The organism is Cohnella kolymensis (genome assembly GCF_000829465.1).
Lineage (GTDB): Bacteria > Bacillota > Bacilli > Paenibacillales > Paenibacillaceae > Cohnella > Cohnella kolymensis.
This window is the reverse complement of sequence record NZ_JXAL01000029.1, coordinates 57,672-100,995: the sequence shown is the minus strand read 5'-3', so window position 1 is coordinate 100,995 and position 43,324 is coordinate 57,672. Positions and strand designations below refer to the sequence as shown.

The 43,324-nt window shown below is 52.2% G+C and carries 34 protein-coding genes, 1 rRNA gene, 1 other RNA gene, 6 pseudogenes and 1 riboswitch (1 of these 43 running past the window's edge); of the genes and pseudogenes, 12 read left to right on the top strand and 30 right to left on the bottom strand.

Annotation, left to right across the window (positions count from 1 at the left end; translation table 11 throughout):
* The 17 genes and pseudogenes from SD71_RS19230 to rpoE all read right to left on the bottom strand — a co-directional run.
* Positions 1-299 (bottom strand): 16S ribosomal RNA (locus SD71_RS19230); the annotation flags it as partial.
* Between the two features lie 371 nt (positions 300-670).
* The gene (locus tag SD71_RS19225; protein ID WP_041066819.1) at positions 671-937 is read right to left on the bottom strand and encodes a pro-sigmaK processing inhibitor BofA family protein; all 267 of its coding nucleotides are present in this window, start codon (positions 935-937) and stop codon (positions 671-673) included.
* On the bottom strand, positions 934-1,194 hold the full coding sequence (locus SD71_RS19220; RefSeq protein ID WP_041066816.1) for a DUF2508 family protein: 261 nt from the start codon (positions 1,192-1,194) through the stop codon (positions 934-936). Before SD71_RS19220 ends, SD71_RS19225 begins: the two co-directional genes overlap by 4 nt.
* 205 nt (positions 1,195-1,399) lie before the next feature.
* A complete protein-coding gene (recR, locus tag SD71_RS19215) occupies positions 1,400-1,999 on the bottom strand; it encodes a recombination mediator RecR (protein ID WP_041066813.1) in 600 nt (199 codons plus the stop codon).
* A gap of 70 nt (positions 2,000-2,069) precedes the next feature.
* Positions 2,070-2,381, bottom strand: coding sequence for a YbaB/EbfC family nucleoid-associated protein (locus SD71_RS19210; protein WP_041066811.1), 312 nt, complete (start codon positions 2,379-2,381; stop codon positions 2,070-2,072).
* A 19-nt stretch (positions 2,382-2,400) separates the two neighbouring features.
* Positions 2,401-4,191: a DNA polymerase III subunit gamma/tau gene (gene dnaX / locus SD71_RS19205; protein WP_041066809.1), complete on the bottom strand. Its 1,791-nt coding sequence runs from the start codon at positions 4,189-4,191 to the stop codon at positions 2,401-2,403.
* Positions 4,192-4,344: 153 nt separating this feature from the next.
* Positions 4,345-4,609: signal recognition particle sRNA large type (gene ffs, locus SD71_RS23295), an RNA gene on the bottom strand.
* A 69-nt stretch (positions 4,610-4,678) separates the two neighbouring features.
* Positions 4,679-5,080, bottom strand: a complete 402-nt coding sequence (locus SD71_RS19200; RefSeq protein WP_041066806.1) for a hypothetical protein — start codon at positions 5,078-5,080, stop codon at positions 4,679-4,681.
* A 56-nt stretch (positions 5,081-5,136) separates the two neighbouring features.
* On the bottom strand, positions 5,137-5,334 hold the full coding sequence (gene rpmE, locus SD71_RS19195) for a 50S ribosomal protein L31 (protein ID WP_041066804.1): 198 nt from the start codon (positions 5,332-5,334) through the stop codon (positions 5,137-5,139).
* Positions 5,335-5,445: 111 nt separating this feature from the next.
* On the bottom strand, positions 5,446-5,925 hold the full coding sequence (locus SD71_RS19190) for a hypothetical protein (protein WP_041066802.1): 480 nt from the start codon (positions 5,923-5,925) through the stop codon (positions 5,446-5,448).
* 134 nt (positions 5,926-6,059) lie between these two features.
* Entirely contained in the window at positions 6,060-7,304 is a 1,245-nt protein-coding gene (locus SD71_RS19185) for a radical SAM protein (RefSeq protein WP_041066878.1), read from the bottom strand.
* A gap of 41 nt (positions 7,305-7,345) precedes the next feature.
* Positions 7,346-8,638, bottom strand: a pseudogene (rho, locus tag SD71_RS19180) (transcription termination factor Rho); the annotation flags it as partial.
* Between the two features lie 40 nt (positions 8,639-8,678).
* Complete coding sequence (locus SD71_RS19175) at positions 8,679-9,929, bottom strand: UDP-N-acetylglucosamine 1-carboxyvinyltransferase (protein ID WP_041066800.1); 1,251 nt, start codon at positions 9,927-9,929, stop codon at positions 8,679-8,681.
* 120 nt (positions 9,930-10,049) lie between these two features.
* The gene (gene fba, locus SD71_RS19170) at positions 10,050-10,904 is read right to left on the bottom strand and encodes a class II fructose-1,6-bisphosphate aldolase (protein WP_041066798.1); all 855 of its coding nucleotides are present in this window, start codon (positions 10,902-10,904) and stop codon (positions 10,050-10,052) included.
* Between the two features lie 140 nt (positions 10,905-11,044).
* Positions 11,045-11,440 carry a response regulator gene (locus SD71_RS19165; RefSeq protein WP_041066795.1) on the bottom strand — a complete coding sequence of 132 codons (396 nt, stop codon included), beginning with the start codon at positions 11,438-11,440 and terminating at the stop codon, positions 11,045-11,047.
* A 129-nt stretch (positions 11,441-11,569) separates the two neighbouring features.
* Positions 11,570-13,173 (bottom strand): annotated as a pseudogene (locus SD71_RS19160) (CTP synthase).
* A 243-nt stretch (positions 13,174-13,416) separates the two neighbouring features.
* Positions 13,417-14,004: a DNA-directed RNA polymerase subunit delta gene (gene rpoE, locus SD71_RS19155; protein WP_041066793.1), complete on the bottom strand. Its 588-nt coding sequence runs from the start codon at positions 14,002-14,004 to the stop codon at positions 13,417-13,419.
* 477 nt (positions 14,005-14,481) lie between these two features.
* Between rpoE and SD71_RS19150 the strand changes: the two genes are divergently transcribed.
* A complete protein-coding gene (locus SD71_RS19150; RefSeq protein WP_041066790.1) occupies positions 14,482-15,630 on the top strand; it encodes a S8 family peptidase in 1,149 nt (382 codons plus the stop codon).
* Here SD71_RS19150 and argS read toward each other — a convergent pair whose 3' ends face one another.
* The 4 genes from argS to speE all read right to left on the bottom strand — a co-directional run bounded on the left by argS (position 15,631) and on the right by speE (position 19,704).
* On the bottom strand, positions 15,631-17,307 hold the full coding sequence (argS, locus tag SD71_RS19145) for an arginine--tRNA ligase (RefSeq protein ID WP_041066787.1): 1,677 nt from the start codon (positions 17,305-17,307) through the stop codon (positions 15,631-15,633).
* Positions 17,304-17,729, bottom strand: coding sequence for a DUF1934 domain-containing protein (locus SD71_RS19140; protein ID WP_041066784.1), 426 nt, complete (start codon positions 17,727-17,729; stop codon positions 17,304-17,306). The genes argS and SD71_RS19140 overlap by 4 nt, the downstream gene beginning before the upstream one ends.
* A gap of 193 nt (positions 17,730-17,922) precedes the next feature.
* Entirely contained in the window at positions 17,923-18,795 is an 873-nt protein-coding gene (gene speB, locus SD71_RS19135) for an agmatinase (protein WP_041066781.1), read from the bottom strand.
* 81 nt (positions 18,796-18,876) lie between these two features.
* Positions 18,877-19,704: a polyamine aminopropyltransferase gene (speE, locus tag SD71_RS19130; RefSeq protein ID WP_041066872.1), complete on the bottom strand. Its 828-nt coding sequence runs from the start codon at positions 19,702-19,704 to the stop codon at positions 18,877-18,879.
* Positions 19,705-19,884: 180 nt separating this feature from the next.
* Between speE and SD71_RS19125 the strand changes: the two genes are divergently transcribed.
* Both SD71_RS19125 and SD71_RS25200 read left to right on the top strand, forming a co-directional pair.
* The gene (locus tag SD71_RS19125; protein WP_235427247.1) at positions 19,885-21,633 is read left to right on the top strand and encodes a transglycosylase domain-containing protein; all 1,749 of its coding nucleotides are present in this window, start codon (positions 19,885-19,887) and stop codon (positions 21,631-21,633) included.
* Between the two features lie 86 nt (positions 21,634-21,719).
* Complete coding sequence (locus tag SD71_RS25200; protein WP_235427246.1) at positions 21,720-21,935, top strand: hypothetical protein; 216 nt, start codon at positions 21,720-21,722, stop codon at positions 21,933-21,935.
* A gap of 57 nt (positions 21,936-21,992) precedes the next feature.
* Here SD71_RS25200 and SD71_RS19120 read toward each other — a convergent pair.
* Positions 21,993-22,495, bottom strand: a pseudogene (locus SD71_RS19120) (YwhD family protein).
* Positions 22,496-22,680: 185 nt separating this feature from the next.
* On the opposite strand from SD71_RS19120, the pseudogene SD71_RS19115 reads away from it, so the two are divergent.
* Positions 22,681-24,815 (top strand): annotated as a pseudogene (locus SD71_RS19115) (HelD family protein).
* A 40-nt stretch (positions 24,816-24,855) separates the two neighbouring features.
* Here the strand turns inward: SD71_RS19115 and SD71_RS23290 are convergent.
* Positions 24,856-31,224 carry a pullulanase gene (locus SD71_RS23290; protein WP_082034362.1) on the bottom strand — a complete coding sequence of 2,123 codons (6,369 nt, stop codon included), beginning with the start codon at positions 31,222-31,224 and terminating at the stop codon, positions 24,856-24,858.
* Between the two features lie 484 nt (positions 31,225-31,708).
* Positions 31,709-31,981, bottom strand: coding sequence for a hypothetical protein (locus SD71_RS24265; protein WP_165418326.1), 273 nt, complete (start codon positions 31,979-31,981; stop codon positions 31,709-31,711).
* A gap of 11 nt (positions 31,982-31,992) precedes the next feature.
* Here SD71_RS24265 and SD71_RS25195 point away from each other — a divergent pair, with 11 nt between their 5' ends.
* The 4 genes from SD71_RS25195 to SD71_RS19090 all read left to right on the top strand — a co-directional run bounded on the left by SD71_RS25195 (position 31,993) and on the right by SD71_RS19090 (position 35,569).
* Positions 31,993-32,811 carry a gluzincin family metallopeptidase gene (locus tag SD71_RS25195; protein WP_235427245.1) on the top strand — a complete coding sequence of 273 codons (819 nt, stop codon included), beginning with the start codon at positions 31,993-31,995 and terminating at the stop codon, positions 32,809-32,811.
* 11 nt (positions 32,812-32,822) lie between these two features.
* Complete coding sequence (locus SD71_RS25190) at positions 32,823-33,788, top strand: M1 family aminopeptidase (RefSeq protein WP_235427244.1); 966 nt, start codon at positions 32,823-32,825, stop codon at positions 33,786-33,788.
* 11 nt (positions 33,789-33,799) lie between these two features.
* Complete coding sequence (locus tag SD71_RS19095; protein ID WP_052476424.1) at positions 33,800-34,438, top strand: hypothetical protein; 639 nt, start codon at positions 33,800-33,802, stop codon at positions 34,436-34,438.
* Between the two features lie 382 nt (positions 34,439-34,820).
* Positions 34,821-34,960, top strand: a riboswitch (cyclic di-AMP (ydaO/yuaA leader).
* 3 nt (positions 34,961-34,963) lie between these two features.
* The gene (locus tag SD71_RS19090) at positions 34,964-35,569 is read left to right on the top strand and encodes a C40 family peptidase (protein WP_082034361.1); all 606 of its coding nucleotides are present in this window, start codon (positions 34,964-34,966) and stop codon (positions 35,567-35,569) included.
* Positions 35,570-35,706: 137 nt separating this feature from the next.
* Here SD71_RS19090 and SD71_RS19085 read toward each other — a convergent pair whose 3' ends face one another.
* From SD71_RS19085 to SD71_RS23285, 4 genes and pseudogenes are all read right to left on the bottom strand, one after another.
* Positions 35,707-36,033 (bottom strand): TFIIB-type zinc ribbon-containing protein, encoded by a 327-nt coding sequence (locus SD71_RS19085; RefSeq protein WP_041066776.1) that lies wholly within the window; start codon positions 36,031-36,033, stop codon positions 35,707-35,709.
* Positions 36,034-36,094: 61 nt separating this feature from the next.
* Positions 36,095-36,956, bottom strand: a pseudogene (rpoD, locus tag SD71_RS19080) (RNA polymerase sigma factor RpoD); the annotation flags it as partial.
* Positions 36,957-37,272: 316 nt separating this feature from the next.
* Complete coding sequence (locus SD71_RS19075) at positions 37,273-39,186, bottom strand: ABC-F family ATP-binding cassette domain-containing protein (RefSeq protein ID WP_041066774.1); 1,914 nt, start codon at positions 39,184-39,186, stop codon at positions 37,273-37,275.
* A 104-nt stretch (positions 39,187-39,290) separates the two neighbouring features.
* Complete coding sequence (locus tag SD71_RS23285) at positions 39,291-39,446, bottom strand: DUF4190 domain-containing protein (protein ID WP_407637560.1); 156 nt, start codon at positions 39,444-39,446, stop codon at positions 39,291-39,293.
* 220 nt (positions 39,447-39,666) lie between these two features.
* Here SD71_RS23285 and SD71_RS19065 point away from each other — a divergent pair, with 220 nt between their 5' ends.
* Together SD71_RS19065 and SD71_RS19060 are read left to right on the top strand one after the other, a co-directional pair.
* Positions 39,667-40,089 carry a DUF6157 family protein gene (locus tag SD71_RS19065; protein ID WP_041066771.1) on the top strand — a complete coding sequence of 141 codons (423 nt, stop codon included), beginning with the start codon at positions 39,667-39,669 and terminating at the stop codon, positions 40,087-40,089.
* Between the two features lie 26 nt (positions 40,090-40,115).
* Positions 40,116-40,892, top strand: coding sequence for an exodeoxyribonuclease III (locus SD71_RS19060; RefSeq protein ID WP_041066864.1), 777 nt, complete (start codon positions 40,116-40,118; stop codon positions 40,890-40,892).
* A gap of 28 nt (positions 40,893-40,920) precedes the next feature.
* On the opposite strand, the gene SD71_RS19055 is transcribed toward SD71_RS19060, so the two are convergent.
* Entirely contained in the window at positions 40,921-41,592 is a 672-nt protein-coding gene (locus SD71_RS19055; protein WP_082034360.1) for a M15 family metallopeptidase, read from the bottom strand.
* A 114-nt stretch (positions 41,593-41,706) separates the two neighbouring features.
* Here SD71_RS19055 and SD71_RS19050 point away from each other — a divergent pair, with 114 nt between their 5' ends.
* Positions 41,707-42,315: an RNA polymerase sigma factor gene (locus tag SD71_RS19050; RefSeq protein WP_052476423.1), complete on the top strand. Its 609-nt coding sequence runs from the start codon at positions 41,707-41,709 to the stop codon at positions 42,313-42,315.
* Entirely contained in the window at positions 42,287-43,027 is a 741-nt protein-coding gene (locus SD71_RS19045; protein WP_041066769.1) for a hypothetical protein, read from the top strand. Before SD71_RS19050 ends, SD71_RS19045 begins: the two co-directional genes overlap by 29 nt.
* Before the next feature lie 40 nt (positions 43,028-43,067).
* Here the strand turns inward: SD71_RS19045 and SD71_RS23280 are convergent.
* Positions 43,068-43,324, bottom strand: a pseudogene (locus SD71_RS23280) (DUF2277 domain-containing protein) (it continues 23 nt past the right edge of the window).

The following is a 43,324-nucleotide window of genomic DNA, read 5'->3' as shown; positions in this document are numbered from 1 at the left end:
CTACGCATCGTCGCCTTGGTGGGCCGTTACCTCACCAACTAGCTAATGCGCCGCAGGCCCATCCGCAAGTGACAGATTGCTCCGTCTTTCCCAGCCCTCTCATGCGAGAGCACTGTTTATCCGGTCTTAGCATTCGTTTCCGAATGTTATCCCGATCTTGTGGGCAGGTTGCCTACGTGTTACTCACCCGTCCGCCGCTAAGTATCAGAGAAGCAAGCTTCTCATCAACTCCGCTCGACTTGCATGTATTAGGCACGCCGCCAGCGTTCGTCCTGAGCCAGGATCAAACTCTCCATAATAGAGAGCCATGAAGGCTCAAAATGCTGACTTGAATTGTAAATCGTTGTCTATCGTCCCAAAGGACGACAGGAACCGTATTACGCTCGATGTTCAGTTTTCAAAGAACAAGTTTGCTGCTTATTTTATCCCGCCGCCGTAAGAGGCGACTCGAATAATATATCACAGCTGACTACCTGGATGCAACAACCTGTTTCTGGTAATCGATGATTTCATCGACAACAACGAATCTCAGTCGAAACAAGCGCGAAAACTAATGTATCATATGTACGCACCGCTCGTCAACGGGGATTTTTACAAGCAAGCAAACACGAATCTCGACCCTCTCCGCGACACACATCGGAAAAAAGAAAATGCCTGCTTGCGCAGGCTCTCATGTAAGAAGCGTTGTCTGCAAACCGAGCACCAGGGCAATTCCGGGCACTCCGAGCAGCGTAACCGCCCCGATCGTAACCGGGTTCAAGGGCACGTACCATCCGGTGATCCAGCCGGAGAAGTTCAAGGCGTACAGAGCCATGGCCGAAACCACTAAATGTATGCCGAAACGAGTGAGCCAACCTTTAGCAGCCTTTTCACGCACCAGCACCAGGATCAATAACAATGCGGAGACGGCCAGGACGCTCAGCCAGAACGTTTTCATCCCAAGTTCCTGCTCTCTTCATGCGCGATCGAATGGTTCCAATGCCACTTGGCCTTACGCAGCATCATTGCCAGCTTCCGCTCGGCAGCTTCCAGGCAATAGATGGCATAATCCACATGATCCGCCCCAACCGCATCATGGAAACGCGAATACGCCATAGTCCACTCCATCTCGGCCCTGCGGACATCCTCAATAAGCATTTGGCGCTCATTCGATTCAGCAACGATCAGCTCTCTCATTTTTTTACTCCGTTGCATCACTATGAATCCCCTCCCGCAAAATGGCAAGGTGTCATCCGTAAGGACAACCCCTGTTAACATTTCTATACCCCGATTTTTTCCTTTAGAACGTGTCCGGCAACAAAAAAATGATAAAAATTAGAAAAATAAAAAAGACGCCAAAAGGCGCCATGATGAGATTTGTTGAATGCTGTGTGATGCTGTATGATACTGTCGGTTCACATTAATACAGTTCTCTTCTGCCTTCCAGCGCCTTCGATAACGTCACTTCGTCCGCATATTCCAAATCCCCGCCGACAGGCAATCCATGCGCGATGCGCGTCACCTTGATGCCAAAAGGTTTCACCAGACGCGAAAGATACATCGCCGTGGCTTCGCCTTCAATATTCGGATTCGTAGCCAATATCAATTCTTGTACGCGCTCGTCGCTCAGCCTGCGAACAAGCTCCGCAATTCGAATATCATCCGGTCCTACACCGTCCATCGGAGAGATGGCGCCGTTCAGCACATGGTACTGCCCGCTAAACTCCCGCATCCGCTCCATCGCCACCAGATCCTTCGGTTCTTGTACGATGCAGATCACGGATGCGTCTCTGGACTTGTCAGAACAAATCCGGCAAGGATCGGTGTCGGTTATATTGCAGCAGACCGAGCAATAGGTCAAGTTTCTCTTGACGTTAACAAGCGCTTTGGCGAAGTCGATGACATCCTCTTCTTTCATGCGCAATACGAAAAAAGCCAGGCGTGCGGCCGTTTTCGGTCCGATGCCTGGAAGGCGGGAAAAGGATTCGATCAGCTTGGCAATCGGTTCTGGATAAAACAAGGGATCTAGTCTCCTCTAAAAATGAAATCCCGGCCGACCCCGTAATATGATGGACCGGCCGGATATAAAGTTAGAACATTCCGGGAATTTTCATTCCTCCGGTGTATTTGCCCATATCCTGGTTCGCAAGCTCATCCGCTTTTGACAATGCATCATTGACCGCAGTCAAAACAAGGTCCTGCAGCATCTCCACGTCTTCCGGATCGACTGCTTCCGGTTTGATTTTGATATCGAGCAGTTTCTTATGGCCATTCACGGTTGCCGTGACAACTCCGCCCCCAGCCGTGCCCTCGATCGTTTTGCCGCCGAGCTCTTCTTGGGCTTTCATCATTTGCTCCTGCATTTTCTTCACTTGCTTCATCATTTGGTTCATGTTGTTCATTGTCGTTATTCCTCCTCGGTTAATCGTCCTTAATGGTAACCAAATCTTCGCCGAACAAACGAACCGCCTCGTCGATCCAAGGCTCTCTTCGATTCGCTTCCGCTTCATTGTCCGGCTCAAGACGGAGCTCTTCGCCGGCGGCTTCACTCTTATGCTTGCCCGATCCGTCCGCCAGAGCTTCCTGCCAGTCCTTCTGCATCACTGTGACCAATGTTGTCGGACGGCCGAAAATCGAACTTAAAACCCCTTCGATCATTCCTTTGTTCGCCGGTTTCTCTGTGGTCTCGCGGTGAATCGTGTTGCGAAACGCCACCAGGATCGTATCATCGGCGTACGAAACCGGCTCCCCATCGACCAGCCAAGCGTGGACGGTAACGCGTTCTTCTTTGACCCGCTGCAATACTTGCGGCCATTTGCCGAGCAACGGCACCGAAGAGGATTGTGCAGCGACAAAGGCGTTAAGTTTCAAACGTGGTTTCGGAGCCGCCCGTTGTCCGGAGTTGGCCCCCCCATTGCCGGCGGAAAATCCGGATCGTCCGGCGGAACCCCGACCCGTACCCTGTGAGGTGCCGGACGGCACTGCGCCGTTCGCTAAAGCCTCCAATTTCTGTTCCAATTCGGCAAGCTGCCCTTTCAGCTTCTGCAGCTCATTGCGTTCAGCGGCGCTTATGCCCGCCGATTGTGCAGCCGGCATACCGCCCGATGCCCGGTCATCCTTTGCCTGTCCTGCATCGGAACACAGCTTCAGAAGCGCAATCTCGAACATCGTCTGCGGATGCGCCGCATATTTCATTTCCGTCTGATATCGATTCAACAGATCAATGATAGCAAATAACCTTTCGCGGGAAAATCCTTCCGCCATGCCGCGAAGTTCCGCGGGATCGGCGATTCGTCCGGATGAACCGGTCGCTTCCGGCGCCAATTGCGCGAGAAGCAAATCCCGGAAGTAATGCATCAGCTGTTCCAAGCATTTGTCGGCACTTTTGCCGGCTTTCATCATTTCGTCTATTTCCTGAAGCACTGCGGCGGCATCGCTTTCCCGAACGGCCGTTGCAAGTCTTGCGAACTGCTCGGAAGGCAGACCGCCCGTCGCATCGATGGCCTGCGATAAGGTAACATGCCCGCCGCTGAAAGAAGAGATCTGCTCCAATAAACTGATCGCATCCCGCATACCGCCGTCGGACAAACGCGCGATGTATCTCAGCGCTTCCTCTTCCGCGTCAATCCCTTCCTCGGTGCAGACTTTGCGAAGGTGTGCCGCTTGCTCTTCCAAAGCAACACGCCGGAACTCGAATCTCTGGCAGCGCGAAATGATGGTTGCAGGTAAACGATGAGGTTCAGTCGTCGCGAGTATGAACATCACATGCCCCGGCGGCTCCTCCAACGTCTTAAGCAGAGCGTTGAACGCCTCTGTCGTCAACATATGCACTTCATCTATGATATACACTTTACGCCGCACTTCAGTCGGCGCGTATTTTACTTTATCCCGGATATCGCGAATTTCTTCCACTCCACGGTTGGAGGCGGCATCGATCTCGACGACATCCATAACAGAGCCTGCCGTAATTCGCTGACATTGCGAACATTCGTTGCATGGCTCAGGAGAAGGTCCGTGTTCACAGTTGACCGCCTTGGCCAAAATCTTCGCTGCGCTTGTTTTACCGGTTCCCCGAGGCCCGCTGAACAAATAAGCATGCGATAGGCGATCCTCGCGGATGGCATTTTGCAGGGTTTGTACAATATGTTGCTGTCCCACCATGTCCTTGAACGTCTGGGAACGCCAGGCCCGGTACAAAGCTAGATGTGCCATTGATTCTCGCTCCCGTCGGATTGCCGTTTCATTCATTATACATCATCGGCGGACGGCTCTCCACCGCCGATTGCGATCGTCCGGATTACAAAAAAAAGCACTCATCGCGTCTGTTGTGACGCATAAGTGCTTCATAATGTTTAAGTATTAGGACCGTGCACCTGCCCTCGATCGATGAGATCCAGCCGTATAGGAAGCCTTCGCTCAAGCCGAGCTACCCTCTAGCACAAAAACTAAACCACTTACGGCTGCTTCCTTCCGGACCTGACCGGATTCATGGCCGTCCTTCGCGGAGGACCCTGCCGTCAACACGACATGAAACCTACCGGAACTGCATCCCAAGACCTTAAACAGGAATTCGACCTCGCTGGAGCGGATTGCGAGTTACAGGGCACCGCTACCTCCCCGTCTAGCACGGCAAATCTAAGTATATCGTTTTGGCCGCCGAAGTGCAACCGAAGGGAATAGTTTCCTAGAAGCGCGAAGGTCAATCTTCCACCGAACGAACATGAACATGATATCTGGGAAAATTAAACCGGAGAGCTGATTCCGCCTGGCTCTGAACTGCGGCGGGATCCCGTGCATCGCTTCCTTGCCTCAGTTTCAGCGTAACGTAGACATCCGCCCCGTGAAATACGATGCGTGACCCCTCGACACCCGGCACCTTGCTTATGGTTTTTCTCATAAAATCAGCATCTGCGCCGTAATTGTCCGTCATGTTAGGACCCGGAATGCCGGGGTTGCTGTTCGACATTCCCAGGTAACCGTCATCTCTGTAGCTTTCGGACTTGGAGCCGTTGGATCTGTGTCCGTCTTTGCCGCAGCCGGCAGCAACGCCGCACAAGCAGGCCGCGCAGATCACGAGCGCCAGAAGCCGCCTCAATGGCATGAAAAAAACCTCCCTTTATCCCGTAGGATTTGAAGGGAGGTTTATCTCTATACGGATTACATTCCGTATTTTTTCTTGAACTTATCAACACGGCCGCCGGCATCGATAAACTTCTGTTTACCGGTGAAGAACGGGTGGCAGTTGGAACAAATCTCTACGCGAAGGTTCGAACGAATCGAACCCGTTTCGAAAGTGTTACCGCATGCGCACGTAGCCGTCGTCACATGATATTGCGGATGAATGGTTGGTTTCAAAGGGTTCACCTCTTTCTGCCCTGAATCAACAGGCGGATTCAGAGTAATGGACACATAAACGGATTATATCACGCGGCAGGGCGTTATAGCAACAATGGTGTCTGAACCCGATTATTTTTTTCGTTTACGATATAACAGCGACAAGTTAGGCAGCCTCTCGCCGCACTGAGTACAGTACGTGTTCCGTATGGGATTTAACGCGCCGCATTCTTCGCAAACCGTCTCAGTGGCAGCCGTTGCCTTAGAATCGGTTTTGCCCTGAGATGTCTGCACTGCCGATTGCTCGGTCTCAACATATTGATTGGCTTGAATTTGCTGCGCTCCGCTCAGCCTCCGTGTGCGCTTAGCGGACCTGAAAAGCAGCATCCCGCCCACAGTGATAAGCACCGCGCCGCTGGTAATAAGAAACAAAGTCGGTACCAGGCTGTAATCAATCGAATTGAACATGGTAAATCCATATATAATGGCAATCAGGCCTGGAACCAGCAGCCCTGCGCCGACGATCACTTTAACCATCGCGTATTTTGTAATGAATGCGTATGCGACAATTAGGATCAGCAGGACAGCCGGTACTCCCCAGCTGCTCATCATTTGGCACAACCCCCAAGCGGTGTAAACGTAGAAATCAGCGGCTTTTTCTATATGCCCTTAAAAAAGAAAATTCACTCTTGGGCCAATGTTATTGTCACCAACAACATCTTCGCCCAACAATGAATTATACTTCATTAAATCTTTGGAGGCACATGGGTGTATGAACCGATGACTACGTCAGGCAGCTCTTGACGGTAAATATCAAGCAGCGCCTTCATTCCGTAAATTTCCCCTTGCGCCTCGGGAATGAGCGCGAGATAAGCGTCCGGATCTATATTCAGATTACGCATCTGGATCAGCTTCAACCCGGTTCTGCGCACAAAGCCGATCATCGCCTCGATTTCTTCCTCACGGTCGGTTACACCCGGGAAAACAAGGTAGTTGATCGAGGTGTATACCCCCTTGTCCGAGGCGTATTTCAGCGACTTTTCAACGCTCCGCAAATTATATCCGCGCGGCTTGTAATACGCGTTATAGTGCTCATCCAACGCGCTGATGGTACTCACCCGCATCAAGTCCAATCCGGCATCCGTAATCGCGCGCAGGTGATCCGTCAGCCCGGCATTGGTGTTGATGTTTATATAGCCAAGCGAAGTCTGGGCGCGGACCCGCTTTATCGCCTCTACAATAATCGATGCTTGAGTCGAGGGTTCTCCCTCACACCCTTGACCGAAGCTGATAATCGATTCCGGCGCGGTCAAATGCTCCAGCATGATATCCGTCACTTCGTCGGCAGTCGGACGAAATTTGAGCCGGGTTTGCGGGGCCGGAAAGCCGCTGTCGTCCGGCTGTTCGGAAATGCATCCGAAACAGCCGGCATTGCAAGAGAACGAGACCGGGACAGCTCCCTCTAACCTCTGAAGAAATGTGTTGGATGCCGTCAGGCACTCGTACTCTAAAGCACAATGGGACAGATGCTTATACAGTCTATTCTCGGGATACGTCTTGAGAATACGATCCACCTGAATTTCAAGCTCCCCCCGGTCGCACAGTTCGGGATTCCATGGTTCCGGGTCGTCACTCTGTGCAGCCGCCACATAAAAGCCGTTGTCCTTCCAGACAACAGCCGTGTATCCGAATAGCGGAAACTTTTGGGTTTTATCCGTTTTGGAATAACCGGGCACGTAGAAACGGGTGAAGCCCTGAGGCAGCAGCGCTCCAACGGCTTGATAGTTCCCCGGCAGCAGCTGCATCTCCCCGCTCTCCGGATCCATGCCGACAGCGCGGGTATGCGGCAGACTCACCAGCGTCGCGCCATCAGGAAGCGGAATCAGCTCTTCATCAAGCAGCTCCACCAGATCGTTGCCGCTCCGGGCGATGCCATGCAGCTCCGGATGATCAAATACATTGCCTTGCTCGTCTGCATATACAAGATGCATGCGTCATGCCCTCCTCTCCGCCTAGCTGGAGGAGCTGCTCCGCGGCGCCGTCGTCCTCCGCCGGGGTTTGGCGAACTCGTTCCTCCACCGCTGGTGTCCAGGGAATCCAAAAATTCCTGGTTCGTTTTTGTGTTGGATAGTTTTTTCAGGAATTGCTCCACAAATTCCATGGAATCGTTCATGCTTTTGCGAATCGCCCACAGCTTGTCGAGCTGTTCCTGGGACAACAGCAGCTCTTCACGCCGGGTGCCCGAACGCCGGATATCGAGCGCCGGGAAAATGCGCCGATCAGACAGCTTACGGTCCAGATGCAGCTCCATGTTGCCGGTACCTTTAAATTCTTCATAAATGATATCGTCCATGCGCGAGCCCGTCTCAATCAAGGCCGTGGCGAGAATAGTCAGGCTCCCGCCCTCCTCGATATTACGCGCCGACCCGAAAAACCGCTTCGGACGATGGAACGCCGCCGGATCGATACCACCGGACAAAGTGCGTCCGGAAGGAGGAATGACCAGATTGTACGCTCTGGCCAGCCGTGTAAGGCTATCCAGCAAGATTACAACATCCCGCTTGTGTTCGACTAACCGCAAAGCTCGCTCCAGAACCAGTTCCGCCACTTTGATATGATTCTCCGGCACCTCATCAAAGGTAGAAGCGATAACTTCCCCTTTCACGGAGCGCTGCATATCGGTTACTTCCTCAGGACGTTCGTCGATAAGCAGTACGAACAGATCAATATCCGGGCGGTTGGTCGAAATGCTGTTGGCGATTTCTTTCAACAGGAGAGTCTTACCGGCCTTCGGCTGGGCTACGATCAAACCGCGCTGGCCCAATCCAACAGGGGCTACCAAATCCATAATACGGGTAGATAAACGGGTAGGAGACGATTCGAGCACCAGCTTGGTTTGCGGATAAAGCGGGGTCAATGCGGGAAAGTGAAGGCGTTCTGCCGCAGTTTCCGGCGGCACGCCGTTGACGGCGTTCACTTGCAGCAGCCCGAAGTAGCGCTCGCTTTCTTTGGGTGCCCGGCATTTGCCGGAAACCAGATCTCCGGTCCGCAAGTCGAACTTGCGGATTTGCGAAGCCGAGATGTAGATATCTTCCGCACTCGGCAAGTAGTTGATCGGTCTCAGAAAGCCGAATCCTTCGGGCAGAACCTCCAGGACTCCTTCCATGAACATCAGGCCGCTGCGCTCCGCTTGCGCTCTAAGGATGGCAACGATCAACTCTCTTTTCTTCATTTGGGCGTAGCCGTTAATCTGATGTTGTTTCGCGAGCTTGTACAATTCGGTTAACTTCATTTCTTCTAAATCGGCCATCATTAAATCGGTCATAAAATCCCCACTTTACTTTAAAATCAGGGCCGGTCGGCCCTTATCCTTGACGCCAGATCTCAGCTCCCAGATTGCTTAATTGAGTCACTAAACGTTCGTAGCCCCGGTCGATGTACTCCACACCCGTAATTTCGGACGTCCCGTTCTCGACCGTTAAGGCAGCCACAACCAGCGCAGCTCCGGCGCGTAAATCCGCAGCTCTCACTTTGGCAGCGTTAAGAGGACTCCCTTCGATGATGGCTGAACGTCCTTCCACCCGGATTTGGGCGCCCATGCGCGATAGCTCGGGTACATGCTTGAACCGGTTGCTGTATACGTAGTCGGACAAAATGCTCACACCGCGGGCCTGCGTTAACAGGCTTGTCATCGGGGACTGCAAATCGGTGGCAAATCCGGGATACACCAGTGCCTTGACGTCGACAGGTTCATATACGGGTTGTCCCACAACGCGAATGGACTCGTCCATTTCGTAGACGTGAACTCCCATTTCTTGAAGCTTTGCCGTCATCGCATCCATATGCTTCGGTATTATATTATCTATAAGAACATCGCCGCGGGTTGCTGCTGCGGCTATCATATAAGTTCCGGCTTGAATCCGGTCGGGAATAATAGAATGACGGCAGCCATGCATCTCTTTAACGCCTTCTATCCGGATGGTCTCCGTTCCCGCGCCTTTGATCTTGGCTCCCATGGAGTTCAGAAGAGTCGCCACATCGATAATTTCCGGCTCTTTGGCGGCATTCTCGATGACTGTCAGACCTTTGGCTCTCGAAGCAGCCAGCATGATATTGATGGTCGCACCGACACTGACGACATCCAAATAGATTTTAGCGCCTCGTAATTCCTTGGCCCGAATGCGAATAGCGCCGCCTTCATTCGTCACTTCCGCGCCCAGCGCTTCGAACCCTTTTATATGCTGATCGATAGGACGGGGCTCGAAATTACAGCCTCCCGGCAGACCGATCGCCGCCTCGCCGAATCTCCCTAATAACGCGCCCATTAAATAATAGGAAGCACGTAATGATTTCACACGGCCGTTGGGCATCGGCACCGACTTCATGCCGGAAGGGTCGATCGACATTACATCGTCTGCCCATGAAACCTTAGCCCCAAGATCCTGTAAAATTTCCGCATAAACCGCGACATCGCTTAACTGAGGAAGGTTGTCCAAGCGGACTTCCGTCTCTGCCAGTATTGCCGCAGGAATAAGCGCTACAGCGCTGTTCTTCGCGCCGCTGATGACGACCGTGCCTCGCAGCGGCCGACCCCCTCGTACCATCAATTTCTCCATGAATGCTGGGTCCTCCTCGTGTTGTTGTCGATTGAATAATCGACACATGAAGGAACGGGAAAACGCCTCATGACGTTTTCCCGTACGTAAACTCATGCTAATGTGACTATTACAACGCGATTAAGCTTTGTTGCTGCTGCCGAAAAGACGAATTTTCTCTTTAACGACTTCTTTCATCGCATTGCGGGCAGGCGTCAAATATTTGCGCGGATCGTATACTTTGGAGTCTTTGTTCAAAACTTCACGGATTGCGTTCGTGCAAGCCACTTGGTTCTCGGTGTTAACGTTGATCTTGCCCGCACCCGCTTGGATCGCCTGACGGATCATTTCATCCGGAACGCCGGAGCCGCCGTGCAGTACGATCGGTACCGGAATTTTGGCGACGACCTCTTTGATGATATCGAAGTGGATTTTCACTTCGCCTTTATACATACCGTGTGCGGTACCGACGGCGATCGCAAGGCAGTCGACGCCTGTCTCTTCATAGAAACGGATCGCTTCCTCCGGTTTGGCCAATGCGGCATGTGCTTCATCAACGCTGATATCGTCCTCTACGCCGCCGATCGTGCCAAGCTCACCCTCTACGGATACGCCCATTGCATGAGCGGCTCTCACAACCTCTTTGGTCAATCGGATGTTCTCTTCGAACGAATAGTGCGAACCGTCGAACATAACCGACGAGAACCCTGCACGGATACATTTCATCGCCACGTCAAAGCTGCTTCCGTGGTCCAGATGTAGTGCGATTGGCAGTCCGGAGCTGTCCGCAGCAGCCTTGGCGATTGCTACGGTATACTCCATACCCATATACTTCAACGCGCCTTCGCTTACGCCGAAGATGAAAGGGGATTTCTCCTCCTTGGCAGCTTCTGTAATCGCTTGGGCAAATTCCAGGTTGTTCATATTAAATTGGCCTACGGCAAATTTACCGGCTTTGGCTTGGGGCAAAAACTCCGACATCGATACGAGTGGCATAGTTCAATTCCTCCTGCAGTGTCAATTCAATTTCTCACGCGACCTTCATACTGCGTTATTATAACACAAAACGGCTTTTCAAAGTAAATCGGGCGGGTTCGCGGAACCCTCCCTGCTTTCGCGGCAAAAAAAAGAAAGCCTTACGACCCGGCGGCGAACCGGGACGACGAGCCTTCTCCCATCTGCATATTGACGACGAGCCTCATTTCATCAATATCAAACGGTTTCGTGAAATGCATCAAAGCTCCCAGATCGGTCGCTTCTTTAATCATGTCCAATTCTCCGTAGGCAGTCATCATAATGACCTTGATGCTGCGGTCAATTTCTTTGATCTGCTTCAGGATCTCCAATCCGTCCATGCCCGGTATCTTCATATCGAGAAGGACCAAATCCGGAGGATGCGTTCTGACGATATCCAAGGCCGCTCGACCGTTCGCGGCTTGAAAGGTGTCATAGCCTTCAGTTGCGAACACTTCCAACAACAGCACGCGGATGCCGACCTGGTCATCCACGATCAGCAGTTTCTTCTTCCCCACGATTTCATCCCCCCGAATCACGTTGTAGCTTTATTCGAGGCGAATGACACATATTCCTGCTGTTTCCTTGTAAAAAAATGAAAAACGCCCCGGAAATTCCCGGAGCGTGTTTGTACGGTATAACGGTCATTATCCTTCGGATCGGCGAAGGGCGGCTTTAACGAACTCCCGGAATAATGGCTGAGGCCGATTCGGACGGGAAGTAAACTCAGGATGGAACTGGACGGCGAGGAACCACGGATGATTCGGCAGCTCGATCATCTCGATCAAGCGGCCGTCTGGAGACGTGCCGGAGAACCGGAAACCTGCGGATTCCAGACGCTCGCGATATTCATTGTTGAACTCGTAACGGTGTCGATGGCGTTCGTACACCAACTCATCTCCGTAGCATTGGGCGGCAAGGCTGCCCGGAACCACTTTGCAGGGGTACAAACCGAGCCGCATCGTACCGCCAAGATCTTCGATGTCCTTCTGCTCAGGCAGCAAATCGATGACAGGATACGGTGTGGCCGGATTGATCTCGGAGCTGTTCGCACCGGCGAGACCTGCCATGTTGCGGGCATATTCGACTACAGCCACCTGCATGCCGAGGCAAATGCCGAAGAAAGGAATGCCGTTCTCACGGGCATATCGGATGGCCGTTACTTTTCCTTCGATGCCTCTGTCGCCGAAGCCGCCGGGAACCAGAATGCCGTCAACGCCATCCAGCCGTTCGACCACGTTGCCGGGGGTAACCTCTTCGGCATTCACCCAGCGGATTTTCACTTCCGCATCGGCGTCGAAACCGGCATGGGCAAGCGATTCGACAATGCTCAGATAGGCGTCGTGAAGCGCGACGTACTTGCCGACGATGGCGATCTCGGTCGTCTGTTTAGGGATTTAACGCGTGCTACCAGCGCTTCCCACTCGGTCATGTCCGGAGCGCCGGCCGGCAGGTTCAGATGCTTCACGACATAGTCGTCCAAGCCTCCCTCGCGCAAATACAACGGCACCTCATATAAAGTCGATGCGTCCTTGCACTCAACGACCGCACTTGGATCGATGTCGCATAAGGACGCGATTTTGCGTTTCAGATCCTCAGCGAGGGGATGCTCCGTACGGCACACGATCACATTCGGCTGAATACCGATGCTGCGCAGCTCCTTCACGCTGTGCTGCGTCGGCTTTGTCTTCACTTCACCGGCGGCCTTGATGTAAGGGATCAGCGTAACGTGAATGTACATGACATTGTCGCGGCCTATATCGGCCTTGATCTGCCGAATCGCTTCAAGGAAAGGGAGACTCTCAATGTCGCCGACTGTTCCGCCTATTTCCGTTATCACGACATCCGAGCCGGCTTCTTTGCCTGCGCGGAATACGCGGTCTTTAATCTCATTCGTAATGTGCGGTATAACTTGTACCGTGCCGCCGAGATATTCGCCGCGACGCTCCTTGCTGATTACGGTGGAGTAGATTTTCCCCGTCGTTACATTGCTGTTCTTCGACAAGTTGATGTCAATAAACCGCTCGTAATGCCCCAGGTCCAGATCGGTCTCCGCACCGTCGTCGGTGACGAATACTTCCCCATGCTGATAAGGGCTCATCGTACCGGGATCCACGTTGATATACGGATCGAACTTCTGAATCGTCACCTTCAAGCCCCGGTTCTTCAGCAACCGGCCCAGCGAAGCGGCGGTGATCCCTTTACCGAGGGACGAAACGACGCCGCCTGTAACAAAAATGTATTTGGTCACTCTGTACGAAACCTCCCACCATATGCCGCAATGGCACCCTATTTATGGTTACCCAGATTCACACATTTTTCATTGAGAAAGATGTGAAAAAAACAAAAAAGTGTCACCCAATAAATGGGGGCACTTTTAGGAATTTATTCGCTATGGAAAAACAAAGTTCTAAAGCCCAAGCAATAGTTTACATTCTGGCAGGAGCGGTGTCAAGCATGAAAAGAAGCCGGCGCCAAGCCTAGTGACAGCTTGTTACTTCTCGTCTTCCTCTTCTGCGGCGTCGAGATCTTCATCGTCCTCGAACTCTTCGTCGCCTTCGACCTTGTCTCCGTCCAATTCTTCTTCCAATGCCGTCTCGTCATCCTCTTCGATGAGAGCTTCTTCTTCGGTTTCGGCAGCCTCTTCGCCTTCTTCGAATACCTCTTCGCGCTCTTCGTCGAACAGACCGAAGGGCTCGTCTCCCGCAGTGAACGGCTCTTCCTCGTCTTCGCCGTACAGATCTTCATCGTCGAGATCGTCGTCATCATTGATGATACGCGGACGCTTGGCTCCGCCATTCATCGGATCGTCCGAACGCTCAACCGGATACCACCGTTTCAGTCCCCACACATTGCCGCCCACACATGCAAACCGGCCGTCGATATTGATCTCCGTATAAAGCTGAGCGATTACATTGAGAACTTGATCTGCGGAGAGACCGCGGATTTTCGCAATTTCCGTCATGAGATCACGGTAGTAAAACGGGGTGTTGACCGCCTTCAGCAGTTCGAACGCAAGGTCGACCATCGGCATCTCCTGAATTTTCTCGGAGTCGAGTTTCAGCACATACTCGGCGCTCAAGTAGCTTCCATCCTCTCTGTATGTGAACCGTAAATACCTTCACGTTAAATTTGTCAACCTTTAGTAAACAGCATTTCTCGTTAAATTGCAAGCGGCCTGACCGCACTTTGTCATGAATATATTGAGCGTCGAAAAAGCGAAGGCGTGTCCCAGGCGGACAACGCCTTCGCTTTTCGACTGTATCCCTTCCCGGCCGCTCCGCGGGCGGAGGAACCGGCATGACCAAGAGTCTCGCCGGGAAACTCTCCCTTCATCCTATGTCATGCATCTTGAAATGACACGGGACGCCGCCTATTTCCATTCAAAAAAGGCCGGTTCCCAAGCCTCCGGCAAGACGTCCACATACAGTAGAGGACACCACCGCATAACGACAGCGAAAAACCGCTGTGAGGGCCTGCCCGCACCACCATTTCACCCGCGCGAAGTGACGACTTGGTCGCACTTTAGGGAAACACTTTCGTCGGGAGGGAACCCGCATTGGATGCAAGCGAGATGATAGAATGGCTGCAAACATCCTTGAATTCCGCCCGGGATCGGGGGCGAAGAGCGATCCTTCGTTTCTTGAACACCGGCGACTATAAACGATTTCTCAAGGCTTTGAACAAAAGCCGCCAAGGCAGCAAAGCTCTTCACTCCGTCCACCGTTTAGGAATTATTCAAGCGATTTCCTGCCCTTATCCGAAACAAGGGTTACCCGCCTCATTGGCAGATCGGCTTCTATGGGAAGAAGACACCACTGTCTCCGTTCATGCCCTTCCTAACAACTCCTCCTCGTTATCGGTAGAGATGGGAATCCCGTGGGGCGTTCGCCATATCGGCGCGCCCGAGGCCTGGAGCCGGACAACCGGCCATCGCATAAAAGTCGGTGTCATCGATACCGGGGTCGATTTCTCGCATCCGGACCTGCGCCATTCATTGGAAAGAGGCATCAATTTGCTTCAGCGTACGACTTTGCCTCAAGATGATAACGGCCACGGCACCCACATCGCCGCAACGATTGCTGCAGCCAACGAATTGCAAGGTATGATCGGCGTAGCTCCCCGGGCGATCATACATCCGGTCAAAGCGTTCGATCATAACGGCACAGCCTTTGTGTCGGACATTATTCTGGGCATCGATTGGTGCGTCCGTAACGGCATCGATGTCGTGAATATGAGCTTCGGCATGAAAACGAGAAGCAAATCGCTGCTGAATGCCGTAGCCAACGCATACGACTCGGGCGTGCTGATCGTGGCATCTTCGGGTAACGACGGCCAAAGGGGAGATATCGATTACCCCGCGCGATACAGCTACACAATCGCTGTCGGCGCAACCAATGAGGAGGGCCGCATCGCCTCGTTCACGAATCGCAGCTCGTCGATCGACGTTTATGCGCCTGGGGAGAACATTGTGTCCGCGTGGTTAAACGGCAAGCACAAGGAAATGAGCGGAACGTCGATGGCCACTTCTCATGTGACCGGGGCTGTCGCTCTACTGCTCGCTTTGAAACCGGGGTTGTCGCCGGAAGAAATCAAATCCATCATCAAGAGATCGGCAAAGCCTCTGAGAAATAACAAATCTCACCGGAGCGGAGCTGCCGGTGAGCTGAATGTGAGCCGTATGTTAAAAGCGGTGGATAAACAGTAACTACATCCGTTCCGGTGCGGACACGCCAACAAGGGCAAGGCAGTTAGCAATGACGATTCTAAGCGCCCCCAGCAGCTGCAGCCGGGCTTGAGTCTGCTCCGCATCCTCGGTGATTACGCGCTCCGCTTTATAGTAGCTGTGGAATTGCGAGGCCAGCTCATACACATAACGAATGATGATATGCGGTGCATAAAGGCGTGCCGCTTCTGCAATCACTTCGGGCAGCTCGCCCATCTTACGCAGCAGATCGAACTCCTGCTCGGAGTCCAGACGGGTGAACGCGGACTCCTGCCAAGGGAGAACTTGAATGCCCTGCTCCTCGGCCTGCCTGAAAATGCTGCAAATACGCGCGTGCGCATACTGCACATAAAATACCGGATTTTCATTAGAAGTAGAAACAGCCAGATCCATGTCGAAATCCAGGTGCGAGTCCATGCTCCGCATCGTAAAGAAATAGCGGATTGCGTCGACGCCCACTTCATCCATGAGATCTTCCATCGTCACCGCTTTGCCGGTACGTTTGGACATCTTCACCTTTTCGCCGTTCTGGAACAAGCTCACCATCTGGGCAATGAGAACCGTAAGCTTATCGGGATCGTTGCCCAGCGCGGCCATGGCCGCTTTCATTCTGGGAATATAGCCGTGGTGATCGGCGCCCCAGATGTTGATCATCCGGTCGTAGCCCCTGGCATACTTGTCCATGTGATAAGCGGCATCCGGCGTCAGGTACGTATAGCTGCCGTCATTTTTCACGAGCACTCTGTCTTTGTCGTCACCGAACGCGGTGGATGAAAGCCAGACGGCTCCATCCTGCTCATAAACCTGCCCTTTGGCCCTGAGAGCTTCCAGCACAGCGGTAACCTTATCATTCTCATAAAGCGATGTTTCACTGAACCATTCGTCGAACCGCACGCCGAAGCGCGCCAAATCCCGTTTGATCTTGTCTAATTCCTTCTCCAGCCCATAAGTGCGGAAAAACTCAAAGCGCTCTTTATCCGATAATGACAGCAGCCGATCGCCTTCGCTTGCGACCAATTCCTTCGCGAATCCGACAATGTCCTCGCCGTGATAGCCGTCTTCCGGCATATCGGCGGTCTGCCCGAGCGCTTGGCGGTAACGCGCTTCGATCGATTTCGCCAGATTGGCGACTTGATTGCCGGCATCGTTAATATAATATTCCCGAGTCACATCATAGCCGGCGAACGCGAGGACGTTGCACAATGCGTCCCCCACGGCAGCCCCCCTGGCATGGCCCAGATGCAGGCTTCCGGTAGGGTTGGCGCTGACGAATTCGACTTGAACCTTTTGGCCGCGTCCGGCATCGATATGTCCGTACCGGGTGCCCTGCTCATATACTTCGCCGATAATCGGGTACAAACAGCTCTTGTCCAGACGGAAGTTAATGAAGCCCGGACCCGCAATTTCGGCCGATTCGATGGAAGCCTTGCCACTGCCCAGCTTCTCCACGATTCCCTCGGCAATTTGCCGAGGGTTTTTCTTTGCGATCTTGGTCAGCTGCATCGCCAGATTGGTTGCGAGATCGCCGTGGGTTTTATCCTTAGGCACCTCCAGCACAATCGGCGGCAGTTCATCCCGGGAAGAGACAAAGCCCGCTTCCAGCACCGCATCTGCCAGCGCTTCTTTCACGCCGGCGTGCAATCGTTCCATTACATTCATACCGCTTGTTCCTCCCGAATATCCAGCCGGATTTCAAAGGTTCCGACTGTTTGCTCTTGCATCAGCAAGTCGTATTTCCATTCAATGACGCCGCCGGACTCCGACAGGTGGATATCCATCCCGTGCGTCAGCGCATTTACATCATGAGGGCCATATGGCGTTTCCAAGAAACCCTGCACCGAAGTGTTCAGCAGGAAAACTTGCTCGAATGAGAACGCACCCCTTCGCCGCAGCCGCAGCTCCCGCTCGTGAACGATCAATGTCATTGCCGCGCCCGCGCCGCTGTCATCCGCAGGCTCCGCGCAGGTGAGCACCCAACCTGTCACCAAGCGGTGGAGCTCACCGTGCATGACTGACCGCTCTATACTTCCATCCTGCTGCCGGCTTTGAAAATCGACGGCTACGCTGCGTTTGTCCGGCATCTGTCCCTCTCCCAATCACTAAACCCTTGTTAATAATATATACAGAACCTATGGGCAATTCAAATGGTACGACAGGCGATTGTAAATGAACCCAAAATTAGATGGCGTTTTTCCAGTTCAGTATCGGCGCGAGTTTCACAAAACAAAAGCCCCTGCCGCTCGCCTCGAAGGCTGCAACAGGGGCTGCTACAATTTATTTTACAAATCCAAGCAGCATTTCACGGATGATTTTGGAAGCGACGATCGGAGTCATTTCGGTCGGGTCGTAGATCGGCGCGACTTCAACCAGATCACAGCCCACGACATTCACGCCGGAACGGGCGATTGCGTGCACCGCTTCGAGCAGCTCTTTAGAAGTGATTCCACCCGCTTCGGTGGTGCCTGTTCCCGGTGCGGCGGAAGGGTCGAGCACGTCTATGTCTATCGTAACGTAGACCGGACGCCCTGCGAGTGAAGGAAGCTCCTTCTTCAATGGCTCAGCGACGTCGAACGGATGGAAATGGATACCCTTGTCCTTGGCGTACGTCCATTCTTCCTTGGAACCCGAGCGAATACCGAACTGATAAATATTGCTGCCGCCCATCAGCTCCGCCGCCTTGCGGATCGGTGTGGAGTGGGACAGAGGCTCCCCCTCATAGTGTTCACGCAAGTCCGCATGAGCGTCGATATGAATGACGGCCAGATCCGGATACTTCTTGTATACCTGCTGGATCACCGGCCAAGACACAAGATGCTCTCCGCCCAGTCCGACAGGCATTTTGCCGTCGGCCAGGATTCCTCCTACATAGTCGCCGATAATGTCCAGACTTTTCGCTGCGTTGCCGAAAGGCAGCAGCAAATCTCCCGCATCGAAGTAGGCCAGATCCAGAATGTTCTTATCCAAGTACGGGCTGTATTCCTCGAGCCCGACGGATGCTTCGCGGATTCTGCCCGGGCCGAAGCGGGAACCGGGCCGGAAGGACACGGTGTAATCCATCGGCATGCCGTAAATAACGGCTTTCGAGGCCTCATAGTCGTCAGAACTGCAAATGAATACGTTGCCGGAATAGGCTTGATCTAAACGCATGAAAAAATCTCCTTTGCCGCTGTAAAAGTGCTGTCGTTACGACCGAACTGCGAGCGCATAGCACCGCACGTTCGGTCGTACTTACTTCGTCAAGTCCTCCACAAATTTCGGAAGAACGAATGCCGCTTTATGCAAACGCGGTGTGTAGTATTTGGTATCGAGCTCCGGAATGTCATTCTCGTTCACCGCGAGCGGATCATACTTTTTGCTGCCCATTGTGAACGTCCATAGTCCGCTTGGGTACGTCGGAATGTTCGCGCAGTAGACTCGAACGATCGGGAACACTTCCTTGACATCGCGGTTGACGCTTTGGATGAGTTCCGCTTTAAACCACGGGTTGTCCGTTTGCGCCACGAAAATCCCGTCTTCTTTCAAAGCATCGTAGATCCCTTGATAAAAACCGCGCGTGAACAGGTTTACTGCAGGACCGACCGGTTCCGTCGAATCGACCATGATCACGTCGTATGTATTTTTATGTTCATGGATATGCATATACCCGTCATTAACGAGTACCTGTACGCGTGGATCGTCAAGCTTGCCGGCGATTGAAGGCAAGTATTGCTTGGAATATTCGATCACTTTGCCGTCGATATCGACGAGCACCACTTTTTTCACCTGCGGATGCTTCAGCACCTCCCGAACGACTCCGCCGTCCCCGCCGCCAACGACGAGCACCTGCTCCGGATTCGGGTGCGTGAAAAGCGCCGGATGAGCAACCATTTCATGATAGACAAATTCGTCTCTAACGGTGGTCATCACCATTCCGTCCAGAACCAGCATCGTGCCGTACTCTTCCGTTTCGATCATGGCAAGCTCTTGAAAGTCCGTTTTCTCGTGGACGAGTGTTTTGTTGATTTTCATTGTAATACCGAAGTTCTCGGTCTGTTTCTCCGTATACCACAGTTCCATGGAAGACATGAGATCCCTACTTTCCATCGTGATTGATTCCACCGCTATATTGTACCAAACATGAAGCATTATATAAAATCTGCGTGGAATAGCGGCCGGATACCTTTTCCATACTAAGAGGAGTAACCATTCTCTTCCACATCAGGCGTATCGCTTTAAGAGCAGGAAAGGGGCATCCTCATGTATCATTCGAAAAATAACAAAGACAAACGATTGCGCCTGCTATGGACTGAAGTGCGGCGCCAGCTAGGCTGGTTAACGCTGGCCGTCCTTCTACTCGCTGCCGGAGCAGGCTTCGTGCTGCTGAAATTCAGAGATCTGCCCGCCGATTCCGCCATGCAGGCCACCCGAATAATCGATGCCGACGGCAATACGATTGCGTCCTTGCAGGGCGGGGTGAACCGCCGTTTCGTGAAGCTGTCCGACATTTCCCCATGGCTCATCAAAGCGACACTTGCAGTGGAAGACCGCCGATTCTACGAGCATGCCGGCGTGGATTGGCGCGGTCTCATCCGGGCGGCTTGGGTGGACGTGCGGCATCTGTCCAGGCAGCAAGGAGCAAGCACGCTCACGCAGCAGCTTGCCCGGAATCTCTATTTGTCTCATGAACGGACATGGTCACGTAAGCTGAAAGAAGCATGGTACGCAGCGAGGTTGGAACAAACCTACACGAAGGACGAAATATTGGAGCTCTATTTGAACGAAATTTATTATGGGCACGGTGCCTATGGCGCGGAGGCCGCCTCCCGACTTTACTTCAATAAACCGGCCAAGCAGCTGTCCATTGCCGAGAGCGCCTTGCTGGCAGGCATTCCCAAAGGACCCCGGTATTACTCGCCGCACTTGAGCACTCAAGGGGCGCGAGACCGCCAGCGCCAGGTCGTTCATGCATTATTCGAAACAGGCCAAATCTCGAAGCAGCAGGCGGCGAAAGCGGCGGTTAAGCAGCTGAACATTCAACCGCTGCCTGAAGAACCGGACCGCCCGGCACCTTATTTCACGGATTATATTACAAAAATTGCGGTTGAACGGTTAGGCATTGAAGATCGGCTGATCAACGAAGGCGGCCTGAGCATCTACACCACGCTCGACATGAACATGCAGAAGCAGGCCGAAGCTGCCGTCAAGAAAGGGCTCGTCGGCGCCAGCGGCGAGCTGCAGACGGCACTGGTGTCCCTCGACCCCCGCACCGGTCATATCAAAGCGATGGTCGGGGGGCGAAGCTATCGGCAGAACCAGTTCAATCGCGTGTTTGCGAATACCCGTCAGCCAGGTTCGTCCTTTAAGCCGATCCTGTATGCCGCCGCTTTGGAGCAGCGCACGGTGACCCCCGCAACAAAGTACCTCAGCGAACCGACGCTGTTTTATTTTGATAACAACCGCCAGTTCTATCGTCCAAGCAACTACAACGACCGGTACTTTCATGAGAATATCGGCTTGCGCCAAGCGATCGCCTCATCGGACAACATCTATGCCGTCAATACGATCATGCAGGTAGGCCCGGAAGAAGTGATCTCCATGGCCCGAAAGCTCGGCGTCAAGTCATCGCTCAAGGCTGTCCCCTCGCTTGCGCTTGGAACTTTTCCGGTGAGCCCTATGGAGATGGCATCCGCTTTCGCCGTGTTTGCCAATGAAGGACGAAAAATAGAGCCGATCGCGATTATGCGTATTGAAGACCGCCAAGGCAAAGTCCTCTACGAGGCGCACCCACGCGAGGAACCCGTAGTTACTCCCGCGTTGGCGTATGTAACCACCCATCTGTTGGAAAGTGTATTCGACCGGGGCGGCACCGCTCATCGAGTCTCTTCTCTGCTCAAGCGTCCGGTTGCAGGCAAGACGGGCACCACGCCTCGGACGGTTGGTTTGTCGGTTACACACCGGAACTCGCGACCGCGGTTTGGGTCGGGTATGACCGCGGGAGAGCGATAAACTCAAGTGAAGCACATCGGGCGGCACCGATATTCGCGGAGTTTACGGAAGCGGCGCTTGAAGGAATTCCTCCGCATGAATTTCCTATGGCGGACGGCGTCGTTAATGTTTACATCGATCCGACAACCGACCTGCTGGCCGCACCAGGCTGTCCGAATCCCGTTCTCGAAACGTTCCTTGCCGGAACCGAGCCCGTCGACATATGCAATGTGCATGGAGGTGTCCCGGAGGAGGAGGAGCATCAGTCCGATTCCAAAGACCGCTCCTGGTGGCACCAGCTGCGCAATTGGTGGGGCGTGTAGCAAATAAAAAGGGTTGTTCCCGGTGTCCGAAGGACAAGGAAACAACCCTATTCATATTTAAGCCAATAAATCTTTAAGCGCCTGAGGGGAGCGATCCCACCACTCCGCGTTGTTCTCGGTCAGCAGTTTCCGCAGTGCGGCTTTCTCTTCGGCTCCGATATTATCCAGCATGTATTTTCGCTTCAACGAGGCATCCAGCCGGTTCACATGTTCGGCGAGGATCTTCCAGCCCCTTCTGGCTTCCTCATCGATCAGCATCTCGCATGAAGCTGCGCCGGCATAATAGCTGCCTTCCTCGTTGCGGTCGACAGCAACCCACACGATCCAGGCAGGACGCCGTTCGGCACATCTTCTTTGTTCGGAGAAAATTTGATACCCTTCTCAATCTTACTCTTGGCGTGCATGGCTCCAACATCGATGTAAGCTTCTCCCCGGTCGATGATCACGCAGGAAACCTGGCTCAAATCGATTGTTCCGGCGCCGAAACCTTTATGCTCTTTATTACTTACGACGTTAAGGGACAGCTTCTTTTTTTCGACCGGCTTATCTTGGTTTTCCATATGGTGTTTAGCCTCCAACTAAGGGGATATAAATGAAAAAACCGGATTCGATCCCCTACATAGAGATCTTGCCCGCTTCTTCTATCGTGCATAATGACAGGAACGTATGTTCTGTATTTTTTGGGTAACCCTATACTCAACATCATATCAAAACCGAAAACATAAGTCTATTGTTTTGTTGGAAAATGCTTCACAATAGGGGAAGTCATCATTTTCCCGAGGAGGCGACGACGTTGGATACACAGCCCGATCCTTTTGAAGAAGAGAAAATACGGCTGGGACATACCCTGAGCGAAATTGAGCGGCAGCGCTCCGAAATCGGACCTGTCTATTATGGCCAAGATTACGTGGAACAGCTGCTGGAGGCGAAACGCGAGGAAACGCGGCAGAGGCTTGCTCTGCTGGGCGCAGAACCGTATTTCGGGCGGCTTGATTTCCAGGAGGAAGGCAAGCCGGAGCCGGTTCCTATGTATATCGGTAAACGCGGCCTTGACCGCAAAGATACGGGACAGCCATATATTATTGATTGGCGGGCGCGGTGGCCAGTCTCTTCTATACTTTTACCGGCGGTGAAGATCCCGTCTCTTATGAAGCGCCGGATGGTACCATTCAGGGCGATATATTCCGTAAGCGAAATCTATCGATCCGGGACAAAACGCTGGAACGTGTTGTAGACAGCTACGAGCGCGGCGGCGACAACTTCGGTGTGAGCGATGAGTTTCTGCTGTATCGGCTGGGGGAAAAGAAAGACAACCGGCTGCGCGACATCGTGTCGACCATTCAAGCCGAGCAGGATCGCATCATACGCGCCCCGCGCAGCAAAGCTCTTATCATTCAAGGGGCTGCAGGATCCGGTAAAACGACCGTTGCGCTGCATCGGCTCGCCTTCCTTCTCTACCAATACCGTGAGCAGGTTCGTGCGGAACGAATGATTATTTTCGCGCCCAATACGATGTTTCTGGATTATATTTCAGGCGTGCTGCCCGAGCTTGGAGTCGGCAATGTGCGTCAGACGACGTTCGCTGATTGGGCGCTGGAGCTGCTTGGCGAACATATCAAGCTGCAGGACAGTTCAGCGGAAGGAAAGCTGTGGTTTTCGCTCGAGGGGCAACGGCCTGAAATCGAAGAAAATACGCCCGGTAGATTCAAAGGGTCTCTTGCATTTAAACAATGGCTGGACGAACAGCTTCGGATATATGAGAAAACGTTCTTGCGGGATGAGCCGTTCGAAGCGTGGGACGGCCGTGTATTGCCCGGCAGAATGATCAGGGAGTGGTTTGAAGTGGAGTACCGGCATTACCCGCTGGCTCTCCGCAGAGAACGGCTCGCGGCAAGAATCAACCGGTGGCTGGAGATGCAGCTGACAGGAATAGGTGATCCGAAGATTCGCAAAGAGAAAAGCAAGACAGGCAAGCAGCGCCTTCGCTCCTTTATGAACAAGCTGCCCAGCACGGAAGCTCTGTCTTTCTACAAATCTATATTTGCCGCAGATCGTGAACATGCCATTCCGAAGCCCGTTGCGGATGCTTCGCAAAGCTATCTCAAGAAGGGGATCGTGATGGCGGAAGACCTGGGCCCTCTGGTCTGGATCCATTACAGATTTAACGGAGCCCAAAACCAGTCCTTCGACCACGTTGTAGTAGATGAAGCGCAGGACGTCTCACCCTTCCAAATCGCTTTGCTTCGGGAGTTCATGAATGAGCCTTCTTTTACGATTCTCGGAGACTTGGCTCAAGGGATTCACGCCTATCGGGGAATTGAGCGATGGCAGGAACTGTCGGCTGTATTCACGGCAGAGCAAAGCTCCTATCACGTTCTTCAGCAAAGCTATCGTTCTACACTTGAGATCATCGAATTCGCCAACCGCATCCTGCCCTTTACCGATACGGGACTGCCGGCCGCACAACCTGTATTTCGGAGTGGAGAACCGGTCGAGATTACTTCGTTCACAGCTAAGGACGAGCAGAACTCCCGGATTGCGGCATTCATTCACGGCAACCGGCAGCGGGGAATGCGGACAATCGCAATAATAGGCCGCACCGAGCCGGAGTGCATACAGCTTCACGAGCAGCTGCTGCAATCAGGGATCGAGGCGAACCTTATTTCGGCGGGACAGCGGCAGTACCGCGGCGGTGTTACCGTCGTGCCGGTCTATTTGTCCAAAGGACTGGAATTTGACGCGGTGCTGCTTGCAAATGTCAATAAACAGCGTTACTCGCTCAATCCGCAAGACGCTAAGCTGCTGTATGTAGGCTGCACGCGGGCGCTGCATCGCTTGACGTTGCTTGTAAGCGGAGACGATTGTCCTCTCATCCAATAGCTGAAGTAAAGGCACTCCCGGATGCCGGGAGTGCCTTTGTTTATTTTCCTTTGCCAAGTTGGCTGAGAATTACCGTACCGCCTTCGTTCATACCGGGAACAGCCACCGTGATCTGTTCATTCTGCTTTACAATGTACACCTTACCGCTGTATTGATCTTTGACGCGCGCACCCGGTGTGAAAGGTACTGCAATCGTCACTGATTTGCTGTCCGGCTTAACGTTAATAACAGTCACCACGTCTTGGTTACCGTAATGCTTGTTAAAAGCCATGAAGCCTTCTGCATCCGAACCGCCAAGCTTTGTTCGAACGCCTTTGGAGAATACCTTGGAAAACTTGGCACGGATGTTCAGCAGCTTCTCGTAATGATCATGAAGGGCTCTCTCCGCCCGCAGCTGATCCCACGGCATATCCCCGCGGTTTTCGCTGAATTCTCCTGCCCCCATGTTACCTGCATTTCTGCCCGACCGCCCTAACTCCTCACCGTAATAGATGACCGGCTGGCCTTTGGCTGTAATTTGCAGGCTTGCCGCGACCTTAAGCTTACCCTTATCCCCATTCACGTAGTGAGACAGGAACCCGTTCTCGTCATGGCTGCTCAGGAAATGCGCCATCGTGCTTGTGTTATCGAGCTTCGCTTCACGATCTGAGAGATAAGCGTCAACCGCATCTATGCTGCCGTTAGCGAAATCTCTGGCTTTGTCTTTGAAGCCGAAGTCCAGAAGACCGTCCATTTGACCGCTGCGCAATGTGCCGCCGTTATTGTCCGCGGTCGCTCCGAAGAATTCGCCGACCATTTTGAACGCTGGATTGATCGCGGTCAACGCATTCTTGAACGCCTTCCATGTTGTGCTGTCCACATGCTTGACGGTATCCACACGGAAATAGTCGATCGTGTCGCCGCGTTTCGTTCTGGCTCGCTCCAGCCAGCCTGTTTGCCAAGCGATAATTTTCTCGCGTACGGCAGCTTCCTCCGTTTTGAAATCAGGTAACTCTGCCAGTTCCCCTTTGATCGGATTCGTGTCGGCGCTCACCCCATCCGTTCTCAGCATGCCGGAGAACCGGTCTTTATCAGCCTGGGTTATGCCTGGCCGGTTGTCATCCGGCTTCAATCCGTACCCGGTATGATTCAGCACGACATCCACCATGATTTTGATGCCTTTGTCATGGGCTTTCTCAATCAGCTTTTGGAAAGTCTTCATGTCTCCCAAGTGCTCATCAAGCTTTGAAAAGTCTTTCGCCCAGTAGCCGTGATATCCGTATTGCTTCCCGCCGAAATCCACACCCTTGTTGAAATCGATGTTATCGACGATTGGAGTGATCCAAAGCGTATTGATGCCCAATTTCTCAAGATACTCCAGCCTGTCGATCAGCCCTTGGAAGTCACCGCCATGATAGGCTTCCAGGTGGCTTTTATCCACTCCTTCGTTATTTTTCTTGTCACCATCCGAAAAACGGTCGGTCAGCAGGAAGTAAATGCGCGCTTCATCCCAGTCAAAATCGCGGCTGTCCGCATTCGTTCTCGCTTTAACGGTTACAGACGCGGTGTGTGTATGTCTGTTGCCGAACTGGTCAACCAGTGTCACCGGGACATTCTTCATTCCGGCTCCAATCGTATCCTTGACCGAGATCGACTGGGCCATCAGTTCGGTGTCGAAATTGACTTTGGCGGGGCCGCCTAACTCAGTCAGGTCCATATAACCTTCCTTGTAAGTGACATTCTCAGGTGTAGATGCGCTTACACTAAGTACCGCACTTTCATTACTCGATATGGCTGCCGGATTAACGCTCGTCTCGATGGTTACGGCCGGTTTATGGAAGACCACAACCGATTTACCGTCGACCGTGTTTTTCGGATCGAGTATCTCCTCGGTTACGCCGTCTCTCGACACAATAAAGCTGTATTCATAAGTTCCATTCTCCGCATTCTCGAGCGTATAGGTATACCACTCTTTGGCGGAGTCATAGATCATTTCATGCTCCACACCGGCCACTTTCACCTTGGCACTGCTGATCGCGCTCATTTGTCCGCTTCGGAACAGCGCATCGTCGCGGTACAGGAATGTAATGTTCCCGTCGTCAAGCACAGGTCCCTCGATGCTCGGCAATATCTCTAGCTCTCTGACCATGCTGGTCACGTTAACCTTGGTGAACATTTCTCCATGTGTCAGCGGAATCATCCGATCGTCCGGGATATCCTGCTTAGCCGTGTCCCAATTGGTCCCTTTCCGCAGAACAAATCCCATATTCGTCGCATCCGGCGCAATCTCGATCATCACGCTGGCTATGCCATTCTCGAACGATTGGAAATCAATCTGGTCGTTCCTGACTCCCGTGTTCCATACCCAAAGGTTCCAATCGGTATAATCCTTATCCGGACGGATGTAATTGAATTGGATGAAGCGCTTTTCGGTGATCACCGTTACCGTAATGCTCGCTGTTTTCCCCTCAAAGGTGACGGTAAGAGTCGCTGTTCCGGCGCCCGCGGCTCGGACCAAACCGCCTGCTGTTACAGCGGCCACTTCAGGCCGGTCGGTGGTATAGACAGCCTGACCGGTTACCGTTCTCCTGCTGCCGTCGCTGTATTTGGCGAATACCTGCGTTTGGTGAGTGCCGCCCGGCTGCAGCGTGTAGGCGCTGCTGTCCAGTTCAATCGCGGTGAGTTCCGGCGCGGCAGCCTCCGTTTTAATAACGACAGCCGTCAAAGGCTCGAGAGTAATCGAAGCCGGCGTAAGCTCGAATCCTGATTTAGCCGAAACTTCCGCAATCCCTGCTTCGTCGTTATCCGCCAACACCGTGCCAGCGGTTAAATCCTCAGCGAGACTCAGCTTTCTTGCTGCATTGTCCGCATTAATAAATACATAATAATTGCCGGTTCCATCTGTGGCTCTGTTTTTATAACCGATGACCAGATCGTTAGCCCCGATTTCCGGCGCGGATAGCAGCGTAACATTCGAGTTTACCAGTTCTTTGTCGCCGAGTCTGAATGCGTCCGTCGACTTTCTCAACTTCATCAGGCCCACCGTGTATTCTTTCGTTACATGGTTGACCGGAAACCGGACGGCATCGGTTGCTTTCTCCCAGTCAAACTTGTTGACCGCATCCGAGGAATCGTAAGAATCATGAATGAAATAACCGAACGGATTGCCGGCCGCGTCTTTGAATTGCGTGTATTTCTGCTCCGGTACCCCGTCCGCCAACCACTGTTTGGTACGGCCGTATTCTTGACCGGCATGCAGGAACGCCGTCCCTTGGGACGTCAAGATCAGGGTGTTGCCCAGACGGACCCGCTTGTGGATCTCAAGGTCGTTCTCCGGCACGGAAGGATCTTTCTTGATGGTCTGAGCGATAACATCGTACAGCGTCAAATTATCGTGCGCTTCGATGTACTGCACCATGTCCCCCGGATCGTCATCAGGTGTATTGCCCGGCTGCGCTTTGACGTTATCCAAGATCGTCTGGATACTCCGGGCGCCGCCCGTAATAAATCTCGGTTCGCCTTCAGAGCCGAAGCCGGACTTCAATTCATTCCTGATCTCATCGGAGAACACACCCACATTGTCCGTATTATCCATCCAGTCTTGGTCGGCGCCTTTGCCCGCGAGAGAAGGATCTGCGATTCCGCCTTTAAAGGTCCTCCAACCCTCACCGATGAATAACGCGTTCGGATTGATAGCTGCCGCGGCATCGTAGGCCTTCTGCACGGAGTCGTTCGTTGCGTCTCCCATCATGTCCCAACGCATGCCGTCAATTTTGTACTCGTCGAACCAATATTTTACCGAGTCGATCATGAGCTTTTCCGCCATCTTGTGGCTTGTCGCCAGGTTGTTCCCGAAATCCCCGAGGAAATTGCCGTTCGCATCCTGGAACGCATAATAGTTAGGCACGATATCATTCAACAAATCCGCTTTCGCCATATGGGTATAGACAACATCGAGAACAACGCCCATCCCGGCTTCATGAACGGCATCGATCAGGCCCTTCAGCTCTTTGATCCTCAGTTCAGCATCTGCAGGATTAAGAGAGTATGCGCCGTCAGGTGAAAAATAGCTGTGAGGGTCGTACCCCCAATTGTATTCATTGCCTTGCGCGGAGTAGTCACTCTCTCTGGTTCCCATCTGTGTCTCGTCGCCGTAATACCAAGCCATTACGGGCAGCAGCTGCACATGAGTCACGCCGAGAGATTTGATATAGTCGAGCTTTTCTTTAAAGGCATCGTAAGAGCCCCATCTCGCATCCAACTCGCCCTCGATCGAGGGATCCGATGTGAAATCGCGTATGTGGGCTTCCCAAATAATCGCATCTTCTCTTTTGTGATACCCTTCGATATCGGCAAATCCGAAGCCGGCCGGATCGGTGCCGCTCAGATCGACGATTGCCGCCTTGCCTACCGTGTCTCCGGCTGCTCCCGGCTGCCCCGCCGTGTTAACGGTAAATGCCGCCATGGATTTGGCATAGGGATCGAGCACCTTTTTGACCGCACCGTTATTCGTCACTTCGTATTGATAGTAATAGCCTTCAAGGTCTGTAACACCGGCTTCCGCGGAGGACAGAGATGCCGACCACACACCCGAGTCTCCTTTAACCAAATCGATGCTCTTAACTAAAAGGGTAGAGTCTGCCTTATCGTAGATATTGGCGACCACATTGCTTGAGGTTGGCGCCCAAAGTTTAAAGGTGACGCTGCCTGCATTGTATACGGCTCCGAGGTCATTACCCTGGTATTGATACAATTCGTCCAGCATTCGCCAGCCTGTGGCCGCCGATACGGTTCTGCCGGCATACGTAACACTTAACGGGACATTGTCCAAATTAACGGCGGCTATGACCTCTGCCGTTGTCGGACCCGTGATTAACACACTATCGATGCTGACCGCAGCCCCGTTCTTGTCCGTGATCTTGATCGCATCTTTCAACGCTATCGGGTCGAGGCCGGCTGTCATTGTAAAGTTAAGCAGAATTTTGCTTGCGGACAACACTTCTGCAGAAACAATCCCTGTCGGCACCTCTCCATACGGAGAGACATAGACGGTGTTATCCCCTTGCTTGATCCATAGTCGATTGTAACGATCCAGCAGATTAAAAGCTTTATCGCCGCCATCTTTCTCACCGGTGGTCCGATTCACGACCAGGAAGCCTATTTTTTGGGCCGCGGCTTTCAGCGGAATATCCAAATAAGCCCCGTAGCGATCCACTTGCTCCGCGCTGAAAGGGACGGCATCCGAAGGCCAAACAATCGAAGGCGAGGCAGCATCATCCCATACCCATAAGCCCAAGCCGCTGTAATTGTTATCTGTCCGCTCGTAATGAATCCTTACTGTGTTGGCCGGCAAGTCTACAGGTTCATACGGATAGACGACGTCCGACCCTTGTCGGATCCACACTTCATTCACGGCCGGTGAACTCAATGTAAAGGATTTATCTCCACCGTCTTTCTCACCGTTGGTCCGGTTTACGATGAGAAATCCTATGTTCTTGGCGTTATCCTTCAGCGGAATGTCAGCATACACGCCATAGCTGTCTTTCTGCCCGTCCGGGAATGCCGTGGCGCCGGTCGGCCAAGGAGTGGAAGGCACCGCAACATCGTTCCACATCCATAAGCCTAAATGGGTATAATTGCCGTCCGTTCTATTGTAGTGAATACGAAGATGTCCTGCGGGAACAGGACTCGATGAATCCGGAGGTACGGAAAATTGTGCGGTGACGTCATTGTTGCCGGCGTTGTAATAGAATGTCACAGGAACCTTGGCCGGCAGGCTTAACGCGTTATTGGCTGCAGGATAACTGCGGTCCGTGGACCATTCCGTCCCCAGAATAATTTTATATTCATATTTTCCCATAGGGACATTTGCGGTGACCGAATACACATTATCAAAATCAGGATCATACATAAGTGCTTTGGCGTCAGCAGGGGACCAGTCGAGCGCGTCGCCGATCTCCGTTTGCAAATCTCCGACGACACGTGGAAGCTTATCCGCCGATATCGGGTTGTAGTAGGTAGAATCCGCGATTTTTTTGGTATTGTCGTTATAATAGAAAGTTACTGTTGAAGCGGCGTCCAATATGATTTTGATATTTCCGCTGCTCTCGACGCCGGCAGGGTTGGTATAGCTGGCGAAGCCGTAGCTCACATCCCAGTTGCCGTTAAGAGCGACTTTGTATTCGAAACTGCCTGCAGGCAAGCTGCCGGTGAATTTATACAATCCGTCGCCCATGTTGACCATCTCGGTAGCCGTAGAGGACGGGTCCCAATCCGTGCCATTGCCCAGCTCGGTTTGCAAGTCCCCGACCAGCACAACTTTTGTAGGTACAGCGGCGGCACTAAGCCCTGTCATTGCTACGCATGACATAACAAGAGCAAGAATCATGAAGACGGATAACGCTCTCTTGCTTCTGCAACCAAACCTCATCGTAATGAACCTCCTTGAAATTTATGGCTGAAATCCTTGCACTAACATGGTGACACAGCGCACCTGAATCATTTCCGCCTAAACGCCGCGTCGGCATACTCAGGAATCCGTCTGTTCATCTCACCCCCTCATCTGCGCAAACGTTTGCACAAATGCGATAATAAAGGCAAACACTCATAAGCCCTTAGTTTACGCCGATGAATAGCTCATCAAAAGGTATATGAAAGCGTTTGCTAATTGTTGGTTTTTATAATAACGGTATCCGCAACCCCCTGTCAATTATGCCCAAACACGCGTACCTACTCGATTAACAGCGTATTGACAAGAGAATGACAACGTTTGCACAAACACCGGGGAGAACAATGTCGAAGCTGTTCAAATAAAGCAGAATCGGCATGCTAAGTTGCAAATTTTGCGCTCTGAATGGACAAACCTCAGAAATAAATAACCCCGGAATGGAAACATAAAACATTTTCCAATTTCGTTAATCTACTTCCTCCCGCTGCACAGATATAATCTTCGGACAACCAACATATACATGCCGTAGATGCTTGTCAACGGGAGGGTAATCCGTATGCCCCAACGCCGCTTGCTGCGAATGCTTTTGTATATCGCTGCCGCTGCTGTGCTTGTATTCTCCGTTCATTTCGGCTTTGCCGATGCCTGGGTGAATCAATATGCCCTGCCCGCTTCCGCATTGTCCGAACAACCGGCTGCCGCTCCGCCTTCTGCCGTCAAACCAAGGTCGATCCCGCACAGGATGCTCCGATGCAGCCGAAACCCGTCGTGCTCAGCAACCGGGTAACGGAGTATCACATTTCCGTCGTGCTTGGCGACAACGGAACGTTAACCGGGCAGCAAACCGTGACCTGGAAAAATCCGGGCCGCAAATCCGTCACCGATCTGTATTTCCATTTGTATCCGAACGCTTTCTCTCCGGGCAGCACTTTCCTCAAAGAGACGGGCGGACAACTCCGCGGTGACAAAATGAAAAATGGAAGCACCGGCAGTATGCAAATCACCTCGTTAACGACTGAACAGGGTGAAACCCTTCTGCCGCGTATGCGGTATGTGCAGCCGGATGACGGTAACGTGAATGACCGGACGCTTACGACACTCCGTCTTCCGCAGGCGGTCAAGCCCGGCTCGTCCGTTACTCTTCGCATGCATTTTACCGTACAGCTTCCCGATGTATTCGCTCGAATGGGTAAAGCCGGCGACTTCATCATGGCGGGCCAATGGTTTCCTAAGCTTGCCGTCTATGAAACCGTCGGTATGAGAGGCAAAACCTCAGAAGGATGGAACTTGCACCAATATCACGGCAACTCGGAGTTTTACTCGGACTTCGGCATTTATAACGTCAGGATTGATGTTCCTGAGACGTATAAGGTTGCTGCGACCGGCTTTCAGACGAAGACGCCTGCGGTCTCTGAAGGACGCAAAATCTTCCAGTTCTATGCCGACGATGTGCACGATTTCGGATGGTCTGCCTCTCCGCATTTCGAATATTTCGAGAGTTCCTTCTCCGCTGTCGGAGTGCCGGGGGTACGCATCAAGCTGTATTTGGATACACGTCACAAAGACTGAAGGATCGGTACATGCATGCGGCCAAATCCGCTCTGGCCAAGCTCGGAGAGTGGTACGGAGAATATCCTTATTCCACGCTGTCTGTCGTGATCCCTCCGGCCGAGGGGAACGGAGCGGGCGGCATGGAGTATCCGACGCTCGTAACCGGCGCTGCGGCCCGGGACGATAATCCCGGCTATGAGCTTGAACGCACGCTGGTGCATGAGATTGCCCATCAATATTGGTACGGCATTATCGCTACGAACGAATTCGAGGAAGCCTGGCTCGATGAAGGATTCACCTCCTATACCGAAGACAAGCTCATGTCTAACATTTACGGTTTGGTGCCTAATATCACGATGGAAGCCAGCTACATGACCAACCCGGAACCGCTCGAGCAATTCTCATGGAGATATGCCTCTGCAGACTCGTACGCCGACAATGTGTATTTGCGAGGCAAGCTGGTGCTTAACTCACTTGAGCGGCAGGTAGGCGAGAAAGTGATGAACAAGATTTTGCGCACTTATTACCAGAAATACCGGTTCAAGCATCCCTCCTCTTCGGATTTTCAGAAAATCGTGGAGACAGTCACAAACACCAAATGGAACGATTTCTTCCAAGCGCATGTACAGCGAGGGGAAATGACGGATTATTCCGTGGAGCACATCAGCAGCGAAAAAAGCGACAACGGCTATGAAAGCCGCGTGCTCCTCCGCCGATATGGAGGCAGCGCGCACAAGGTGGGGATCTGGCTCCGGTTCGAGGACGGGCAAACCGTGCGAAAGATATGGGACGGTGTCCAGAATCACGTGCAGGTAAAACTGAACTCTTCGTCTCCTTTGGCATACGCAGCCATTGACCCGGGTTATCATGTCGTGCTCGACAATCACCGGTATAACAACTTCCTTAAAGCCGAAGTGCCTGCGAAAGTCCGTACCCGATGGTCGACCGGATTGACTCAGATCATCGAAGGTTTGTTCGGAACATTGGCGTGGTGAGGAGAGTAAATATGAACGGATTATTAAAAAAGGGATGGGACATGACTCTGCGGCATAGATATGTATTGGTTCTCCTTTTTCTGTATCGCCTATTATGGGGATTTTTCCTCTACCGGTTCATCGACAATGTCGTAACTCCCATACTGTCACGCTTTCCGGATGAACATCCCAACTCCGATGCGGTTCATGTATTCCTCATAGAAGCTCAGTTCCGTCTAATCAAAACCGGCCTTCTGAATGAAGTGCTCTGGATGCTCGGCGGACTGCTTCTGGTAAGGATGATCTTGAATCCCGTATTGAACGCAGGCGTGTATTACTCTTTTCACCACGCCTCGGATGGAGAAGGAACCAAAGTTTTGTCCGGAATCCGCCAGACATGGAAACCGGTAACGATGCTGTATTGGCTGGAGAACCTGCTTGTTCTGCTTCCCGCCGGATGGCTGGTTCCCTTGGCGAAAGACCGGTTCTTCTCAGAAGCTTCCCTTCGGGATTGGCTGCTGGGACTGCTGCCGTACGCCGCGGGCTGGGCGGTGTGGGATTCCTTCTGCATTTGTTGTTCCAGTTCATGCAATTCGGGGCTGTATCCCGGGAAGGGATCTGGAAGGGCCTTATGCTTGCGCTGCGGCGGGCTCTCCCCCTTCTGTCCGTAACCTTAATCTTGCTGGGCATTGGAATCGCCGTATCGGCAGCGGCATCAACCGTATCGCTGCTATGGTCAGGCTTCCTCGCCATCGCGCTGCATCAAGCATTTCATTTCATCCGTTCACTTCTTACCTTATGGACCGCCGCATCACAATATCAGGTTTGGCGCGAACAAAAGTTGTAATGTTGCCTCGTCCCAATTCGACATTTTCCGGGACATCCCCGGTTGCGGCTCTTAGACGGGCTGCAACCGGGGTTTGACGTTATTATCGGCGGGAAAATATGAGAAAAAGGAGGGATTTATTAACCGTTTATGAGAGTTAGATTAACGAATTCTAATATTAATACAGCAGGAAATTCGTCACAATTTGCGAATATGTAAGGCTGTGTATTATAAAACTGCCGAGTTCCCGAGCAACGGGAAACGGGGGAACCATTTAGTCGGGTGAATTGGCTTCGCTTCACAGGAGCCATAGGGAACCTTCAACCGAACCCTCCAGCTAACCTCGTAGGCATTGGAAGGAGTCACGGCTTTGCGTAAATGGTCGGTTGCTTTGATTTCTCTTGCATTATTGCTTACATTCCAAGCTGGCAGTGCCTTCGCGGACTCCAAATTGGACACAACAGTGGGGAAATTGATCGGAATCGGTTACGATTACGGCGGAACCACAAAGAGCGGCTTCGACTGCTCCGGATTTACCGGGTATGTATTTAAGCAGCTCGGCGTTAATTTGCCTCGTACTTCGAGAGATCAAGCAACTCGTGGTATGAAAGTGGCCCGGGATGAACTGCGGCCAGGCGATCTTGTGTTCTTCAATACGAGCGGGCGCGGAATTTCGCATGTAGGGATCTATGTAGGCGACGGCAATTTCGCCCACTCATCCAGCCGCAAGGGAGTTACCATCTCCGGCTTGGGTGATTCTTATTATTCGAAGCGTTTTGTAACCGCCCGTCGTGTAATGGACGCGAATACTTATCTAAAAGTTGCAACCGAACCGAAAGTTGTACTTGCTGCCAACAGCGAGACTGCTCCTCAGGACACTGAGGCTGCTCTGAAGACAGATGTTGCCGTACAAAGCGATGCAGCAGCGCCGGAAACAGCCGTGCAAGCTCCTGAAGTCGCCTCCGCAACGGATTAACTTCTGTAAAACAACGAAGGTCCGCTAATGCGGGCCTTTGTTGTTTTTTACTCCTTGTCTCTCTAGTTACCCAATGACAGTCATAATGAAAACCCCACTCCCTGTAGTCAGGAAGTGGGGTTCTCTTATTACGGGGGTCAATCGAATAAATCCCCGAATACATCCATAACGCTCTTCTTCTTTTTCTTGTGCGGGTGATGGGAGTGATCATGATGGCGGGATTGGTCACCGTAATAGGGCTGCTGCTGGGGAGCTTGCTGCACCCTCGGCGCCGGCTGCGGCTGCTTTGAATCGGTATAGTACCACTCATTGTATTCCTGCCGTACTTCCCGTACATCCTCCATCAACTTATCCAGTTCCCCACGGTCGAGCCAGACACCTTTGCACGTCGGACAAATATCGATCAGAATGCCGTCCTTCTCTACTTCTCTCATTCGAGAGCCTTCACAAACCGGACAATTCATTTCTAATTCCTCCTCCTGTACCAGCCTGCTCATTAATACGGGGCTTCAGACAAGTGGTTCCTTATTCTAAGAAATCTTTCAGCATTTTACTGCGGCTTGGATGTCTCAGCTTACGCAGCGCTTTGGCTTCGATCTGGCGAATCCGTTCTCGGGTAACGCCGAAAACCTGGCCGACCTCTTCAAGAGTCCGTGTGCGGCCGTCATCGAGCCCGAACCGGAGGCGGAGGACGTTCTCTTCCCGCTCCGTCAGCGTATCGAGTACATCCTCCAATTGTTCTTTCAGCAGCTCGTACGCTGCGGCATCGACGGGCGCCAGCGCATCTTGATCCTCGATAAAGTCGCCCAGATTCGAGTCGTTCTCTTCGCCGATCGGTGTCGCTAATGATACGGGTTCCTGCGAAATCTTCATAATCTCGCGAACTTTTTCGGCATCGAGCTCCATTTTCTCGCCGATTTCCTCTGGAGTGGGTTCGCGCCCGAATTCTTGCAGAAGCTGCCTTGAGATGCGGATCAGCTTATTGATCGTTTCAACCATATGAACCGGAATACGGATCGTGCGCGCTTGATCGGCAATTGCGCGTGTAATGGCCTGGCGAATCCACCACGTAGCATACGTACTGAATTTGTAGCCTTTCGTATAGTCAAACTTCTCAACCGCCTTGATCAGACCCATATTGCCCTCTTGAATCAAATCAAGAAACAGCATCCCGCGGCCGACGTACCGCCTTGCAATACTGACGACAAGCCGCAGGTTCGCTTCGGCCAATCGCCGCTTAGCCTCTTCGTCCCCTTGCTCAATCCTTTTGGCGAGCTGTACCTCCGTCCTCTGATGAAAGAAGATGCACCCGTCCGATTTCCTTCAGGTACATTCTGACGGGGTCGTTGATTTTCGTGCCGGGCGGCAGTGTAAGGTCGTCATCATGACTGAACTCACTCTGATCGCGTGCATTCAACTTTTGCTGAATCGTATCTTTATCGAATTCTGTATGTTCATCGTTCGACATAACCCCGCGCCTCCGTTCTATAACCGTTGTAATATGCCGCCTGTGATTATTGACAAAATGGTGGCATTGTGCTAAGATGATATTGATGGGTAAAAAGTTACTATAAAAGCCTAGATTATCAGTTTATCATAAAACTTCATTTGATTCAACCATTCACCTTCTTGCGTATGCAGGAAGGTTTTTTTATTCCTTTAATACGTAGGAACGAGCCTGCGGTTACACAGGCTCGTTCCGATCAGTTCTTCTTCTGCGCGACAATTTTCTCGGCGAGCTCATTCAGCTCCGTCCAACGCTCCAGCAGCTGCTCCAGCTTCGTCTCCAGCTGTTGCTGCTCATCTGCCAGCTGCTGAAGACGAGCGGAATCGCTGCTGGCTGTTTCCATTTTATCTGCGATTTGCTTCAGTTCTTGCTCCGCGTCGGCGATCCAGCCGTCGATCTGCTCATAGTCCCTCTGCTCTTTGAAAGACATCTTCAGCGCCTTTTCCCGGGCTTCCGGCTTTGACGACTCAGGAGATTGGGCGGAAGAGAGCGCGGGTTGTTCGGTAGTGTCCTGCCGCTGTGCATAAGCTTGATAGTCGGTATAATTGCCGGTATGATGCGTGATCACCCCGCCGCCTTCAAACGCCAAGATCCGGTCAACCGTCCGGTCCAGGAAATATCGGTCATGGGATACGATAAACACAACACCCGGGAAGTCATCCAGGTAATCTTCGAGCACCGTAAGCGTTGCGATGTCCAAGTCATTGGTCGGCTCGTCCAAAAGCAGCACATTCGGGGCGCTCATCAGCATCCTCAGCAGCTGCAGACGACGCTTCTCCCCTCCGGAGAGCTTGGACAGGGGTGTCCACTGCATGGATGGGGAAAATAAAAACCGTTCCAACATTTGCCCTGCCGACAAGGTAGAACCATCGGCCGTTCTGACCTGGTCCGCCCCTTCCCGTATATATTCCATCACACGAAGCGACTCATCCATCTCCTCGTGCTCTTGGCTGAACCATCCAAGCTTCACCGTCGCGCCAAGTTCTATGCTGCCTTGGTCGGGGTGGAGCTTGCCCGCGATCAGCTTGAGCAGAGTAGATTTCCCGCTTCCGTTCTGGCCGACGATTCCCACCCGGTCCTCCGGCACGGCGATATAGCTGAAATCCCGAATGAGCGTGCGCTCACCGAACCGTTTGGAGATATGATCGATCTCAACGATTTTTTTGCCCAGCCTGGTCGATGCTGCGGTAACTTCCAGCTTGTCCGAGGACGCCTTGGGCGTCTGCTCCTTAAGCGCAACAAACCGGTCGATGCGCGCTTTCTGCTTGGTAGATCGGGCCTGGGCACCGCGCCGAATCCACGCCAGCTCGCCCCTGAGCAAGTTTTTCCGTTTCGATTCCGCTGCCGCTTCCCGCTCTTCCCGCTCCAGCTTCAGCTCCAGAAACCGGCTGTAATTCGCTTCGTAGAAGTAGGCTTTCCCTTGATCCAGCTCAATGACGCGGTTGCTGACCCGGTCCAGGAAATAGCGGTCATGCGTAATCATGAGAAGGGCGCCCTTCCGCTTCTGCAGCATGCCTTCCAGCCAAGCGACAGTCTCGTTATCGATATGGTTCGTAGGTTCATCTAAGATGAGCACATCTGACGGTTGGAGCAAAGCGGCAGCCATAGCCACCCGCTTCCGCTGACCTCCCGATAATGTCGATACTTTATCCTCGTAATTACGAATGCCCAGCTTGGAAAGTACCGTCTTCGCATCGCTTTCCAGCTGCCATGCGTCGAGCTCGTTCATTTTCTGATTGGCGGTTAAGAGAGCCTCTTCCAGTCCGGGATCATCGGGTTTGCGCTCCAACGCCTCCATGATCGCGGCATATTCCCTTACCGCTTGCAGCTGCGGAATATCGCCGCCCAGAACATGCTCCAGCACGGTCTCCTCGGGTGCAAATACCGGATCCTGAGCCAGCATCCGAATGGTAACCAACTTGCCCTTGGTGACCGCGCCCGAATCTGCAGGCTCAATTCCGGCTATTACCTTCAACAAGGTGGACTTACCGGTTCCATTCACACCGATAATGCCGATTCTGTCATTCGTCTCGACGCCGAACGTCACGTCTTCAAACAGAATTTTATCGCTATAGCTCTTCGTTATATGTTCAACGGATAATAGATGCATATAATAACCTTCTTTTTAGCAAGAGTGCATAACAACACCCGTATCATATCACAAGTCGGCAAAAAACCCGACCTGATGGCCGGGCAAGCGCAGCGACGTTCTCGTTATACGTTAAACTCGTTGGAATCTACATAAAAGGCAAACACAAATGTAAGGAATATCAGAATAATAGCATACAGCACCGTGCCGATAATACTGGTGACCATTCCCGCGATGGCCATGCCGCGTCCTTGTTCGCCCGTCCGCTTACGGAACCACAATCGATAATATACCCAGTACCATAGCAGCGATGGATTTACCGTTCGTTTTGGGCGTTGTATACATAGGATTTTCGTCCAATTTGTTGCCTCCTTAGGATGTTGAGTTCATTATCCCGATCTGTGGGTTGACCATAGTTATTGACTGTATTTGTCAGTATTGTTGGAATATAATGAGGGCAAGCATGAACACTCCCTGAAAAAGAGGCGGTGAATTTATTTTATGAGCTACGTAGATACATTTATTACGGTTTCCCCGGATTGTCCCGTAACCGGCGCTGTAATCCCGAGCGACAAAAAGGAGCGAAAATCAAAGCCTTTTATCGAATATGATCTTCTCTCCGAAAATCCGTATGCATACACAGGAGACGATCTCATTTACGAGGTATATCTCCGGCATAAAAGTATATCGGAAGATGAACGATCATCCCGGGGCACTCAAATTCGGGACGAGCTGTTTCAGAAGCCCCATCCCTGCATGCGCGCTTCGATGCTGCCAAAGAAATACGGCTGGGGCGTCCATTACAATTCCGAAGTAAAAATCGCGATTTATGGGGTGGACTCTGCCGAATACCTGAATTTCATAGAAGACTCCGGCGGTCAAATTAAGCTGCTAGCTGCAATGCGTAATAAGCGCGCCAAGTAAAGGGCAGGGATAAGGGGAAAAGCATGATCAAGCTAATATCTTGGAACGTTAACGGCTTACGAGCTTGTGTGAACAAAGGGTTCAACGAATACTTCAAAGAAATGGACGCTGATATATTCTGTGTTCAGGAGACGAAGCTGCAGGAAGGACAAATCAGCTTGGAACAGAGCGAGCAATACGATCAGTATTGGAATTACGCATTGAAGAAAGGATATTCCGGTACTGCTGTATTTACAAAAATAAAGCCTCTTTCGGTGCGATACGGTTTGGAAGAAGATGAAGAACCCGAGGGGCGGATCATCACACTGGAGTTCGAAGACTTCTATCTCGTGAACGTGTACACGCCGAATGCCAAACGTGACCTTTCGCGGCTGGATTACCGTCTGGAATGGGAAGACCGGTTTCGGAGCTACCTAGAGCAGCTGGACGAACATAAGCCGGTTATTGTTTGCGGCGATCTGAATGTCGCCCACCATGAGATCGACTTGAAGAATCCCAAATCCAATGTCAACAACTCCGGCTTTACTTTGGAAGAACGGGATAAGATGAGCCGCCTGCTAGATTCCGGATTTACCGATACCTTCAGACACTTCTATCCTGAACGGACTGACGCCTATACCTGGTGGTCTTATATGCCCGGCGTGCGCCAGCGGAATGTCGGATGGCGAATCGATTATTTTCTCGCGTCTTCAAGACTGAATTCGTTGTTGATCGATGCGCAAATAGATTGCGATGTAACAGGCAGCGATCATTGCCCTATTATTCTTACACTTGCAGATATAAACGAAGAGGCCGCCTGCTAGAGGCGGCCTTTCGTGTGGAATATAGAGATTAGGGTTGGCTCTCAACGGGCGGCCTTTTGCCGGACTTTAACGCTTGTATCGAGTAGCCGAAATCCATTTGAAGGTGAGGGTAGTCTTTAAAGCTGCCTTCCCAATCTCCGCCCCAAGAAAACCCGAGCTGCTTCGCAACAGCTACAACTTCCATCCAATCGGCTTGACCGTTGCGATTCCCGTCAAACTCCAGATCCCAGATGACATCTCCGCTCTTGGTGCGTAACGCAAAATCAATGGCCAGGCCATAGTTGTGGTAGGAGTAACCGCCCTGGACTTGTGTCACGACCAAGCCGCTATCGCTGCGGCCTTGCTGATACAGCGCATTCTGCTGCTCCTTAGAGCGGAAACCGTCGGTAATCACTACGGATATTCCTTTTTCCTTGGCTGAGGCAACCAGCTCCGCTTTCTTCTGTGCGACAACCGGATGCAAACCGGTAACCGGAGGAACATCCTTTGCGGGGATATTCGGCACAACCGGTGACATAGCTTGAAGCTGGTTCCATACCAGCAAAAGTGCGATGGCCAGAACAGCCCATATAGTAAACTTGTAAATGTTGAATGATTTACGAGCAGACCGACGCGAGACAGTCCGCTTATGCGGAGTCCTGATCACTCTCTGCTTGCTTCTCGGCAGCGTTACCGCATGTTGTTGTTTGTTCGTGTTCATACTATTATTCTATCATATTTAGCCGGTTTTAAACTAAGAGGCTGTGATGCTTCCAATAACATTCGATGATGTACATCGCATCGTTCCCTGACTGTCACATTTTAAGCAGCTCGTGTGTTATACCTAGCAAATGGGGCCCCATTCCGGAAAGGAGGCAGCGCTATCAGCCAAGAATTCGATGTTGAAGCCCAGTGGATCGCCAATGTGAAGAATGGCGACACGAAAGATTTTGAGCATCTGATCCGAATGCACCAGCAACGAATCTTCGCCTACGCTTATTCATTGTTCAGACATCGGCAGGAAGCGGAAGATTTGGTTCAGGAGGTCTTTTTGCAAGCGTTCCGCAAGCTTCCCGACTATGAACCCCGGGTCAGCTTCTCCGCTTGGTTATATAAGATTGCCTACAACCAATACTTGAACATCCTGCGCAAACGAAATGGCTGGCTCAAAATCCTGCACTTGGTGCAGCCTGCTCCTGCCGGTTCTTTCAGTATCGAGAACGAAGTGTTCGAAATGACGGAATATTTGTGTAAGTTGTCCGATCTAGAGAAGCAAATCGTGCTCTTAAGGGTTCTGGAGGATAAAAGCTTTGATGAGTTGGCGGTAATTTTGGATGGCAATGCCGCCTCGTTGCGCAAAAAATTCGAACGAGCTAAAAACAAAATTAAAAAACAATGGACGGAGGAAGAGATCGATGGAATCCGACAACCAGTTCGCTTCTAGACTGATTCAAGCAACGAAAAAATTTCCGAATGCGGATGTTGCCGACCGAGTTATGAGCCGTATTGACCAAAAGCCTTATCCCGTACCGGCACAGCGCCAATGGTCTTCCCGCAGTTATAAAGCAGCGGTAATCACCTTTGTCTTGCTGCTGTCTATCATGGGGGGCGCCTATGCCAGCACGGTGTGGTTCGGTCAAACCGTTGATTTCCATGACTCACAGGGAAATGTTGTTCACAGCGTCAAAATTGACGACCTGAAAAATTATCCGAATGTCGAAAGGGTTCCCTCCACATCGTATTCCGACTATGATTCATTCATCCGGGCACTTCCTGCCACGCTGGCGACTTTGAACTTGCAGCCTCCCCAAGGTTTTGCATTCACCGAGGGCAAGGTGTTTGAGGTAGAACAAAATATGGCGAAGGTCAGCGTGTATTTTCAAAATGACCAGAATGAAACCTATGAGATTTCCGTGATGACGGATGACGGGTCCAACAAGAATCCAAACTTCTTGCTGTCCGCGGATCCGAATCTCGAGGTCGATATGTTCACCCAGGATCAAAAAGAATTCATGTTTGTAACAGTAAAGAATAATACCCTGCTGTTCTGGTCAGCTCCGGACAATCAAGGACACACCCTGAATTTCACGGCACTCGGGCCGACCGGCGCATCCGCTGAGGAATTGAAGGCCGCAGCGCAGCTCGTTTTGAATTGAAGAAAGGCCGGAGCTCTCAAGAATGGAGCTCCGGCCTTCTTCAATTCTCCCTGGTTCCGAACCTTTTGACGGCTTTAGCACGGGCACGTTCGACTTCTACCTCGCGATTCCGGGACGGGGCTTGGGTTACCAAGGAGCTCAGCAGTTTCTGAGCGACCCCTGCGACTTCCTTGACGGGCCAGATGAAACGCCTCCGCGTTCGCTTTTGAAGGTTCGTTGAAGCCCGACAGCTTTCTCACGAATTGAAGCGAGGCCGCCTGTATTTCATCCTCCGTAGCCGGAGGGTCGAAGTTAAAT

Coding starts and splice junctions, on each gene's coding strand:
- SD71_RS19225 (WP_041066819.1), bottom strand. CDS start 937: ATGAAAACGTTCTGGCTGAGCGTCCTGGCCGTCTCCGCATTGTTATTG.
- SD71_RS19220 (WP_041066816.1), bottom strand. CDS start 1,194: ATGCAACGGAGTAAAAAAATGAGAGAGCTGATCGTTGCTGAATCGAAT.
- SD71_RS19210 (WP_041066811.1), bottom strand. CDS start 2,381: ATGAACAACATGAACCAAATGATGAAGCAAGTGAAGAAAATGCAGGAG.
- dnaX (WP_041066809.1), bottom strand. CDS start 4,191: ATGGCACATCTAGCTTTGTACCGGGCCTGGCGTTCCCAGACGTTCAAG.
- SD71_RS19200 (WP_041066806.1), bottom strand. CDS start 5,080: ATGCCATTGAGGCGGCTTCTGGCGCTCGTGATCTGCGCGGCCTGCTTG.
- SD71_RS19190 (WP_041066802.1), bottom strand. CDS start 5,925: ATGATGAGCAGCTGGGGAGTACCGGCTGTCCTGCTGATCCTAATTGTC.
- SD71_RS19185 (WP_041066878.1), bottom strand. CDS start 7,304: ATGCATCTTGTATATGCAGACGAGCAAGGCAATGTATTTGATCATCCG.
- SD71_RS19175 (WP_041066800.1), bottom strand. CDS start 9,929: ATGGAGAAATTGATGGTACGAGGGGGTCGGCCGCTGCGAGGCACGGTC.
- fba (WP_041066798.1), bottom strand. CDS start 10,904: ATGCCACTCGTATCGATGTCGGAGTTTTTGCCCCAAGCCAAAGCCGGT.
- argS (WP_041066787.1), bottom strand. CDS start 17,307: ATGAATGTAATGGAACGATTGCACGCCGGCGTGAAAGAAGCGCTGGCA.
- SD71_RS19140 (WP_041066784.1), bottom strand. CDS start 17,729: ATGCCGGACAAACGCAGCGTAGCCGTCGATTTTCAAAGCCGGCAGCAG.
- speB (WP_041066781.1), bottom strand. CDS start 18,795: ATGCGTTTAGATCAAGCCTATTCCGGCAACGTATTCATTTGCAGTTCT.
- speE (WP_041066872.1), bottom strand. CDS start 19,704: ATGGAACTGTGGTATACGGAGAAACAGACCGAGAACTTCGGTATTACA.
- SD71_RS19125 (WP_235427247.1), top strand. CDS start 19,885: ATGTATCATTCGAAAAATAACAAAGACAAACGATTGCGCCTGCTATGG.
- SD71_RS25200 (WP_235427246.1), top strand. CDS start 21,720: ATGGCGGACGGCGTCGTTAATGTTTACATCGATCCGACAACCGACCTG.
- SD71_RS23290 (WP_082034362.1), bottom strand. CDS start 31,224: ATGAGGTTTGGTTGCAGAAGCAAGAGAGCGTTATCCGTCTTCATGATT.
- SD71_RS25195 (WP_235427245.1), top strand. CDS start 31,993: ATGCAGCCGAAACCCGTCGTGCTCAGCAACCGGGTAACGGAGTATCAC.
- SD71_RS25190 (WP_235427244.1), top strand. CDS start 32,823: ATGCATGCGGCCAAATCCGCTCTGGCCAAGCTCGGAGAGTGGTACGGA.
- SD71_RS19095 (WP_052476424.1), top strand. CDS start 33,800: ATGAACGGATTATTAAAAAAGGGATGGGACATGACTCTGCGGCATAGA.
- SD71_RS19085 (WP_041066776.1), bottom strand. CDS start 36,033: ATGAATTGTCCGGTTTGTGAAGGCTCTCGAATGAGAGAAGTAGAGAAG.
- SD71_RS19075 (WP_041066774.1), bottom strand. CDS start 39,186: ATGCATCTATTATCCGTTGAACATATAACGAAGAGCTATAGCGATAAA.
- SD71_RS19065 (WP_041066771.1), top strand. CDS start 39,667: ATGAGCTACGTAGATACATTTATTACGGTTTCCCCGGATTGTCCCGTA.
- SD71_RS19055 (WP_082034360.1), bottom strand. CDS start 41,592: ATGAACACGAACAAACAACAACATGCGGTAACGCTGCCGAGAAGCAAG.
- SD71_RS19045 (WP_041066769.1), top strand. CDS start 42,287: ATGGAATCCGACAACCAGTTCGCTTCTAGACTGATTCAAGCAACGAAA.